Origin of the sequence: Curtobacterium sp. NPDC098951 (assembly GCF_044759965.1) — a bacterium.
Lineage (GTDB): Bacteria > Actinomycetota > Actinomycetes > Actinomycetales > Microbacteriaceae > Curtobacterium.
Genome location: NZ_JBIWAG010000001.1, coordinates 232,702 through 288,584 on the forward strand (window position 1 = coordinate 232,702; position 55,883 = coordinate 288,584).

General features: G+C 72.1%; 53 protein-coding genes, 3 tRNA genes and 1 pseudogene (2 of these 57 only partly in view). 31 read left to right on the forward strand and 26 right to left on the reverse strand.

What is annotated here, in order from left to right; all coding sequences use genetic code 11:
- Together recO and ACIQUC_RS01070 are read left to right on the forward strand one after the other, a co-directional pair.
- On the forward strand, positions 1 to 200 hold the 3' portion of the coding sequence (gene recO / locus ACIQUC_RS01065; protein ID WP_022906402.1) for a DNA repair protein RecO. The gene continues 709 nt to the left of window position 1, outside the view; 200 of the gene's 909 nt are visible here — the last part of the coding sequence; the start codon falls outside the window, past its left edge; the stop codon is at positions 198 to 200.
- Positions 197 to 994 carry an isoprenyl transferase gene (locus ACIQUC_RS01070; protein ID WP_402262263.1) on the forward strand — a complete coding sequence of 266 codons (798 nt, stop codon included), beginning with the start codon at positions 197 to 199 and terminating at the stop codon, positions 992 to 994. Before recO ends, ACIQUC_RS01070 begins: the two co-directional genes overlap by 4 nt.
- A 93-nt stretch (positions 995 to 1,087) precedes the next feature.
- On the opposite strand, the gene ACIQUC_RS01075 is transcribed toward ACIQUC_RS01070, so the two are convergent.
- The gene (locus tag ACIQUC_RS01075; RefSeq protein ID WP_402262265.1) at positions 1,088 to 2,005 is read right to left on the reverse strand and encodes a LysR family transcriptional regulator; all 918 of its coding nucleotides are present in this window, start codon (positions 2,003 to 2,005) and stop codon (positions 1,088 to 1,090) included.
- A 71-nt stretch (positions 2,006 to 2,076) separates the two neighbouring features.
- Here ACIQUC_RS01075 and ACIQUC_RS01080 point away from each other — a divergent pair, with 71 nt between their 5' ends.
- The 4 genes from ACIQUC_RS01080 (at position 2,077) to ACIQUC_RS01095 (ending at position 5,674) form a co-directional block, all read left to right on the forward strand.
- The gene (locus ACIQUC_RS01080) at positions 2,077 to 3,126 is read left to right on the forward strand and encodes an aminotransferase class V-fold PLP-dependent enzyme (protein WP_402262268.1); all 1,050 of its coding nucleotides are present in this window, start codon (positions 2,077 to 2,079) and stop codon (positions 3,124 to 3,126) included.
- Between the two features lie 115 nt (positions 3,127 to 3,241).
- Positions 3,242 to 4,627, forward strand: coding sequence for a glycine--tRNA ligase (locus ACIQUC_RS01085; RefSeq protein WP_022906398.1), 1,386 nt, complete (start codon positions 3,242 to 3,244; stop codon positions 4,625 to 4,627).
- A gap of 157 nt (positions 4,628 to 4,784) precedes the next feature.
- Entirely contained in the window at positions 4,785 to 5,507 is a 723-nt protein-coding gene (locus ACIQUC_RS01090) for a DsbA family protein (RefSeq protein WP_402262271.1), read from the forward strand.
- Positions 5,504 to 5,674 (forward strand): hypothetical protein, encoded by a 171-nt coding sequence (locus ACIQUC_RS01095; RefSeq protein ID WP_402262274.1) that lies wholly within the window; start codon positions 5,504 to 5,506, stop codon positions 5,672 to 5,674. Before ACIQUC_RS01090 ends, ACIQUC_RS01095 begins: the two co-directional genes overlap by 4 nt.
- Positions 5,675 to 5,858: 184 nt before the next feature.
- Here ACIQUC_RS01095 and ACIQUC_RS01100 read toward each other — a convergent pair whose 3' ends face one another.
- Positions 5,859 to 6,341, reverse strand: a complete 483-nt coding sequence (locus tag ACIQUC_RS01100; RefSeq protein ID WP_022906395.1) for an aminoacyl-tRNA deacylase — start codon at positions 6,339 to 6,341, stop codon at positions 5,859 to 5,861.
- 47 nt (positions 6,342 to 6,388) lie between these two features.
- Between ACIQUC_RS01100 and dusB the strand changes: the two genes are divergently transcribed.
- From dusB to ACIQUC_RS01160, 12 genes and pseudogenes are all read left to right on the forward strand, one after another.
- On the forward strand, positions 6,389 to 7,561 hold the full coding sequence (gene dusB / locus ACIQUC_RS01105) for a tRNA dihydrouridine synthase DusB (RefSeq protein ID WP_402262277.1): 1,173 nt from the start codon (positions 6,389 to 6,391) through the stop codon (positions 7,559 to 7,561).
- Positions 7,558 to 8,859: a deoxyguanosinetriphosphate triphosphohydrolase gene (locus ACIQUC_RS01110; RefSeq protein WP_402262280.1), complete on the forward strand. Its 1,302-nt coding sequence runs from the start codon at positions 7,558 to 7,560 to the stop codon at positions 8,857 to 8,859. Before dusB ends, ACIQUC_RS01110 begins: the two co-directional genes overlap by 4 nt.
- A gap of 249 nt (positions 8,860 to 9,108) precedes the next feature.
- Complete coding sequence (dnaG, locus tag ACIQUC_RS01115; RefSeq protein WP_402262283.1) at positions 9,109 to 11,037, forward strand: DNA primase; 1,929 nt, start codon at positions 9,109 to 9,111, stop codon at positions 11,035 to 11,037.
- A 957-nt stretch (positions 11,038 to 11,994) separates the two neighbouring features.
- Positions 11,995 to 13,611, forward strand: a complete 1,617-nt coding sequence (locus ACIQUC_RS01120; RefSeq protein WP_402262286.1) for an ABC transporter substrate-binding protein — start codon at positions 11,995 to 11,997, stop codon at positions 13,609 to 13,611.
- A gap of 243 nt (positions 13,612 to 13,854) precedes the next feature.
- A pseudogene (locus ACIQUC_RS01125) lies at positions 13,855 to 13,953 on the forward strand (hypothetical protein); the annotation flags it as partial.
- 183 nt (positions 13,954 to 14,136) lie between these two features.
- The gene (locus tag ACIQUC_RS01130) at positions 14,137 to 14,802 is read left to right on the forward strand and encodes an ABC transporter permease (protein WP_402263789.1); all 666 of its coding nucleotides are present in this window, start codon (positions 14,137 to 14,139) and stop codon (positions 14,800 to 14,802) included.
- A 2-nt stretch (positions 14,803 to 14,804) separates the two neighbouring features.
- A complete protein-coding gene (locus ACIQUC_RS01135) occupies positions 14,805 to 15,800 on the forward strand; it encodes an ABC transporter permease (protein ID WP_402262289.1) in 996 nt (331 codons plus the stop codon).
- Entirely contained in the window at positions 15,797 to 17,533 is a 1,737-nt protein-coding gene (locus ACIQUC_RS01140; protein WP_402262291.1) for an ABC transporter ATP-binding protein, read from the forward strand. The genes ACIQUC_RS01135 and ACIQUC_RS01140 overlap by 4 nt, the downstream gene beginning before the upstream one ends.
- A 148-nt stretch (positions 17,534 to 17,681) precedes the next feature.
- Positions 17,682 to 18,614, forward strand: a complete 933-nt coding sequence (locus tag ACIQUC_RS01145; protein WP_022906387.1) for an ATP-binding cassette domain-containing protein — start codon at positions 17,682 to 17,684, stop codon at positions 18,612 to 18,614.
- A gap of 131 nt (positions 18,615 to 18,745) precedes the next feature.
- On the forward strand, positions 18,746 to 19,720 hold the full coding sequence (locus ACIQUC_RS01150; protein WP_402262293.1) for a D-isomer specific 2-hydroxyacid dehydrogenase family protein: 975 nt from the start codon (positions 18,746 to 18,748) through the stop codon (positions 19,718 to 19,720).
- A 100-nt stretch (positions 19,721 to 19,820) separates the two neighbouring features.
- Positions 19,821 to 19,893 (forward strand) — tRNA-Asn (locus tag ACIQUC_RS01155).
- 466 nt (positions 19,894 to 20,359) lie between these two features.
- Positions 20,360 to 20,848, forward strand: a complete 489-nt coding sequence (locus ACIQUC_RS01160) for a hypothetical protein (RefSeq protein WP_402262296.1) — start codon at positions 20,360 to 20,362, stop codon at positions 20,846 to 20,848.
- 161 nt (positions 20,849 to 21,009) lie between these two features.
- Here the strand turns inward: ACIQUC_RS01160 and def are convergent, their stop codons facing one another.
- Complete coding sequence (gene def / locus ACIQUC_RS01165) at positions 21,010 to 21,585, reverse strand: peptide deformylase (protein WP_402262299.1); 576 nt, start codon at positions 21,583 to 21,585, stop codon at positions 21,010 to 21,012.
- Between the two features lie 39 nt (positions 21,586 to 21,624).
- Here def and ACIQUC_RS01170 point away from each other — a divergent pair, with 39 nt between their 5' ends.
- The 6 genes from ACIQUC_RS01170 to ACIQUC_RS01195 all read left to right on the forward strand — a co-directional run bounded on the left by ACIQUC_RS01170 (position 21,625) and on the right by ACIQUC_RS01195 (position 26,586).
- Entirely contained in the window at positions 21,625 to 22,536 is a 912-nt protein-coding gene (locus ACIQUC_RS01170) for a DMT family transporter (RefSeq protein ID WP_402262302.1), read from the forward strand.
- Positions 22,537 to 22,649: 113 nt separating this feature from the next.
- Positions 22,650 to 23,861: a glycosyltransferase gene (locus ACIQUC_RS01175; RefSeq protein WP_402262305.1), complete on the forward strand. Its 1,212-nt coding sequence runs from the start codon at positions 22,650 to 22,652 to the stop codon at positions 23,859 to 23,861.
- A gap of 13 nt (positions 23,862 to 23,874) precedes the next feature.
- Positions 23,875 to 23,949: transfer RNA gene (locus tag ACIQUC_RS01180), tRNA-Ile, on the forward strand.
- Between the two features lie 55 nt (positions 23,950 to 24,004).
- On the forward strand, positions 24,005 to 25,141 hold the full coding sequence (locus tag ACIQUC_RS01185) for an AI-2E family transporter (RefSeq protein WP_402262308.1): 1,137 nt from the start codon (positions 24,005 to 24,007) through the stop codon (positions 25,139 to 25,141).
- Positions 25,138 to 25,938, forward strand: coding sequence for a DUF1684 domain-containing protein (locus tag ACIQUC_RS01190; RefSeq protein ID WP_402262310.1), 801 nt, complete (start codon positions 25,138 to 25,140; stop codon positions 25,936 to 25,938). Before ACIQUC_RS01185 ends, ACIQUC_RS01190 begins: the two co-directional genes overlap by 4 nt.
- 168 nt (positions 25,939 to 26,106) lie before the next feature.
- Entirely contained in the window at positions 26,107 to 26,586 is a 480-nt protein-coding gene (locus ACIQUC_RS01195) for a DUF3145 domain-containing protein (protein ID WP_402263791.1), read from the forward strand.
- Between the two features lie 351 nt (positions 26,587 to 26,937).
- On the opposite strand, the gene ACIQUC_RS01200 is transcribed toward ACIQUC_RS01195, so the two are convergent.
- The 6 genes from ACIQUC_RS01200 to aceE all read right to left on the reverse strand — a co-directional run bounded on the left by ACIQUC_RS01200 (position 26,938) and on the right by aceE (position 34,853).
- Complete coding sequence (locus ACIQUC_RS01200) at positions 26,938 to 28,182, reverse strand: beta-ketoacyl synthase (protein ID WP_022906377.1); 1,245 nt, start codon at positions 28,180 to 28,182, stop codon at positions 26,938 to 26,940.
- Positions 28,183 to 28,383: 201 nt separating this feature from the next.
- Positions 28,384 to 28,632 carry an acyl carrier protein gene (locus ACIQUC_RS01205; protein WP_022903951.1) on the reverse strand — a complete coding sequence of 83 codons (249 nt, stop codon included), beginning with the start codon at positions 28,630 to 28,632 and terminating at the stop codon, positions 28,384 to 28,386.
- 112 nt (positions 28,633 to 28,744) lie between these two features.
- Positions 28,745 to 29,800, reverse strand: a complete 1,056-nt coding sequence (locus ACIQUC_RS01210) for a beta-ketoacyl-ACP synthase III (protein ID WP_402262314.1) — start codon at positions 29,798 to 29,800, stop codon at positions 28,745 to 28,747.
- Complete coding sequence (locus ACIQUC_RS01215) at positions 29,797 to 30,738, reverse strand: ACP S-malonyltransferase (RefSeq protein ID WP_402262317.1); 942 nt, start codon at positions 30,736 to 30,738, stop codon at positions 29,797 to 29,799. Before ACIQUC_RS01215 ends, ACIQUC_RS01210 begins: the two co-directional genes overlap by 4 nt.
- 136 nt (positions 30,739 to 30,874) lie before the next feature.
- The gene (locus ACIQUC_RS01220; protein WP_022906374.1) at positions 30,875 to 32,101 is read right to left on the reverse strand and encodes a CdaR family transcriptional regulator; all 1,227 of its coding nucleotides are present in this window, start codon (positions 32,099 to 32,101) and stop codon (positions 30,875 to 30,877) included.
- A gap of 7 nt (positions 32,102 to 32,108) precedes the next feature.
- Complete coding sequence (aceE, locus tag ACIQUC_RS01225) at positions 32,109 to 34,853, reverse strand: pyruvate dehydrogenase (acetyl-transferring), homodimeric type (RefSeq protein ID WP_402262319.1); 2,745 nt, start codon at positions 34,851 to 34,853, stop codon at positions 32,109 to 32,111.
- A 243-nt stretch (positions 34,854 to 35,096) separates the two neighbouring features.
- On the opposite strand from aceE, the gene ACIQUC_RS01230 reads away from it, so the two are divergent.
- Together ACIQUC_RS01230 and ACIQUC_RS01235 are read left to right on the forward strand one after the other, a co-directional pair.
- Positions 35,097 to 35,585 carry a peroxiredoxin gene (locus ACIQUC_RS01230; protein ID WP_402262322.1) on the forward strand — a complete coding sequence of 163 codons (489 nt, stop codon included), beginning with the start codon at positions 35,097 to 35,099 and terminating at the stop codon, positions 35,583 to 35,585.
- A 53-nt stretch (positions 35,586 to 35,638) separates the two neighbouring features.
- Positions 35,639 to 36,565 (forward strand): alpha/beta fold hydrolase, encoded by a 927-nt coding sequence (locus tag ACIQUC_RS01235; protein ID WP_402262325.1) that lies wholly within the window; start codon positions 35,639 to 35,641, stop codon positions 36,563 to 36,565.
- A gap of 10 nt (positions 36,566 to 36,575) precedes the next feature.
- Here the strand turns inward: ACIQUC_RS01235 and ACIQUC_RS01240 are convergent, their stop codons facing one another.
- The 5 genes from ACIQUC_RS01240 to ACIQUC_RS01260 all read right to left on the reverse strand — a co-directional run bounded on the left by ACIQUC_RS01240 (position 36,576) and on the right by ACIQUC_RS01260 (position 41,089).
- On the reverse strand, positions 36,576 to 38,162 hold the full coding sequence (locus tag ACIQUC_RS01240) for an alpha/beta hydrolase (protein ID WP_402262328.1): 1,587 nt from the start codon (positions 38,160 to 38,162) through the stop codon (positions 36,576 to 36,578).
- Entirely contained in the window at positions 38,159 to 39,115 is a 957-nt protein-coding gene (locus ACIQUC_RS01245; protein ID WP_402262331.1) for an amino acid--[acyl-carrier-protein] ligase, read from the reverse strand. The genes ACIQUC_RS01240 and ACIQUC_RS01245 overlap by 4 nt, the downstream gene beginning before the upstream one ends.
- Positions 39,112 to 40,314, reverse strand: a complete 1,203-nt coding sequence (locus ACIQUC_RS01250; RefSeq protein WP_022907987.1) for an acyl-CoA dehydrogenase family protein — start codon at positions 40,312 to 40,314, stop codon at positions 39,112 to 39,114. Before ACIQUC_RS01250 ends, ACIQUC_RS01245 begins: the two co-directional genes overlap by 4 nt.
- The gene (locus ACIQUC_RS01255) at positions 40,311 to 40,598 is read right to left on the reverse strand and encodes an acyl carrier protein (protein WP_042723988.1); all 288 of its coding nucleotides are present in this window, start codon (positions 40,596 to 40,598) and stop codon (positions 40,311 to 40,313) included. Before ACIQUC_RS01255 ends, ACIQUC_RS01250 begins: the two co-directional genes overlap by 4 nt.
- 113 nt (positions 40,599 to 40,711) lie before the next feature.
- Positions 40,712 to 41,089 carry a holo-ACP synthase gene (locus ACIQUC_RS01260; protein WP_402262335.1) on the reverse strand — a complete coding sequence of 126 codons (378 nt, stop codon included), beginning with the start codon at positions 41,087 to 41,089 and terminating at the stop codon, positions 40,712 to 40,714.
- Between the two features lie 103 nt (positions 41,090 to 41,192).
- Here ACIQUC_RS01260 and ACIQUC_RS01265 point away from each other — a divergent pair, with 103 nt between their 5' ends.
- Both ACIQUC_RS01265 and ACIQUC_RS01270 read left to right on the forward strand, forming a co-directional pair.
- Positions 41,193 to 42,236: a hypothetical protein gene (locus tag ACIQUC_RS01265; RefSeq protein WP_402262338.1), complete on the forward strand. Its 1,044-nt coding sequence runs from the start codon at positions 41,193 to 41,195 to the stop codon at positions 42,234 to 42,236.
- Positions 42,233 to 43,807: a phenylacetate--CoA ligase family protein gene (locus ACIQUC_RS01270; RefSeq protein WP_402262341.1), complete on the forward strand. Its 1,575-nt coding sequence runs from the start codon at positions 42,233 to 42,235 to the stop codon at positions 43,805 to 43,807. Before ACIQUC_RS01265 ends, ACIQUC_RS01270 begins: the two co-directional genes overlap by 4 nt.
- 6 nt (positions 43,808 to 43,813) lie before the next feature.
- Here ACIQUC_RS01270 and ACIQUC_RS01275 read toward each other — a convergent pair whose 3' ends face one another.
- The 5 genes from ACIQUC_RS01275 to ACIQUC_RS01295 are packed head-to-tail and all read right to left on the reverse strand — an operon-like array spanning position 43,814 to position 47,482.
- A complete protein-coding gene (locus tag ACIQUC_RS01275) occupies positions 43,814 to 44,377 on the reverse strand; it encodes a hypothetical protein (RefSeq protein ID WP_402262344.1) in 564 nt (187 codons plus the stop codon).
- A complete protein-coding gene (locus ACIQUC_RS01280) occupies positions 44,371 to 45,351 on the reverse strand; it encodes an aldo/keto reductase (RefSeq protein ID WP_402262346.1) in 981 nt (326 codons plus the stop codon). Before ACIQUC_RS01280 ends, ACIQUC_RS01275 begins: the two co-directional genes overlap by 7 nt.
- A gap of 35 nt (positions 45,352 to 45,386) precedes the next feature.
- Entirely contained in the window at positions 45,387 to 45,914 is a 528-nt protein-coding gene (locus tag ACIQUC_RS01285) for a hypothetical protein (protein ID WP_148286976.1), read from the reverse strand.
- Positions 45,915 to 45,974: 60 nt separating this feature from the next.
- A complete protein-coding gene (locus ACIQUC_RS01290; protein WP_402262349.1) occupies positions 45,975 to 46,838 on the reverse strand; it encodes a hypothetical protein in 864 nt (287 codons plus the stop codon).
- Entirely contained in the window at positions 46,838 to 47,482 is a 645-nt protein-coding gene (locus tag ACIQUC_RS01295) for a SatD family protein (RefSeq protein ID WP_402262353.1), read from the reverse strand. Before ACIQUC_RS01295 ends, ACIQUC_RS01290 begins: the two co-directional genes overlap by 1 nt.
- Positions 47,483 to 47,568: 86 nt before the next feature.
- On the opposite strand from ACIQUC_RS01295, the gene ACIQUC_RS01300 reads away from it, so the two are divergent.
- Positions 47,569 to 47,641: transfer RNA gene (locus ACIQUC_RS01300), tRNA-Val, on the forward strand.
- Positions 47,642 to 47,651: 10 nt separating this feature from the next.
- Here ACIQUC_RS01300 and ACIQUC_RS01305 read toward each other — a convergent pair.
- The 4 genes from ACIQUC_RS01305 to ACIQUC_RS01320 all read right to left on the reverse strand — a co-directional run bounded on the left by ACIQUC_RS01305 (position 47,652) and on the right by ACIQUC_RS01320 (position 52,576).
- Positions 47,652 to 47,987: a hypothetical protein gene (locus tag ACIQUC_RS01305; RefSeq protein ID WP_402262356.1), complete on the reverse strand. Its 336-nt coding sequence runs from the start codon at positions 47,985 to 47,987 to the stop codon at positions 47,652 to 47,654.
- 157 nt (positions 47,988 to 48,144) lie between these two features.
- Entirely contained in the window at positions 48,145 to 49,188 is a 1,044-nt protein-coding gene (gene mgrA, locus ACIQUC_RS01310; protein WP_402262359.1) for an L-glyceraldehyde 3-phosphate reductase, read from the reverse strand.
- A 277-nt stretch (positions 49,189 to 49,465) separates the two neighbouring features.
- Positions 49,466 to 51,862 (reverse strand): ATP-binding cassette domain-containing protein, encoded by a 2,397-nt coding sequence (locus tag ACIQUC_RS01315; RefSeq protein WP_402262362.1) that lies wholly within the window; start codon positions 51,860 to 51,862, stop codon positions 49,466 to 49,468.
- 36 nt (positions 51,863 to 51,898) lie between these two features.
- Positions 51,899 to 52,576 carry a hypothetical protein gene (locus tag ACIQUC_RS01320; RefSeq protein ID WP_022906497.1) on the reverse strand — a complete coding sequence of 226 codons (678 nt, stop codon included), beginning with the start codon at positions 52,574 to 52,576 and terminating at the stop codon, positions 51,899 to 51,901.
- A gap of 109 nt (positions 52,577 to 52,685) precedes the next feature.
- On the opposite strand from ACIQUC_RS01320, the gene ACIQUC_RS01325 reads away from it, so the two are divergent.
- Positions 52,686 to 53,105: a VOC family protein gene (locus tag ACIQUC_RS01325; protein ID WP_022906496.1), complete on the forward strand. Its 420-nt coding sequence runs from the start codon at positions 52,686 to 52,688 to the stop codon at positions 53,103 to 53,105.
- Here ACIQUC_RS01325 and ACIQUC_RS01330 read toward each other — a convergent pair.
- Positions 53,086 to 54,033: a methyltransferase family protein gene (locus ACIQUC_RS01330; RefSeq protein WP_402262366.1), complete on the reverse strand. Its 948-nt coding sequence runs from the start codon at positions 54,031 to 54,033 to the stop codon at positions 53,086 to 53,088. The genes ACIQUC_RS01325 and ACIQUC_RS01330 overlap by 20 nt on opposite strands.
- Before the next feature lie 152 nt (positions 54,034 to 54,185).
- On the opposite strand from ACIQUC_RS01330, the gene ACIQUC_RS01335 reads away from it, so the two are divergent.
- Complete coding sequence (locus ACIQUC_RS01335; RefSeq protein WP_402262369.1) at positions 54,186 to 54,953, forward strand: acyltransferase; 768 nt, start codon at positions 54,186 to 54,188, stop codon at positions 54,951 to 54,953.
- Between the two features lie 3 nt (positions 54,954 to 54,956).
- On the opposite strand, the gene ACIQUC_RS01340 is transcribed toward ACIQUC_RS01335, so the two are convergent.
- Positions 54,957 to 55,094, reverse strand: a complete 138-nt coding sequence (locus tag ACIQUC_RS01340) for a hypothetical protein (protein WP_187290475.1) — start codon at positions 55,092 to 55,094, stop codon at positions 54,957 to 54,959.
- 94 nt (positions 55,095 to 55,188) lie between these two features.
- A protein-coding gene (locus tag ACIQUC_RS01345; RefSeq protein WP_022906491.1) for an SDR family oxidoreductase crosses the window boundary here: on the reverse strand, positions 55,189 to 55,883 show its 3' portion. The gene runs 205 nt beyond the window's last position; only the last 695 of its 900 coding nucleotides appear in the window; its start codon lies off the right edge, out of view; it ends in the stop codon at positions 55,189 to 55,191.

Genomic DNA, 55,883 nt, shown 5'->3' on the forward strand with positions numbered 1-55,883 from the left:
ACGTCGACCGCACCGAGCGCCCGTCGCCGGTGGCTCCCACACCCGGGGGTGTGCCGGCAGCGGTCGCGGCGACCCCGGCACCCGCACTGCCGGAGCCCGTCGACGAGACCCCGACCCCGGCGGACCCGACCACCTCGATCCCGGTCCGCACGCCACCGGACCCGACCCACGTGCCCGACCACGGAGGAACCCCTGCATGAGCCCGCGCCGCTACGCCGAGTCCGAGCCGCTGCAGCCCGTCGACTGGACGGGTGAGCAGCCCCCGGCGATCCCGGTGCAGTTCGTCCCCGAGCACGTCGCGATCGTCATGGACGGCAACGGGCGCTGGGCGAACCAGCGCGGCCTGACCCGGGTCGAGGGACACCGCGCGGGCGAGGCCTCGCTCCTCGACGTCGTCGCCGGTGCCGTCCAGATCGGCGTCAAGCACGTGTCGGCCTACGCGTTCTCGACGGAGAACTGGAAGCGCTCCCCGGACGAGGTCCGGTTCCTGATGGGCTTCAACCGCGAGGTCCTGCACCGCCGCCGCGACCAGCTCGACGCGTGGGGCGTGCGGATCCGATGGGCGGGACGCCGACCCCGGCTCTGGCGCAGCGTGGTCGACGAGCTGCAGACCGCCGAGCGGATGACCGCCCACAACACTCGTCTCACGTTGACCATGTGCGTGAACTACGGCGGCCGGAACGAGATCGTCGACGCCGTCCGGGGCATGGCCGAGGACGTCGCGGCCGGGCGGATGAAGCCGAGCCAGGTCACCGAGAAGGCCCTCGCGAAGCGGTTGTACGTGCCGGACCTGCCCGACGTCGACCTGTTCCTCCGCAGCTCGGGGGAGCAGCGGACCTCGAACTTCATGCTCTGGCAGTCGGCCTACGCCGAGATGGTGTTCCTCGACCGGCTGTGGCCGGACTTCCGCCGCACCGACCTCTGGGGAGCGATCGAGCAGTACGCGCGCCGCGACCGACGCTTCGGCGGCGCGGTGGACGCACCGACCGCCTGACGGGAGGCGCGGGTCGGCGCTGCCCCGCGCCTCCAGTCCTGCGTGTCCCGGCTCCGCGAGACGCGCGCCGACGCCGGCGCCGGCGCCGGCGCCTCAGCCGAGCAGGTGCGCCGCACCGCCGACTGCGTCGAGTGTCGCCCGGACACTCGGGACCCGGTCGGCACCCCTCGCCACCACGACCTCGACGCGCCGCGCGAGCTCGTCGCCCGCCGGCGTGACCTCGACACCGGGCGGCACGACCGTGGTGGTCAGGGCGAGCCGGGGGAGCAGCGCCACGCCGAGCCCCGCTGCGACCAGCCCGACGACCGCTGCGGCGTTGTCGGTCTCGAGCACGATGTCGGGCGTGAACCCGGACGCCGCGCACGACGCGAGGAGGTGCCCGCGACAGCGTGGGCACCCGCCGATCCACCGCTCGTCACGGAACGCCGCGAGGTCCGCGACCTCGCCGAGCGCGTGCCCCGGAGCAGCGGCGGGCGTGACGAGCGCGAGCGGGTCCCGACCGAGGACGCGCGAAGTGAGCGTCGGGTCCGCGGCGACGTCGTCCCCCTGCAGGGCGTGCGAGAACGTCAGTGCGACGTCGACGTCCCCGCGCCGGAGGAGCTCGACGGCCTCGGGTGGCTCAGCCTCGACGTACGAGGTCGTCACCCCCGGGGTCGCCCGCGCCATGGTCGCGAGCACCGCCGGCACGAGGGTCGACGACGCGCTCGGGAACCCCGCGATCCGGACGCGTCCGCGGGCGAGGCTCCCGACCGCGTCGAGGTCCTCGCGCGCTGCGGCCAGGGCGGCCTGCACGGCGAGTGCGTGGTCGGCGAGGACGTGCCCGGACTCGGTCAGGGTCACGCCCCGGGCGCCGCGGAGCACGAGTTCGTGCCCCGTCCGGCGTTCGGCGCGAGCGAGCAGCTGGCTGACCGCGGGCTGGCTGTACCCGAGCGCGGCGGCCGCGCGGCTGATCGAGCCCGCGTCGCGGACGGCGCGCAGGACGCGGAGCAGCTGGGGGTCGAGGTCGTCCACAACTCGATGTTATGGGGGATCGAAGGAACCTGCTCTGGTGTGATGGACCGGCACGCACCACGGTGGTCGGCATGGACTCCTTCGTCGACGGCTCCGGGTACCTCGCCGCCTGCACCGCTGGCCTCCCCACGCACGGCACCCTGCGGGCGATGCGCGCCGATCTCGACGAGTGGGAGCGCCAGGCGTCCTCGCCCGTCGCGTACGGCGCCCTCGTGGAGACGGGACGATCGCTGTTCGCGGACCTCGTCGGCGTCGAGCCGGCCCGGGTGGCGACCGGATCGCAGACCTCGGCGATGGTCGCGGTGGTCGCCGCCGCGCTGCCGGACGGTGCCGAGGTGGTGGTCCCCGACGGCGACTTCAGCTCGCTCGTGTTCCCGTTCCTGGCCGGCGCGCACCGCGGGATCCGGGTGCGGAGCGTCCCGCTCGACTCGCTCGCCGACGCGGTCCGGCCCGGTACCGCGCTCGTCGCCTGGTCGGCGGTGCAGTCGTCGACGGGGAGGGTCACCGACCCGCAGCCCGTCCTCGACGCCGCCCGGTCGGTCGGGGCGCTCACGTTGTGCGACCTCACGCAGGCCGCCGGCGTGCTGCCGGTCGACGCCCGGCCGTTCGACGTCACGGTGACGCACGCCTACAAGTGGCTGTGCGCGCCGCGCGGGGTCGCGTTCTCGACGTTCTCCGACGCCGCGCTCGACCGGCTCCGGCCCGTGCAGGCCGGGTGGTACGCAGGTGCCGACGTGTGGGCGTCGTGCTACGGACCCACGATGGCACTCGCGGACGACGCGCGTCGGTTCGACGTCTCGCCGGCGTGGCAGGCCTGGCCCGGGGCGGTCGCGGCGCTCCGGCACCTCGCCTCGCTCGACACGGCCTCGTCCTGGAGGCACGCCACGCGGCTCACGGACCTGCTCGCCGACACGCTCGGGTCGCCTCGGAGCGGACAGGCGATCACGACGTTCCCGGACGCCGACGGCGCGGCCCTGGGCGTCCTCGCGGCGGCGGGCATCACCGCGAGCGGCCGTGCCGGCCGGCTCCGGCTGGCGTTCCACCGGTGGAACGACGAGGAGGACGTGGCCCGCGTGGCGGACGCACTCGCCGCGGTCGACGGCTTCAGACCGGAGGGGTGAGGGGCGTTCTCCACAGGCACCGCGCCGGGCGTCCGACGAGGTCCACGAGGCCGGTACGCTTGCCCGGTACGTTCACCGAACCGGGCACCCAGCTCGGCGACCTCTGGAGCATCACGTGGCACAGTCCTCCCGTCTCGACAGCGTCATCGCCCTGGCCAAGGGCCGTGGCTTCGTCTTCCAGTCGGGGGAGATCTACGGCGGATCGCGCTCCGCGTGGGACTACGGGCCCCTCGGCGTCGAGCTGAAGGAGAACATCAAGCGCCAGTGGTGGCAGCGGTTCGTCCGCGGCCGTGGCGACATGGTCGGCCTCGACTCCGCCGTGATCCTGCCGCGCAAGGTGTGGGAGGCGTCCGGGCACGTCGCGACCTTCACCGACCCGCTGGTCGAGTGCCTGCACTGCCACCACCGCTTCCGCGAAGACCACCTCGTCGAGGCCTTCGTGGCGAAGAAGGACCGGCAGCCCGAGGGCGGCATGGCCGAGATCGCGTGCCCGAACTGCGGGACCCGCGGGCAGTGGACCGAGCCCCGTGAGTTCTCCGGCATGCTCAAGACCTACCTCGGCCCGGTCGAGTCGGAGGAGGGCCTGAACTTCCTCCGCCCCGAGACGGCGCAGGGCATCTTCGTCGACTTCGCGCAGGTCGTGACGACCAGCCGCATGAAGCCCCCGTTCGGCATCGGGCAGGTCGGCAAGGCGTTCCGGAACGAGATCACGCCCGGCAACTTCATCTTCCGGACGCGCGAGTTCGAGCAGATGGAGATCGAGTACTTCGTCCCGCCGGCCGAGGCCGGGGAACACTACGAGCAGTGGATCGCCGACTCGGTCGCCTTCTTCACCGACCTCGGCATCGACCCGGAGAACCTCCGCCGCTTCGACGTCCCGGACGGCGAACGCGCGCACTACTCCGACGCCACCGCCGACATCGAGTACCGCTTCGGCTTCGCGGGCACCGAGTGGGGCGAGCTCATGGGCGTCGCGAACCGCACCGACTTCGACCTCAACAACCACATCGAGTCGTCCGGCAAGGACCTCCGCTACTTCGACCAGGCCGCGAACGAGAAGTACGTGCCGTACGTCATCGAGCCGTCGTTCGGCCTGACCCGTGCGCTCATGGCGTTCCTGCTCGACGCCTACCACGAGGACGAGGCGCCGAACGCGAAGGGCGGCGTCGACAAGCGCACGGTCCTGCGCCTCGACCCGCGCCTGGCCCCGGTCAAGGCCGCGGTGCTGCCGCTGTCCCGCAACGAGCAGCTGTCGCCGGTGGCCCGCGGCCTCGCGGACGACCTGCGGAAGTTCTGGAACGTCGACTTCGACGACGCGGGGGCGATCGGTCGCCGCTACCGTCGCCACGACGAGATCGGCACGCCGTTCTGCATCACGGTCGACTTCGACACCCTCGACGACAAGGCCGTGACGGTGCGCGAGCGCGACACGATGTCGCAGGAGCGTGTCGCGCTCGACCAGCTGCAGGGGTACCTCGCGGCGCGGCTGCTCGGCGCCTAGGCGCTGGCGGCGCGTCGGCGCGGCCGGGTTGAACCACGAATCCGACATCGAACCGGGCGTTGGCCGTGGTTCGGTGTCGGATTCCTGGTTCTACGCCGTGACAGCGGGCGCAGGGCGGCGCGGGAATGCGTCCGCCGCGGGCCCGGTTGCGCCCAGCATGAACGACTCTGTGAAGGTCGATGTCTGGTCGGACATCGCCTGCCCCTGGTGCTACATCGGCAAGCGGAAGTTCGAGGCCGGCGTCGCCGCGTTCGCCTCGACACCGAACGGCGCCCCGGTCGAGGTCGAGTACCACTCCTTCGAACTGAGCCCCGACACCCCGGTGGACTTCGAGGGCACCGAGGCCGAGTTCCTCTCCGGCCACAAGGGCATGCCCGTCGAGCAGGCGCAGCAGATGCTCGACCAGGTCGCCGGCATCGCCGCGAGCGTCGGCCTCGACTACGACTTCGAGTCGATGCACCACACCAACACGGTCAAGGCACACCAGGTGATCCACCTCGCCAAGGAGCAGGGCAAGCAGCTCGAGATGGTGGAACGCCTCTTCGCCGCCTACTTCGAGCGCGGTGAGCACGTCGGCCAGGACGAGTCGCTGGCGTCCCTCGCGGCCGAGGTCGGCCTCGACCCCGACGAGGTCCGCGCGACCCTCCGCGACGACTCGCAGCTCGCGGCGGTCCGTGCCGATCAGGCCCAGGCACAGTCCTACGGCATCAACGGCGTCCCGTTCTTCGTCATCGACGGCAAGTACGGCGTCTCGGGCGCGCAGGACCCGGCGGCGTTCGAGCAGGTGCTGACGCAGGTCGTCGCCCTCCGTGCCACGACCCCGTCGGACGTCGCCGAGGCCGAGCAGCGGTCCGCCGAGGACGCGGAGGCGACCCGATGACGGACGTGCGGGTGGACGGCTCGTCCGAGCCGCGCCTCCAGTCCGACGGCCAGGAGGCGCGACCCGCCCTGCTCACGCTCGTCACGCCCGGCGGTGCGCCGGTCTGCGATGGTGACTCGTGCTTCGTGCCCGGCGCCGAGGGCGACTGGACCGAGGTCCCCGACTGAGCGGGCGCTCGCGGCGCTCCGGCGTCGGCGAGTGCCCGCCGCGCCCGTGTCGAACACTGCGCCCCGTCGTCGCGGGGCGCGGTGTTCGTCGGAGGCGCAGTGTTCGTGGGAGGGCGCAGTCCGGCCACCAGGACCGTTCGCACGCGGCTTCGCGCGGCGCCGCACGGTGACGACTGCGCGGGTGCTAGCGGACGGGCTCCTCGTCGGTGATGTCGGCGACCGTCGCGCCGTACGCGGCGACCAGGTCGTCGGCGGCGACGAAGGCGCTCGCGCCGTGCCGGCCGGCGCCGAGCGCGACCCGGCGTCCGACGATGCGCTCGTCGGCGTAGACCGGCAGGTCGCCCGTCGCACCGATCGGGGTGATCGTGCCGCGCTCGTAGCCCGAGGCCTCGAGCGCCGTCGCCGCGTCCGGCATGGACAGCTTGTTGACGCCGACGACGGTGCGGAGCTTCTTCCAGGCGATGGCGCGGCCGCCGGGCACGAGGGCGAGGAGGAAACCGCCGTCGTGCCGCTTCACGACCAGGGTCTTCACGATGTCACCGGGCTCGATGCCGAGCAGCGCTGCCGCCTCGTGCAGGGAGCCCGCCGCTGGGCGTTCGACGACGTCGACCCGGAGGCCACGGGCCCGTGCGTCGGCGTCGAACCGGGTGATGGCGTCGGTCGTCATGTGGAGAACGCTACCGGCGCGCACCGACGTGGGAGAATGGGAGCCGTATGACGATCACTGACGCACCCGGGACGGCGACCCGTCCGGCGAAGCCCCTGCGCATCGGCCCCATCGAGGTCGACGTGCCGGTCGTGCTCGCGCCGATGGCGGGCATCACGAACATGGCGTACCGCCGGCTCTGCCGCGAGTACGGCGCAGGACTCTACGTCTGCGAGATGATCACGTCACGTGCGCTCGTCGAGCGGACGCCCGTGTCGATGCAGCTCATCCAGCACCACGAGTCCGAGACGCCGCGGTCCATCCAGCTGTACGGCGTCGAGCCGAACACGGTGGCCGAGGCGGCGACGATCCTCGTCGGCGAAGACCGTGCCGACCACATCGACCTCAACTTCGGGTGCCCGGTGCCGAAGGTGACGCGGAAGGGCGGGGGAGCAGCCCTGCCGTGGAAGCTCGACCTGTTCGAGGAACTCGTCACGAAGACGGTCCGCGCCGCCGGGGACGTGCCCGTCACCGTGAAGATGCGCAAGGGCATCGACGGCGACCACCTGACCTACCTCGACGCCGCCCGCATCGCGCGGGACGCCGGGGTCGCGGCCGTCTCCCTGCACGCCCGTACCGCGAACGAGCACTACTCGGGGCACGCGGACTGGTCGGCGATCGCGACCCTGAAGGAGACCATCACCGACATCCCGGTGCTCGGCAACGGGGACATCTGGTCCGCCGCCGACGCCCTGCGCATGGTCGACGAGACCGGCGCGGACGGCGTGGTCGTCGGTCGCGGGTGCCTCGGGCGGCCGTGGCTGTTCGGCGACCTCGCGGCGGCGTTCCGTGGCGAGGGGCTGCGCTACATGCCGACCCTCGGCGAGGTCGCGGTCGCGTTCAAGCGGCACGCCGAACTGCTCGTCGAGTTCTTCGGCAGCGAGGAGCACGGCTGCCGGGACGTCCGCAAGCACGTCGCCTGGTACTTCAAGGGGTACCCGATCGGCGGTGACGTCCGGTCCGGGCTCGCGATGGCGTCCAGCCTGCAGGAGATCGACGACCTGCTCGGCCAGCTCGATCACGACGCGCCGTACCCGGGCGCGGACGCCGAGGGTCCCCGGGGACGCGCCGGTCACCCGAAGCGGACGGCCCTGCCGGACCGCTGGCTCGAGTCCCGCGACGTCGACAGCGAGTTCCGCAAGGTCCTCGCCGCCGCCGAACTGCACCACAGCGGCGGATGAGCGCCACCGCCTCGTACGGGCCCGCCGACGCCGAGCGCTGGCTGCCCGAGACCCACGGGAACCGTCGGTCCGACTTCGCGCGCGACCGTGCCCGGCTCCTGCACTCGAGCGCGCTCCGGCGGCTCGCCGCGAAGACCCAGGTGCTCAGCCCGACGACCGGCCTCGACTTCGCGCGGAACCGCCTGACCCACTCGCTCGAGGTCGCCCAGGTCGGCCGCGAGCTCGCCGACTCGCTGGGGCTCGACCCCGACGTGGTGGACACCGCCTGCCTCGCGCACGACATCGGCCACCCGCCGTTCGGGCACAACGGCGAGACCGCCGTGAACGCGTGGGCGGCGGGCATCGGCGGGTTCGAGGGCAACGCGCAGACCCTGCGGCTGCTCACCCGGCTCGAGCCGAAGGTGTACGGCCCGAGGGCCGGTGCTCCGGACGACGAGGACCGTCCGTACGGACTGAACCTGACCCGGGCCTCGCTCGACGCCAGCTGCAAGTACCCGTGGCCCGCGGCCCAGGGCGTGTCCGAGTCGTCCTCGGGTCGCACCAAGTTCGGCTTCTACGACGACGACCACGACGCGTTCGAGTGGCTCCGCGCGGGGGCACCCCGCCGGCAGCGCTGCATCGAGGCGCAGGTGATGGACCTGTCCGACGACATCGCGTACTCGGTGCACGACTTCGAGGACGCCGTCGTGGCGGGCTTCATCGACGTCGCGGCGCTCGGGGACCGCGTCGGCGAGAACGACATCGTGTCGGCGATGCACGCCTGGGTCGGGTCGGACCTCAGCCGCGACGAGCTGCTCGAGGCCTTCGACCGGCTCCGCTCGCTGCCGCTGTGGATGACGTCCTACGACGGGTCGCGTCGGGACCTCGCGCGGCTGAAGAACCTCACCTCGCAGCTGATCGGTCGGTTCGCGCGGACGGCGACGGCGGCGACGAGGGAGTCCTACGCGTCGGGCTCCCTCGTGCGGTTCGCAGCGTCGGTCGTGACGCCGCCCGAGATCATCGGCGAGATCGCGGTGCTCAAGGGCATCGTCGCGGCGTTCGTGATGACGCAGGGCGATCGGCAGCCCGTGTACGAGGACCAACGGCGGATCCTCACCGAGCTGCTCGATGCCCTCGCGGCGACCGGCAGCGCCGACCTCGAGCCGGGCTTCGCGGCGGACTGGCGCGAGGCGTCGGACGATGCCGGCCGGCTGCGGGCCGTGGTGGACCAGGTCGCGAGCCTGACCGACCAGGGGGCGTTGGCGTGGCACAAGCGGCTCGTGGTCGGCGACCGCGAGCGCGTGCACATCCCGGTCTGACCCGGGGCTGTCGGGCGGGCGTCGCGCCCCGGTCCCGAGTCGGGGCGGTGGGTCGCGCCAGGGCCCCGGGTCGGGGCGGCCGGACGGGGCGCCGCGCCCTGGACCTGAGCCGGGGTGGTGGGTCGTGCCCTGGACCCGACCCACGGGCAGTGTCTCGCCTTCGTGGCGGGGCCGAGCCGCGCCTCCCGGCCCTGTCCACAGATCCCGCGACGGTCAGCCGTCGTCAGCGGCGGGAACTAGGATCGAGGGGTGGCTGGGAGGATCGCGCGGAACGACATCGACGAGGTCCGCTCGCGTGTCAACATCGCCGACGTCGTCGGCGACTACGTGACCCTGAAGTCGGCCGGGGTTGGGTCGCTCAAGGGCCTCTGCCCCTTCCACGACGAACGCTCCCCGTCGTTCCACGTCCGTCCGCAGGTCGGCCGGTACCACTGCTTCGGCTGCGGTGAGGACGGCGACGTCTTCGACTTCGTCATCAAGCAGGACCACACCACCTTCCAGGAAGCCGTCGAGCGGATGGCCGCGAAGATCGGCTTCACGCTCCACTACGAAGAGGGCGACGGCCCCCGGACCGACTACAACGCCCGGGCCCGGCTCATCGCCGCGAACGAGGCGGCGCAGCAGTTCTACGTGTCGCAGCTCACCACGGCCGCGGCCGAGCCGGCACGGCAGTTCCTCGGTGAGCGCGGGTTCGACCCGGCGGCGGCGCAGCACTTCGGCGTCGGGTTCGCCCCGAAGTCGTACGACGCGCTCCGGGACCACCTGCGCGGCCGTGGGTTCACGATCGACGAGATCGTCTCGGCCGGACTCGTCAGCCAGGGCGACCGCTCGCCGTACGACCGGTTCCGCGGGCGGCTGATGTGGCCGATCCGCGACGTCACCGGGGCGACGATCGGCTTCGGCGCGCGGCGGCTGCTCGACGACGACAAGGGCCCGAAGTACCTCAACACGCCCGAGACCCCGATCTACCACAAGAGCCAGGTGCTCTACGGGCTCGACCTCGCGCGACGGGACATCTCGAAGCAGAAGCAGGTCGTCATCGTCGAGGGGTACACCGACGTGATGGCCTGCCACCTCGCCGGCATCACGACCGCGGTCGCCACATGTGGCACGTCCTTCGGCGTCGACCACATCAAGGTGCTGCGGCCGATGCTCGGCGACTCCGCGAGCCGCGACCTCTCGCAGCTCGGCAACATCGTCTTCACGTTCGACCCGGACGAGGCCGGGCAGCGCGCGGCCTCGCGGGCGTTCGCGGAGGAGAGCCGCTTCGCCTCGCAGACCTACGTCGCGGTGGCGCCGGGCGGACTCGACCCGTGCGACCTCCGGCTGGCGCGGGGAGACGCCGCCGTCACCCGGCTCATCGAGACCAAGCGGCCGATGTTCGAGTTCATCATCCGTCGCCGCCTGGCAGCACACGACATCGAGACGGCCGAGGGGCGCGTCGCCGGGCTCCGCGACGCCGCACCGGTCGTCGCCGGCATCCGCGACCGCACGCTCGCCACCGCCTACACGCGCGAGACCGCCAAGTGGCTCGGCCTGGACATCCCCGAGGTCCGCCGCGCGGTCGAGAACGCTCGCCAGCGAGCGGGGTCCTCGTCGAACGACCACCGCTCAGGAGGCACGGCACCGGCCACGCACACCGGCTCCAGTGGCGAGGCGGTCGCCGTCCCCGACGAGCCCGTGGCCGGGCTCCGGCTCCTGCCGAACGACCCGATCACGCGCATGGAGCGGGACGCGGTGATGGCGATGGTGCAGCAGCCCGGGCACGTCGGCGCGCCGCTCCTCGGGCTCGCGGCCGCCGCGACCTTCTCGGCACCGATGCTGTCCGTGGTCCGCGACGCCGTGGTCGCGAACGTCGACGCGATCGGCGCGGGGGACTGGCTCGAACGCTTGCTGCAGGACGTGCCGGGCCCGTTCCGGGGACTCGTGCAGGAACTCGCGCTCGCGCCGATCCCGGCCCGCACCGACGAGGACCTCGCGCTCTACGCGCGGAGCATCGTCGTCGCGCTGGTCGAGCGGGACCTGTTGGCGCGCAAGGCATCGCTCCTCGGGCAGCTGCAGCGGGCGGACCCGAACGAGCAGGCCGACCGTCGCGCGGAGATCCAGCGGCAGCTCGTGGACATCGACGCGCAGCGGATGCGGTTGCGCGCGGACGCCGAGGCGGCAGCGAACTCGTAGGCGCCCGCCGCGCCTCCGGTCGGGCCGAGGTCACCCGCCGAGGTCGCCCCGCCGAGGTCGCACGACGCGCCACGTGCGTGTCGCCGAGGTCGAGCGCCGAGGTCGCACCGCCGAGGTCGCACGACGCGCCACCTGCGTGTCGCCGAGGTCGCACGAACGGCCGGTCGGGAGCGCTCGGAGCGGCACTTCGTGCGACCTCGAGCCGGCCACGCGCGCGACGCGAGCGGGCACGCGGGCGAGATGACCGGAGCGTCACGAGGGGGTGCGGTGCGGACTGGCGCCGCGCCTCCAGGGGGCTCGTCGGGCCGCCGAGGTCGCACGACGTGCCACGTGCCAGTCGCCGAGCGGGCGGAACACGCCGCGTGCGGGGCGTCGAGCGGGCGGAACGGGCCGGGTACCGGGCGCGAGCGGGACGTACTTCGCCCGCTCGCGCGCGGGGCGCCGAGCGGGCGGAACACGCCGCATGCGGGGCGTCGAGCGGGCGGAACGGGCCGGGTACCGGGCGCGAGCGGGACGTACTTCGCCCGCTCGCGTGCGGGGCGTCGAGTGGGCGGCCCGCTCGCGCGCGGGGCGTCGAGCGGGCGGAACACGCCGCGTGCGGGGCGCCGAGCGGGCGGGACGCGCCGCGTGCGGGGCGCCGAAGGGGCGGAACGCGCCGGGTGCCGGGCGCGAGCGGGACGTACTTCGCCCGCTCGCGCGCCGCGGCGACCGCCGGGCCCACCCAGGTCGCCGGCCCCGGCGTTGCAGGACGCAACAATCGTGCGCGGCGCGCCGCACTCAGGCGCACGGATGATGCGCCACCAGGCGCTCCCGCGCATTACAGCGGTGTAAACAAATCTCCCTCGGTTCGTGGAGTTCCGTGACAGGGTGATAGCAATGAGCGTTCCTGGCCGGGCACACAGACGATTGACCTCCCGCCCAGGAGCCTTGCATTCATCACCAAGAGAGGCATCGGACATGGCATCCGTGACCAAGTGGGGCAAGCGCGGCATCGCGCTCGGCGCCGGAGTGGCAGCGACGGCGCTGGTGCTCAGCGGCTGCGCGAGCAGCAGCGTGAGCGACACCGCCCTGAACGGCATCAGCATCGGGACGACCGACAAGATCACGTCGCTCGACCCGGCGGGCTCGTACGACAACGGCTCGTTCGCCGTGCAGAACCAGGTCTTCCCGTTCCTGATGAACACGCCGGTGGGCAGCCCCGACGTGAAGCCGGACATCGCGGAGAGCGGTGAGTTCACCAACGACACGACGTACACGGTCAAGCTCAAGAGCGGACTGAAGTTCGCCAACGGGAACGACCTCACGTCGAGCGACGTGAAGTTCTCGTTCGAGCGCGAGCTGAAGATCAACAACGAGAACGGCCCGCAGTCCCTGCTCGCCAACCTCAAGAGCATCGACACCCCGGACGACACGACCGTGGTGTTCAACCTCGACCACGCCGACCAGACCTGGCCGCAGGTGCTCTCGAGCCCCGCCGGCCCGATCGTCGACGAGCAGGTCTTCTCGGCCGACAAGCTCACGCCGGCGGCCGACATCGTCAAGGGCAAGGCGTTCGCCGGGCAGTACTCGATCAGCTCCTACAAGGAGAACGACACGATCCAGTACAAGGCGAACAAGAACTACGACGGCCTCCTGGGCAAGCCGAAGACCAACGAGGTCACGGCGAGCTACTACACCAAGGAGACCGACCTGAAGCTCGCCGTCCAGCAGGGCGATGTCGACGTGGCATACCGCTCGCTGACGCCGACCGACATCGCCGACCTCCGCAAGGACGACAAGGTGAAGGTCACCGACGGCCCCGGCGGCGAGATCCGCTACCTGGTCTTCAACTTCAACACGCAGCCCTTCGGCGCGAAGCAGTCGGACGCCGACGAGACCAAGGCCCTCGCCGTGCGCCAGGCCGTGGCCGACGTCGTCGACCGCGAGAAGCTCGCCAAGGACGTCTACAACGACACCTACTCGCCGCTCTACTCGATGGTCCCGGACGGCCTGACCGGTGCCGCGAAGCCCTTCGAGGAGCTCTACGGTGACGGCGACGGCGGCGCGGACGTCGACAAGGCGAAGGAGACCCTGTCGAAGGCGGGCGTCACCGGCAAGGTCCAGCTCGACATCCAGTACGCACCGGACCACTACGGTTCGACGTCGGACGACGAGTACGCCGAGCTCAAGACGCAGCTCGAGAACTCCGGCCTGTTCACCGTGAACATCCAGTCGACGGTCTACACGACCTACGCGCAGGAGCGCACGAAGGACGCCTACCCGGTGTACCAGCTCGGCTGGTTCCCGGACTTCTCGGACGCCGACAACTACCTGTCGCCGTTCTTCACGAAGGACAACTTCGTGCAGAACCACTACGACGACCCGACGATCCAGCAGCTCATCTCCGAGGAACAGCAGGAGTCCGACAAGGACAAGCGCGCCGACCTCATCGAGCAGGCGCAGGAGCGTGAGGCGACGCAGATCTCGACGCTGCCGCTGCTGCAGGGCAAGTCGGTCGCCGTGGCGGCCAAGGACGTCAAGGGCCTGACCCTCGACTCCTCGTACAAGTTCCGGTACGCGACCCTCTCCAAGTAAGACCGGTTCCGGCCCACGGGGGCGTTCCCACGAGGAGCGCCCCCGTGACCGCGTCCCCAACGGCACCGAAAGGCACCCGTCCCCGTGACCCTCAGCACCCCAGAGGCGAGCTCGGAACTGGCCACCGACCCCACCAAGCCCGAGGCACAGCGCAGTGCCAAGAGCAGCGGCGGCGGACTCGGCCGGTACGTCCTCGTCCGGTTCCTCCTCATCTTCCCGACCGTCTTCATCCTGGTGACGCTCGTGTTCTTCCTGATGCGTGTCATCGGGAACCCGATCACCGCCTCCGTCGGCGGCCGCCTGACCCCGAGCCAGCTGCAGGAGCGCCTGCACGCCGCCGGCTACGACCGCCCGGTGCTCGTGCAGTACGCCGAGTACCTCGGCAACATCCTGCGCGGCGACTTCGGCACCACCGCGACCGACAACCGGCCGATCACCGAGATCATCGTCACGTACGGCGGCGCCACCGCGGAGCTCGTGTTCTACGCGCTCATCGTCGCGCTGCTGCTCGGCATCCCGCTCGGCATGCTCGCCGCGTACATGCGCGACAAGTGGCCGGACGTCCTCTTCCGCGCGCTCGCGATCCTGACCTACGCGACGCCGGTGTTCTTCGGCGGCCTGCTGCTCAAGCTCGTCTTCTCGGTCTGGCTCGGGTGGCTCCCGCTCGGCGACCGGGCCTCGACCCGGGTGTCGCTCGTCCTCGACAACATCCCCGGCGCGACGGGCATCTACCTCATCGACGCCCTGCGCACCGGCAACGCGCAGATCATCGGCGACGTGCTGGCGCACGCCGTCCTGCCGGCGTTGACGCTCGGCCTCCTCACCGCCGGCATCTTCCTGCGCCTGGTCCGCGCGAACATGATCGGTTCGCTCGGGTCCGAGTACGTCGACGCGGCCCGCTCACGCGGTGTCCGGGAGGCGCGGCTCGTCCGGACGCACGCCTTCCGTCCCGCCCTCGTGCCGATCATCACGGTGATGGGACTCCAGATCGCCATGCTCCTGGGTGGTTCCGTCCTCACCGAGACCACCTTCGGGTGGCGCGGGCTCGGCTTCGAGCTCAACCAGTACCTGTCCGCCCGCGACTTCGTCGCGGTCCAGGGCATCGTCGCGATGCTCGCGGTGATCGTCGCGGTGACGAACTTCATCGTCGACGTCGTCGCGGCCCTGATCGATCCGAGAGTGAGGTTCTAGAGATGGCTGACACCTCCCTCGTCGACCGCCACGAACCGCTCTGGAAGCGGCTGCCCGTGGTGGTGCAGCTCCGCAGGAGCACGGGCTGGCAGCGCGCCATGCTCATCACCGGCGTCGTCATCTGCGCCCTCTACCTGATCGTCGCGGTCGCCGCGCCGCTCATCGCCCCGTACGGCTTCGGCCAGCTGCAGGGCGCCGACGGCCAGAGCTTCCCGCGCACCGGCGCACCGAGCGCCACCCACATCTGGGGAACCACCGTCGGCGGCTTCGACGTGTTCAGCCGCGTGGTCTACGGCGCGCGGACCGCGGTGCTCGTGGTCATCGTGGCCGTCGTCGTGTCGATCATCATCGGTGTGCTGCTCGGCATGGTCTCCGGCTACATCGGCGGCTGGCTCGACCGGATCCTCGTCGTGGTCGCGGACGCGATCTACGCCTTCCCGTCGCTGCTCCTCGCGATCGTCGTGTCGATCGTGATCTCGGGCGGCAACTCGAGTTACTCGGGCGGCATCATCGCGGCGGCGATCTCGATCACCGTCGTGTACGTCCCGCAGTACTTCCGGGTCGTCCGTGCCGAGGCCGTGCGCTTGAAGAACGAGGCGTTCGTCGAGTCGGCTCGGGTGATGGGCACGAACCCGTGGCGCATCATGACCCGCCACGTGCTGCGGAACTCGACCCGGTCCCTGCCGCTCATCCTCACGCTGAACGCGAGCGATGCGATCCTGACCCTCGCCGGCCTCGGCTTCCTGGGCTTCGGCATCGGTCCGACGAGCGGCGCCGAGTGGGGCTACGACCTCAGCCGTGCGCTCTCCGACGTCGCCAGCGGTGTCTGGTGGACGGGGGTCTTCCCGGGTGTCGCGATCGTGGTGCTCGTGCTCGGCGTGACGTTCATCGGCGAGAGCCTCAACGACATCTCCGACCCGCGCCTCCGTGCACGACGTCGGCTGAAGCAGCTGGTGTCCCGCAAGCAGACGGCCAGCACGGAAGGGGCGACCGCATGACGGACGCGACCAACCCGTCCAACGCGACGGACCAGCCCAAGGCCTCCACGCGCCTCCAGGCCGGCGACACCACCACCGAACCGGTCGTCGTCGTCGACGACCTGACCGTCACCTTCGCGACCGACGGCGGCGCCGTCGACGCGGTCAAGGGCGTCAGCATCGACGTCCGGCCCGGTGAGGTCCTCGCCCTCGTCGGCGAGTCCGGCTCGGGCAAGTCCGTCACCGCGCGGAGCATCCTGCGGCTGATGCCCGAGACCGCGACGCTCGGCGGAGCGGTGTTCCTCGACGGGACCGACGTCGTGACCGTCGGCGCGCAGAAGCTCCGGGGTCTGCGCGGGACCGCGGGCGCGATGGTGTTCCAGGAGCCCTCGACGGCGCTCAACCCGGTCTTCACGGTCGGGTGGCAGATCGCCGAGGGACTCCGCGCCCACGGTGGGGTGTCGAAGAAGGAGGCCCGCGCGAAAGCGATCGACTACCTCCGTCGCGTCGGCATCCCCGACCCGGAGACCCGGGTCGACCACTACCCGCACCAGTTCTCCGGCGGGCAGAAGCAGCGTGTCGTCATCGCCAGTGCGCTCGCCCTCGAACCGAGCGTGATCATCGCCGACGAGCCGACCACCGCCCTCGACGTGACGGTGCAGGCCGAGATCCTCGACCTGCTCCGCCGCTGCCGCGACGAGTTCGGTGCCGCGATCGTGATCATCACCCACAACATGGGCGTGGTCGCGGACCTGGCCGACCGCGTCGCCGTGATGTACCAGGGCGAGGTCGTGGAAGAGGCCCCGGTCGGCGAGCTGTTCGCGGCGCCGCAGGACGACTACACGAAGCGCCTGCTCGCGGCCGTGCCCCGGCTCGAGGCCTCGACCGGTGCCGCCCGCCGTGCCGCGATCACGTCGGATGTCGAGCCGCTGGTGTCCGCGAGGGGTCTGGAGATCGAGTACCCCGGTCGCCTCGGCTCGCACGCGTTCAGGGCGGTCAAGGGCGTCGACCTCGACATCCGCCCCGGTGAGGTCCTCGGTCTGGTGGGGGAGTCCGGCTCCGGCAAGACCACCATCGGCCGTGCGATCGCCGGCCTGACGAAGATCACCGGCGGCTCGCTGAACGTCCTCGGCACCGAGATGCTCGGCTACCGTGAGCGGGACTTCAAGCGGCACCGCAAGGACATCGGGTTCGTCTTCCAGGACCCGGCGACCTCGTTCAACCCGCTGCTGACGATCTCGGAGTGCGTCGCCGAGCCGCTCGTGGTGCACGGCGAGGTGTCGAGCCCGCGTGCCGCCCGGAAGCGGGTCGGCGAACTGCTCGAGGCCGTGCAGCTGCCGGCGGCCTACGGCGACCGGTACCCGCACGAGCTCTCCGGCGGGCAGCGGCAGCGGGCCTCGCTCGCGCGGTCGCTCGCGCTGCGGCCGAAGCTCCTCATCGCCGACGAGCCGACGAGTGCGCTCGACGTGTCCGTCCAGGCACGCGTGCTGGAGCTGTTCCTCGAGCTGCAGCAGGACCTCGGGTTCGCGTCGCTGTTCATCAGCCACGACCTCGCGGTCGTCGGTGCGCTCTCGGACCGGATCGCCGTGCTCTACCGGGGCGACCTGGTGGAGACGGGCACCACCGCCGAGGTCCTCGGCGCACCGCAGCACCCGTACACGCAGCGTCTCCTGGCGTCACTCCCGGTGCCGGATCCGGCGGAACAGGCGGAGCGACGGCGTACGCTGGTGGAACTGGAGAACGCCGGGTCCTGACCCGACGCGACCATCCCAGGAGGCGCGGTGCGCGTCGACGACGCACGCCGCGCCTCCTGGCGGTCACCTCCTCGAACATCGCGCACGACGGTCGGTGCAGCCCGGTCCGTCGCGAACCGCCGCCAGGGGGCGGCGTGGAAGGGGATCCATGATCGCGGTCAACGGACCGGCGGTCGTCGCGGACGACGTGTCGATCGAGTACCGGAGCGGACGGGGGACGGATGCGATCCGGGCCGTCGACGGCGTGAGCCTCACGGTCCGTCAGGGGGAGATCTTGGCCGTGCTCGGCGAGTCCGGGTCCGGCAAGTCGACGTTCGCCGCGGCCATCGCGGGGCAGCTCGGCACCACCGGCGAGGGCGACGGCGCCCACCGTCGGCACATCATCGGCGGCGAGCTGACCGTGCTCGGGCAGAAGACCCGCGGTCTCCGACCGACCTCCCGCAAGCTCGAACGACTGAGCGGGCGCATCGGCTACCTCCCGCAGGACGGCGCGGACCGGCTCAGCCCCGACCTCACCGTCGGCGAGGCCATCGCGGAACCGATCTACGCCCGTGACCGCCGGTTCGACCGCAAGGAGGCCGGCCTCATCGTCGCCCGCCTGGTCGACGCCGTGCACCTGCCGCTCGGCGTGATGCGGCTCAACACGTGGGAGCTCTCGAGCGGGCAGCGGCAGCGAGTCGCCCTCGCGAAGGCGCTCGTGCTCGAGCCCCAGCTGCTCGTCGCCGACGAACCCGCCCGTGGCGTTGACGTCCTCGTCCGCCAGTCGGTGCTCGAGGCCTTGGCGACCCTGCAGCGGAACCGGCAGTTCTCGGCGGTCGTGGTGTCGAGCGACCTGCGCGAGGCCCGTGCCCTCGCCGACCGGGTGGCGATCATGGCCGAGAGCCGGCTCGTCGGACTCGGCACCTTCGACGAGGTCCTCGACAACCCCGTCGACCCCTACGTCAAGACGCTCGCGTCGACGGCGGCACGTCCGGTGAAGCGTCGGCAGCCCGTCGCGGCCGCCCCGCGGCGGTCCTCGGCCCCGCGCCGGCCCGTCGCCGCCGGCACCGGACCGCGTGCGGAACGGCAGGAGAACGCGTGAGCGCGGAGCCGTCCGGGTCCCGGGGGCCCGCGGCCGTGTCAGGCACGTCCTCGTCGTCGGGTACGTCCTCGGCGGGCACGTCTTCGTCGTCGGGCACTTCGTCTTCGGGTGTTCGCGGGCACCGGGCCGTCGTGACCGACGCCGGCGCCGCGCTGCCGATCGCACCGCCGACCGCCGGGCCGGTCGCGATCCTGCCCGCCGGTGACGGCACCGCCCTCCACGAGGACGCGGTCGCCGCGGCCGGTGGGACCGTCGGTGCCCTCGGTGCCGAGACCGCCGGGCTCGTGTGGCTCGATCCGCGGGACCCGTCCGGCCTGGCCGACGCCCTGGACGCCACGCCGTCGATCGGCTGGGTCCAGCTGCCGTTCGCCGGTGTCGACGCCTTCGCCGGGCTGATCGCCGAGCACGGCGACCGGGTGCTCTTCACCTCGGCCAAGGGGGCGTACGCCGAGCCCGTCGCCGAGCACGCCCTCGCCCTCACGCTCGGGACGCTCCGGGTGCTGCAGAAGCGTGCCCGTGCACGGTCCTGGGCGACCGAGCCCGAGGGTGTCTCGCTCTACGGCAGGAACGTGGTCGTCATCGGCGCCGGTGGCATCGCGCTGGAGTACATCCGGCTGCTCGCACCCTTCGAGGTCTCGGTCACCGTGGTGCGCCGATCGTCCTCGCCGGTCCCCGGGGCCGACCGGACCGTCACGACCGACCAGCTGGACGAGGTGCTGCCCGACGCCGACGTGGTGATGATCGCGGCCGCGATGACCTCTGGGACGTCGAAGCTGTTCGGGCCCCGGCAGTTCGCGATCATGAAGCCGTCCGCACGGCTCGTGAACATCGCCCGCGGCGGACTCGTCGACACCGATGCGCTCGTGGACGCCCTGCGAAGCGGAGCCATCGCCGCCGCCGGGCTCGACGTCACCGACCCGGAGCCCCTGCCGGACGGACACCCGCTCTGGGACGAGCCGGGCGCGATCATCACGCCGCACCAGGCCGACACGCCGGAGATGGTGGCGCCGCTGCTGGCCGAGCGCGTGCGGGTCAACACCGCGGCGTTCCTCGGGGGAGCCGGCGAGGGCTTCGTCGGCGTGGTGGACCCGGTCGCCGGGTACTGAGCGCGGCACGCCCGGGATGCGTGGTGGATGCGCGGGGCGGCTCCGGGTTCCTGCTATGCTGTTACCCGTTGTTCGCACGACATTCGCCAGCGAACAGTGATCCTCGATAGCTCAATTGGCAGAGCAGCCGGCTGTTAACCGGCAGGTTGTTGGTTCGAGTCCAACTCGGGGAGCAGACAGGCCCTCACCTTAGGGTGGGGGCCTTTTGCGTGCACGGGGTGCGGCGTGCGCGCGGGTTCGTGCGGGGCGCGCTGCGTGCGCGGGTTTCGCGCTGGGCGACAGGTCACGGGTCCCGGCGGGCGTGAGGTGTCGGGGGGGCGCGAAACGTCGCGCGTCGGTGCGGGGCGCGGGCGCGGGGTACGTTGCGCGCTGCGTGCGTGGGGTGCGGCGGGCGCGCGGGGTGCGTGTGGGGTGCGCTATGTGCGAGGGGTGCGGCGGCGCGGCGCTGCGTGCGCGGGGTTTCGCGCTGGGCGACAGGTCACGGGCTCCGGCGGGCGTGAGGTGTCGGTGGGCGCGAAACGTCGCGCGCGTGCGGCACGCGGCTCCGGCGCGCGCGGGTGCGGCACGCGAGTCCGGCGCGCGGCATCCGCTTCCGGTGCTCGCAGCGGACCCATGGCTGGATGCTGTTAGCGTTCACAGGTGATCACCCTGCGCCGAGCCCTCGCCGCGGTCGTCGTGGCGACCGTGGCGATCGGTCTCGCGGGGTGCACGACCGGTGCCGAGTCGGAGCCCGGCGACTCGCTCGACACCGCCGGGACCTCGGGTGTCGCAGCCTCTGGCGCCGCGCCGATCGTGTTCGCCTTCGTGTGCGAGACGGGCGTGTCCGGCCGGACGGAGACGTACACGACCTACTCCGCCGTCTGGGAGGACGACCGCACCGACTGTCGGGCGCGGCGCATCACCGGAACGACGATGTCCTCGCAGCAGCGCGCGGCGGTCGATGCCGGCCGGGGCGACGCCACGCTCGAAGGACTCGCCGCGACGTGCGCACTGCGGGGGAGCGGGCCGTGGGCCCGGGCCGTCGACTCGGCGGCCGAGGCGAACGTCGCCGCAGCACTCCTCGCGTACTGCCCGGGGCATCCGGAGACCGACCACCTGCGGGACGCGATCGCGGCCTGGCGGAGCTGAGCCGCGCCTCCCGGACGGCCGACAGGCCAACCGATCGACGGGCCGGCCGACCCATTGACAGGCCAACCGATCGACGGACCGGCCGACCCATTGACAGGCCAACCGACTGACGGACCGGACGGCCGACAAGCCGACCGCCGTGCGGGCCGGGGCTCCTGCCGTCAGCCCTCGGGGTGGTCGCGACCCGGCAGCCACGACTTGCCCGGGCCGCCCCAGCTGTTCTTCCGGATCGCCTTGGCGACCTGCTTGCCGTAGGGGTGCACGAGCCGGTCCGCGTAGAGGTACCCGTCGAGGTGGTCGTACTCGTGCTGGAAGATCCGGGCGAGCCAGCCGTGCGCCTCGACCTCGAACGGCGTGCCGTGCTCGTCGACCGCGCGGAGCAGCGCACCCTCGGACCGACGGAGCGGGAAGCGTTCGCCGGGGACCGACAGGCAGCCCTCGGACTCCTCGTCGTCGTCGAGTTCCTCCACAGCCTCGGGCACGGAGGGAGTGGTCCACAGGACGGGGTTCACCGCCACGCCACGGTGCAGGACCTCGTCATCATCGGTCCATGAGTACACGAAGAGCCGCTTGCCGACGCCGACCTGTGGGCCGGCCAGACCGACCCCCGGTGCGAGGTCCATCGTCTCGAACATGTCGGCGACCAGCGATCGCAGGTCGTCGTCGAAGTCGGTGACCTCGGCTGCGCGCTCGTGCAGGACGGGTTCACCGGTGATGCGGATCGGGAGAACGGCCATTCACCCAGGTTATCCGGCGGGGAACGGTAGCCTCGACGCGTGACGACGGACCTCCAGCTGCCCGACGCGGTGAACCTCACGCCGTTCCAGGCGCTCATGATCCCCGTCGCGCTCATCGGCGCGGTGTTCCTGTCGCTGGGAGCGCAGTTCCAGAGTCGCGGGGTGCAGCGGGTCGAAGCGCGGCTCGGCCGGCAGTCGAAGGGGCTCAGCGTCCGACACGTCGTCGGGTTGCTCTCGAGCGGCTACTGGGTGCTCGGCACGCTCATGCTCGGCGTCGCCGTCGTGCTGCAGCTGGTGAGCATCACCTACGCGCCGCTCATCGTCGTCCAGCCGCTCGGCGCCGTGGCGCTCGTGATCACCACGTGGTTCTCGTCGCGGGCCTCGGGCGTGCCGCTCGGCCACCGCGCACGGCGGGCCGTGTGGACATGCATCATCGGTGTCGGCATCTTCGTGGGCATCGCCGCGTTCGTCGGGCACGAGAGCGCGATCACGAGCCGACAGCTCGTCACGGTGCTCGTGGTCCTGGCGGTCGTCCTGGTCCTCGTGCTCGTCTCGTTCCGGATCGTGGCGAAGCACAAGAACGCGCTCTACTACATCGTCGGCGCCGGCATCCTCTACGGCTTCGTCGCGACGCTCGCCAAGGTCGTGCTCAACCGGTTCGTGAACGGCACGTTCGACTGGCTGACGGTGCTCGCGATCGTCGGGGTCGTCGTCGCGGCGTCGCTCGGCGGGTACTTCGTGCAGAACGCGTACTCCATCGGCTCGGCCGACCTGGTGATCGCGGGGCTCACCGTGATCGACCCGATCGTCGCCGTGGGCATCGGTGTCGTCGTCCTCGACGAGGCCTCGGGGGCGCCCGTCTTCGCCGTCTTCGGCTTCCTCATCGCCGCCGCGATCGCGATCACCGGCGTGTTCCTGCTCGCCAAGCACCACCCGCAGACCCGCGCCTGAGCCCTCGTCCCGCGGGGTGACGGTGTCCACCGCGAGGCGGACGCGAGCCCTGCGCGACGTGGGGTAGCGTCGTGGAACGACCAGCATTCGCCCACGAGAGGACGACGCCAGCCGTGTCAGACGACGCCACCACCGCCACCGCCGAACCGACGGGTGCGACGGGCGGTCGACGACCGCTGCGTGTGCTCATCGCGGCCGACACGTTCGCGCCCGACGTCAACGGCGCGGCGACCTTCGCCGAACAGCTCGCCGTCGGCCTTGCCGAACGCGGGCACGAGGTCCAGATCGTCGCCCCCGCGTCGAGCCGCCACTACGGCACCTTCGACGAGGAACTGCACGGCGTGACCCTCGTCGTGCACCGTCTGAAGTCCTACAAGTGGCCGCTGCACGCCTGGCTGCGCTTCGTCTGGCCGTGGAGCGTCCGCAAGTGGACCGCCCCGATCCTCGACGCCTTCCAGCCGGACGTCCTGCACATCCAGTCGCACGTCGTCGTCGGCCGGGGCATGGTGCCCGAGGCGCACGCGCGCGGCATCCGGGTGATCGCCACGAACCACTTCATGCCCGAGAACCTCCTCGAGTACACGCCGTTCGGCAAGCGCACCGTGCCGATCGCGGTGAAGATCGCCTGGAACGACGCGGCGAAGACGTACCGGCTCGCCGACGCGATCACCACGCCGACGAACCTCGCCGCCGACTACCTGCGCCGCGCCATCGCCGGGCAGCGGGTCCTGGCGATCTCGTGCGGCATCGACGCCACGCGGTACGTCGCCCGCGAGGGGCGTCCCGCGAACAACGACATCGTGTTCGTGGGCCGGGTCGCACCCGAGAAGAACCTCGACGTCCTCGTGAAGGCCCTGGCGCTCCTCCCGGCCGAGCTCGACACGACGCTGACGATCGTCGGCGACGGCGAGATGATCCCGAAGCTCACGCACCAGGCGAAGGAGCTCGGGCTCGAGGACCGCGTCCGGTTCCTGGGCTTCGTCTCCGACGACGTGAAGCGGCAGGCCCTCACGAACTCGACCGTCTTCGCGATGCCGTCGACCGCCGAGCTCCAGAGCATCGCCTCGCTCGAGGGCATGGCCTCCGGACTCCCCGTCGTCGCGGCGGACTCGATGGCGCTCCCGCACCTCATCGACGGCAACGGCTTCCTGTTCACACCCGGTGACGAGCACGACCTGGCCGCGAAGCTCACGGCCGTGCTGACCGCGTCGGACGACGACTACGTGGCGATGCGTCACCGCAGTCTCGCCATGATCGAGGCACACGACATCAACCGCACGCTCTCGACGTTCGAGTCGCTGTATCGTGGGGAACCGGTGGACTGACGGTCCCCGGCGAGGGGCGGTAGCCAAGCTGGTCAAGGCAGTCGGCTCATAACCGAACGATTCGCGGGTTCGAGTCCCGCCCGCCCTACATGTCAAAAGCCGACGCGGGTCCGAGCAGCAGCAAGCGACCGCACCCGCCCCGCGTGCACCTCCCCAGGAAGCGCGACGCACCGCAGGACCAGGACGACCACGGACCGACGCCGAACGTGACGTTCGAGGTGACCCGCGGTGGCACCGGCGTGCGCGTCAACGCGTTCCGGATCGGCTTCATGGGTGCGCTCGGTGTACTCGTCGCGGTCGTGGCCGGTGCGATCGTCAACGAGCTCAGCACGGTGCTCGTCTACGTCGGTGTCGCGCTGTTCCTCGCGCTCGGCATCGATCCGCTCGTCTCCTTCCTCGAACGGTTCGTGCCGCGATGGGTGGCGATCACGGTGGTGGTGGTCGGGGTCCTCGCGGCCTTCGCCGGGGTGGTCTTCGCGGTCGTGCCGATCCTGGTGCAGCAGGCGACGAACCTCATCCAGAACTTCCCCGAGATCGTGCGGGACGTCTCGCGGCAGGAGTGGGTGCAGGACCTCTCGCAGCAGTTCGCCGGATCGTTCGACATCGACCACGCCCTGCAGTCCCTGCAGTCCTTCGTCGAGGACCCGGGCAACCTGCTGAGCCTCGGCGGCGGGATCCTCGCCGTCGGCAGCGGGATCCTGACCGGACTCACCGGCGCCGTCATCGTCATCATCCTGATGCTCTACTTCCTCGCGTCGATGCGGGGCATGAAGCGGATGACGTACCGGTTCGTGCCCGCGTCGCGGCGCGAGAACTTCATCGACGTCAGCGAGCAGATCACGCAGGCGGTCGGACGCTACGTCGTCGGACAGATCTCGCAGGCGCTCATCAACGGCATCCTCAGCTTCGTGTTCCTGCTCATCATCGGCGCGCCGCTGCCGGTGCTGCTCGCGTCGTTCGCCTTCATGGGATCGCTCATCCCGCTCGTCGGGACGCTCGCGTCGGCGATCGTCATCTCGCTGCTGTGCCTGTTCGCGTCGCCGGCGACCGCCCTCGCCGCGGCGATCTACTACCTCGTGTACATGCAGGTCGAGGCGTACGTGATCTCGCCGCGGATCATGTCCCGGGCGGTCCAGGTCCCCGGCGCCCTCGTCGTCATCGCCGCGGTCGCGGGCGGCACGATCGGTGGAGTCCTCGGCGCCCTCGTCGCCCTGCCGGTGGCGGCGTCGGTGATCATCATCGTCCAGAAGGTCATCTACCCCCGCCAAGAGCAGTCGTGACCGACCTCGCCGAACACGCCGCCGGTCGCGACCGGTGGGCGACGAGCGCCCGGGGTCCGCTCGCGCTCGTGAACGCCCAGCGCGTCGACCACGCCCAGCCGGTGTGGCCGGTGCCGGGGCAGTGGGCGCCGGCGCCCGGAGGGCTCACGGTCACCGCCGTCCCGGACGACGGGGTCCTCGTCGACGGCGACCCCGTGGACGGGACCGTGTTCGTCGCCGGCGACGAGGCCGTCGTCCCCTCGACCGTCGTGTTCCCCGACGGGCTCGCGGGCACCGTCTCCCGCGGCACCCTGCGGGTGTGGGACCCGGCATCGGACGCGATCGCCCGGTTCGACCGCATCGCGCGCTTCGAGCAGTCCGCCGCCTGGGTCACGTCCGGCAGGTACACGCCGGGTGAGCCAGGAGGCGCGGCGAGCGTCGTCGACGCCGCCGGCGATCCGCTCGAGGTCGCGGGACACGTCGAGACCACGCTGGACGGCGCGGCCGTCCGGCTGCTCGCGGTGCGGTCGGCGCCCTTCCACGGCGTCCCTCGGCTGCAGCTCATCGTGCAGGACGCCACGAGCGCGCTCCCCGAGGACGACCCCGGGAGCACGTACTCGATGGGGCGGTTCCTGTACCTCGACGACCCCGGCGAGCCCGCCGACGTCGCGCTGGACTGGAACCTGCTGGTCCTGCCGCCGTGCGCGTTCTCGTACCAGTTCGCCTGTCCGATCCCGCCGGCGGAGAACCGCATCCCCGTGTCGGTCACCGCGGGGGAGCGGCATCCCCTCGACACCGCGGGACACGTCTTCCACTGAGTCCTGCCGCGGTACCTGGCGTTCCCAGCGTGCAGGCTGCATAATGGGCGTGTCCGCAAGGACATCACAATCGGATATCGATGGTTCCGAACGAGAACCTCCAGTTCAGGTCGATGGGGAAGTCGCACCTGACGAATCGGAGGAATCGTGAACGGAACGACCACCGGGGTGCTCTACGTGCACTCCGCACCACGCGCGCTCTGCCCGCACGTCGAATGGGCGGCAGGTCGCGCCCTGAGCCGTGCCGTGAACTTCTCGTGGCTCGACCAGCCCGCACAGGACGGCGCGCGTCGCACCGAGTTCACCTGGACGGGTTCCGTCGGCACAGGCGCCGCGATCGCCTCGGCCCTGCGCGGTTGGGAGCACCTCCGGTACGAGGTCACCGAGGAGCCCACGTCGGAGTCCGACGGCGGCCGCTGGATGCACACGCCGGACCTCGGGGTGTTCTACGCGCAGACCGACGTCACCGGCAACATGGTCGTGCCCGAGGACCGCGTCCGCTACGCCATGGAGGTCGCCGGGAGCAACGCGCTCGAACTCCACCGCGAGCTCCGACTGGCGCTGGGCCAGGCGTGGGACGACGAGCTCGAGCCGTTCCGCCACGCCGCCGAGGGCAACCCGGTCGTCTGGTTGCACCGCGTCGGCTGACCTGCCGAACCGTTCCCCCCGTCACGAACGCCGTCCCTCGGGGCGGCGTTCGTGCGTCCGGGGCGGCCCGCGCACCCGCCGCCCGGCAGCCGAGCGCGCCGAGTCTCGCCTCGGCGGACGGTTTCGCGCTGCCGGAGCCGCGAAACTGTCCGCGGGGCCGAGTCTCGGCGCACCGCCGCGGCCACGGGCAGCGGCCACGCGCTGCGCCCGCGGCCACGGGCAGCGGCCACGCGCTACGGCCGCGGGGAGCGCGCCGCGCCCGGACCGGCCACGGGAACGACGGAGGCCCGCCCCGACGACGCGGGACGGGCCTCCAGGACCGGACGGACCGGACGGACCGGACAGACGGACTCAGACGCTGCGGAACGCGACCACGGCGTTGTGCCCACCGAACCCGAACGAGTTGCTCACGGCGAGCAGGTCGCCCTGCGGCAGCTCGCGCGGCGACGTGGCGACGTCCATCACGATCTCCGGGTCCTGCTCGGTGAGGTTGATCGTCGGCGGCGCGACCCGGTTGTGCAGCGCGAGGGCCGTGAACGCGGCCTCGATCGCACCGGCACCACCGAGCAGGTGGCCGGTCGACGCCTTCGTGGCGGACACCACGACCTGGTCGAGGTGGTCGCCGAAGACCCGACGCATCGCGTGGTACTCGGCCACGTCGCCCACGGGGGTCGAGGTGGCGTGCGCGTTGACGTGGACGACGTCCTCGCGGGAGGCGCCGGCGTGCTCGAGCGCCTGCAGGACGGCGCGGGCGGCGGCGCTGCCCTCGGGGTCGGGCGCGGTGATGTGGAACGCGTCCGAGGTGATGCCGGCTCCGGCGACCTCGGCGTAGATCTTGGCGCCGCGGGCCTCGGCGTGCTCCTTGGTCTCGAGGATGAGCGCCGCGGCGCCGTCCGCGAGCACGAAGCCGTCGCGCGTGACGTCGTACGGACGTGAGGCGGTCTCGGGGGAGTCGTTGCGGCGGGAGAGCGCCTGCATCGAGGCGAACGCCGCGAGGGGCAGCGGGTGCAGCGCGGCCTCGGCGCCACCGGTGATGACGATGTCGGCCTCGCCGGTCGCGACGTGGCGGTAGGCCTCGGCGAGGGACTCGGTCGAGGACGCGCACGCCGACAGGTAGGTGCGCGCACCGCCGCGGGCGCCGAACTCCATCTCGATGGCGGCGGCCGGGCCGTTCGCCATGAGCATCGGCACCGTCATCGGCAGGACGCGACGCGGGCCCTTCTCACGCAGGGTGTCCCAGGCGTCGAGCAGGGTGTTCACGCCACCGATGCCGGTCGCCCAGTCGACGATGAGGCGTTCGGGGACGACGGTCTCGGCGTCGATGCCGGCGTCGGCCCAGGCCTCGCGCGCGGCGACGAGCGACAGCTGCGACGAGGGGTCGAGGCGCTTCGACTCGGGGCGGGTGAGCTGGTCGGTGAGGAACCGGCGCGACTGACCGGCGAACTCGACGGGGAGCTCGAGCTCGGCGTAGCGCGGGTCCTCGATGCGGGTGATGCCGGACGTGCCGGCGAGCAGCGCGTCCCACGTCTCCGGTGCGGTCGCGGCGAGGGGTGTGATCGCACCGATCCCGGTGACGACGACGGTCTTGTTGGTCATGGAACGACGTGTTCTTTCGTGAGGACGTCCGGCCGCTCGTGGCGGAGCCGGACGGAGCCGGGGCGGACCGACGAACGCCGGGCCGGGGTGGTCCGACGGACGCCGGACGCGTGTGGGCCGACCAGGGTCGGTCCGGTGGACGAGGTGAGCGCCGCGGCCCGCGGCTGGTCCGCCGGGGCCGCGGCGCTCAGGAAGCTCGCGTCAGGCCTGTGCCTTGACGATGTAGTCGACGGCGTCGCCCACGGTCTTGAGGTTCTTGACCTCTTCGTCGGGGATCTTCACGTCGAACTTCTCTTCGGCGTTCACGACGATGGTCATCATCGAGATCGAGTCGATGTCGAGGTCGTCGGTGAACGACTTGTCGGCGGCGACGGTGTCGGTCGCGATGCCGGTCTCGTCGTTGATCAGCTCGGCCAGGCCGGCGAGGACTTCTTCGTTGGACAGGGCCATGGGGATTCTCCTTGAGGGGGGTGTCGTTTGACCGTGGACCAGCCTAGGGCACGCGGCGGTCGCGCGCCCGGAGGCTCGTCGAGGTGGTCACGCGGGTGCGCGACCGGGTGGGCTAGGGGAGGACGACCACCTGCGCGCCGAACACGAGTCCGGCGCCGAACCCGATCTGCAGGGCGAGGCCGCCCGACAGGTCCGGGTGCTCTTCGAGCAGGCGGTGCGTGGCGAGCGGGATGCTCGCGGCGGAGGTGTTGCCGGTCGTGGTGATGTCGCGCGCGATGGCGACCGTGTCCGGCAGGCCGAGCTGCTTGGCGAACTCGTCGATGATGCGGATGTTCGCCTGGTGCGGCACGAACGCGGCGAGGTCCGACGGAGTGATCCCCGCGGCCTCGATCGCCTCGCGGGCGACCTTCACCATCTCCCAGACTGCCCAGCGGAAGACCGTCTGCCCGGCCTGGCGCATGGTCGGACGCGGCGCTCCGGCGGCCCACTCGTTGTAGGTCGCGGTCATGCCGATCGCGTCCCACTTCGAGCCGTCGGAGCCCCAGATCGTCGGTGCGATCCCGGGGAAGTCGCTCGGGCCGACCACGGCCGCACCGGCACCGTCCCCGAGGAGGAACGAGATGGAGCGGTCGGTCGGGTCGACGACGTCGCTGAGCTTCTCGGCGCCGATGACCAGCACGTGGTCGGCGAGACCGGACTTGATGAAGGAGTCGGCCTGGGCGATGCCATACGCGTAGCCGGCGCACGCCGCGCTGACGTCGTACGCGGCGGCCGGCGTCGCGCCGATCCGCTCGGCGAGCAGGGAGGCCATCGACGGGGTCGCGACGGTGTGCGTCACGGTGCTGACGAGGACGACGCCGATCTGCGACGGCTCGATGCCGGCCTTCGCGATGGCCTCGCGCGCGGCGGCCTCGGCGAGGTCGACAGCCTCGGTGCCGGCCCCGGCACGCTTGCGCGTGACGATGCCGGTGCGCTGGCGGATCCACTCGTCGGACGAGTCGATCGGGCCGATGAGGTCGTCGTTCGGCACGACGTTCTCGCCGCGGGCGGCGCCGTAGGCGAGGATGCGGGTGAACTCGTGGCCCCGGCGCTGCTGGAGCAGCGGACGGGAGGCGCGGTTCGGCTCCGCCTGGTCGCTCGCGACGGACGGGGTGGAGGACTCGGTCATGCGGTTGCGTCTGCTTCCTGGCCCGCGCTCTGCAGCAGGTCGATCGCTGCGGGCAGGTCGTCGGGGGTCTTGATCGCGACGGTCGGCGTGCCGCGCAGACCGCGCTTCGCCAGGCCGACGAGGGCACCGGCGGGGGCGAGTTCGATGATGCCGGTCACGCCGGCGGCCGCGAAGGACTCCATCACGGCGTCCCAGTGCACCGGGCTCTGGATCTGCTGCACCATCAGGTCGACGAAGCGTCGGCCGTCGTCGACCCGGGAGCCGTCGGCGTTGGTCCAGATCGGCAGCGTCGGGTCGTGCACCGTCGCGGCGGCCGCCACGGGGGCGACGCGCTCGACGGCCGGGGCCATGTACCGGGTGTGGAACGCGCCGGCGACCGCGAGCGGGATGACCCGGGCCTTGGTCGGCGGGTCGGCGACGAGCGCGGCGATCGCGTCTGCCGCACCGGCGACGACCGTCTGGCCGCCACCGTTGTGGTTCGCGGGTACGAGGCCGTGCGCCTCGAGCGCGGCGGCGACCGCGTCGGCGTCCCCGCCGAGCACGGCTGCCATCGAGGTGGGTTCGAGCGCTGCGGCGTCCGCCATGGCCCGACCGCGCTCGGCGACGAGGGTGATGGCGTCCGTCGACTCGAGGATGCCGGCGACCCCGGCGGCGGTGAACTCGCCGACCGAGTGGCCGGCGACACCGCCCACGAGGGCACGGCGGCCGTCGGCGAGCAGGGCGTCGGCGGTGATGAGGCCGGCGGCGACGATGAGCGGCTGGGCGAGCGCGGTGTCCTTGATCGTCTCGGCGTCGGACTCGGTGCCGTGTGCGGCGAGGTCGATGCCGATGGCCTCGGACCACGCTCCCACGCGGTCACGGACGGTGGCGTCCTCGAGCCAGGGGGCGAGGAAGCCGGGGGTCTGGGAGCCCTGTCCGGGCGCGACGACGACGATCACCGGACAATCCTGCCGGTCGCCCCGCGCCGCACCCGTGTGGACTTCCCACAGCGATGTCCACGAGACATTGTGCACTTCCCACCGACGGGACCGGGTGCGCCGACCGGCACCGACGGTGCGCTCACCGACGGTGCGTTCACCGACGGTGCGGGATGCGGCGCCGCCCGGCCGTCGACTCGGACATCGCGCCGAGGATGAGCGCGGACTGGACGATGAGGGCGTCCCGCGCGTGCGTGGCGTCCCACCCGATGATGTCCGCCACGCGGCGCAGCCGGTAGCGCACCGTGTTCGGGTGCACGAACAGCTCCCGCGCCGTGGCCTCGAGCGAGCGGCCGGTGTCGAGGTAGCACCAGAGCGTCTGCAGGAGTTCCGTCGACTGGTCCTTGAGCGGCACGTAGATCCGCTGGACGAGTGCTGACCGGGCGAGCGGGTCGCCGGCGAGGGCGCGTTCGGGCAGCAGGTCGTCCGCCAGTGCCGGGCGCGGGGCACCACGCCAGGCACGGGCCACCGCGAAGCCGGCCAGGGCCCCCTTCGCGCTGGTGGACGCGTCGACGACGCCGGGGACCTCGTTGCCGAGCACCAGGTGTCCGTCGCCGAACGAGGGTTCGAGCGCCTGCGCGATGGCGGTGAACGACACCGGTTCCTCGCCCTCGGGCACGTCGTCACGCGGGGTGGCGCGACCGATCACCACGACGAGGCGTGACCCCTGCACGCCGATCAGCACGTCGGCGTCCATGTGCCGCGCGGTCCGCCGGATCTGGTCGACCTCGAGCTGCTTCGGCGCGTTGCCGACCAGTACCGCGACCTCGCCGTGACCGTGCCAGCCGAGTGCCGCGATGCGCGAGGGCAGCTCGTCGTCGTACTCACCCGACAGGATCGAGTCGACCACGAGCGCCTCGAGCCGGGCGTCCCACAGCCCGCGGGCCTCGGCCGCACGGGCGTAGACGTCGGCCGCCGCGAACGCGATGTCCCGCGAGTACTTGAGGATCGCCTCCTGCAGCATCTCGTCGTCCTTGGCGCGTTCCTCGACCACGGTGACGACCACGCGGATGAGCTGGAGCGTCTGCTGCAGGCTCACCGATCGCAGGAGCTCGCGGGGCGCCGAGCCGAAGACGTCCGCCGCGGCGATCCACGGGGTCGACGCGGTGCCCTCGAGCCAGCTGATGAACGAGGTGATGCCCGCCTGGGCCACGAGTCCCACGGCGGAGCGCCGCCCCGGTGGCATCTCGCTGTACCAGGGGAGGGTGTCCTCGAGCCGCTTGATCGTGGCGGTGGAGAGTTCCCCGGACACCTGACGGAGCCAGGAGAGCGCCCGCTCGCGCGCGCTCTCCTGGCTCTCGGAGTCCGGTCGGACCGTCGTCACCTGCTGATCAGCTCTCGCCGCCCGCGCTGCCCGTGGTGCCGGCGGTCACGTCGTGCAGACGGTACTTGTCGATCGCCTGCTGCACGAGTGCACCGTCGACCTTGCCCTGCTTCGCGAGCTGCTGCAGCGTCCGCACGACGACCGACGGGCCGTCGATGTGGAAGAAGCGGCGGGCGGCCGGACGGGTGTCCGAGAAACCGAAGCCGTCGGCACCCAGGGTGGCGTAGTCGGTCGGGACGAACGGACGGATCTGCTCCTGCACGGCATGCATGAAGTCGCTCACCGCGACGACCGGGCCCTCGGTGCCGAGCAGACGCTCGGTCACGTACGGGGTGCGGGGCGCCTCGTTCGGGTTGAGGAACGCGTGCTGCTCCGCGGCGAGACCGTCGCGGTACAGCTCACCCCAGCTCGTGACGCTCCACACGTCGGCCGACACGCCCCAGTCCTCGGCGAGCAGCTGCTGCGCCTCGAGGATCCACGGCACGGCCACGCCCGAGGCGAGCAGCTGGGCCTTGGGCCCGTCGTGCTCGCTGCGGTTGAGCAGGTACATGCCCTTGACGATCCCGTCGACGTCGACGCCCTCGGGCTCCGCCGGCTGGACGATCGGCTCGTTGTAGACCGTCAGGTAGTACATGACGTTCGGGTCGGCGTGCTTCGGCGAGCCGTCCTCGTTCGTGCCGTACATCCGGTCGAGGCCGGCCTGCACGATGTGCCCGATCTCGTAGCCGTACGCGGGGTCGTAGGACACCACGGCCGGGTTCGTCGTCGCGAGGAGCAGCGAGTGGCCGTCGGCGTGCTGCAGGCCCTCGCCCGTGAGCGTCGTGCGACCTGCGGTGGCGCCGATCATGAAGCCGCGGGTCATCTGGTCGCCGGCGGCCCAGATGGCGTCGCCGGTGCGCTGGAACCCGAACATCGAGTAGAAGACGTAGACCGGGATGAGCGGCTCGCCCTGCGTCGAGTACGAGGTGCCGACCGCGGTGAACGCCGCCATCGCGCCGGCCTCGTTGATCCCGACGTGGATGATCTGGCCCTGCGGGCTCTCCTTGTAGGCCAGGAGGAGCTCGCGGTCGACGGACGTGTAGTGCTGCCCGTTCGGGTTGTAGATCTTCGCCGTCGGGAAGTACGCGTCCATGCCGAACGTGCGCGCCTCGTCGGGGATGATCGGCACCACACGGTTGCCGAAGTCGGGGGACCGGAGCAGGTCCTTCAGCAGTCGGGCGAACGCCATGGTGGTGGCGATCTCCTGCTTGCCGGAGCCCTTCTTGACGACCTGGTACTTCGCGTCCTCGGGGAGGGTGATCGACGTGTACTTCGTGCGACGTTCCGGCACGTAGCCGCCCAGCTCGCGCCGGCGCTCGTGCATGTACTGGATCGCCTCGTCGTCGTTGCCCGGGTGGTAGTACGGCGGCGTGTAGGGGTTCTCCTCGAGCTGCGCGTCCGTGATCGGGATGCGCATCTCGTCGCGGAACTGCTTGAGGTTGTCGAGCGTCAGCTTCTTCATCTGGTGCGTCGCGTTGCGCCCCTCGAAGCTCGGGCCGAGGCCGTAGCCCTTGACCGTCTTCGCGAGGATGACGGTCGGCTGGCCCTTGTGCTCGGTCGCGGCCTTGAACGCGGCGTAGACCTTGCGGTAGTCGTGCCCACCGCGCTTGAGGTTCCAGATCTGGTCGTCGGTGTAGTCCTTGACCAGCTCGAGCGCCTTCGGGTCGCGCCCGAAGAAGTTCTCGCGCACGTACGCGCCGTTCTCGGCCTTGTACGTCTGGTAGTCGCCGTCCGGCGTCTGGTTCATCAGGTTGAGGAGCGCGCCCTCGGTGTCGCGGGCGAGCAGGTCGTCCCACTCGCGGCCCCAGACGACCTTGATGACGTTCCAGCCCGCACCGCGGAAGAACGCCTCGAGCTCCTGGATGATCTTGCCGTTGCCGCGCACCGGACCGTCGAGACGCTGCAGGTTGCAGTTGATCACGAAGTTCAGGTTGTCGAGGCCGTCGTTCGCCGCGACCTGGAGCTGCCCGCGCGACTCGACCTCGTCCATCTCGCCGTCGCCGAGGAACGCCCAGACCTGCTGGTCGGACGCGTCCTTGATGCCGCGGTTGGACAGGTACTTGGCCTGCTGCGCCTGGTAGATCGCGTTGATCGGGCCGATGCCCATCGACACGGTCGGGAACTGCCAGAAGTGCGGCATGAGACGCGGGTGCGGGTAGGACGAGAGTCCGCCGCCGGCGTGCGACTGCTCCTGGCGGAAGCCGTCGAGCTGGTCCTCGCCGAGGCGCCCTTCCATGTAGGCGCGGGCGTACATGCCGGGGGACGCGTGCCCCTGGAAGAACACCTGGTCGCCACCGGACGGGTGGTCCTGCGCGCGGAAGAAGTGGTTGTAGCCGACCTCGTACATGGCGGCGCTCGACGCGTACGTCGAGATGTGGCCGCCGACCGCGATGCCCGGACGCTGGGCGCGGTGCACGGTGATCGCGGCGTTCCACCGGATCCACCGGCGGTAGCGGCGCTCGAGCTCCTCGTCGCCCGGGAACTCGGGCTCGTTCTCCGGCGCGATGGTGTTCACGTAGTCCGTGGTCGGGACCATCGGCACACCGAGGTGCAGTTCCTTGGACCGCTTGAGCAGGCTCAGCATGATCTCGCGGCCACGCTGGTGGCCGTGGGTCCGGACCAGCCCGTCGAGGGACTCACGCCATTCGGCGGTCTCCTCCGGGTCCTGGTCGCTGCTGCCGTGGCTGTACGGGTCCTGGTCGTTCACCGTCACCCTTGACCTCGTTCGTTCTCGTGGTGGTGGACATGGCGGGCCACCGGTTGGTCGGGTCACGACCGGATGGGGCCCCGACCACTCTAGGCCCCCGCACCGACCGAGAGGCTGATGGTGACGTGTGGGTGGACAGGTGCTTGCATTCGGGTGCCGTCGGCGTACGATTGCCGATCGTGCACACGCGACCCGTGCGTGCACGACGATGACCGGGCACACCCCACGCCCGAGGAAGAAGCACCACTGATGGCACTGGAGATCGGCTCGCTCGCGCCGGACTTCGAACTCCCGAACCAGTTCGGGGAGCACGTCCGCCTCAGCGACTTCCGTGGCATCCGCCCGGTCGCGCTGGTCTTCTTCCCGCTCGCGTTCTCGTCGACCTGCACGAACGAGCTCTGCACGCTGCAGGACAACATCGCGATGTTCCAGGACCAGCGTGTCGAGCTCATCGGCATCTCGGTCGACTCGAAGGCGACGCTCCGCTCGTTCGCCGAGTCGAACGGCTACGACTTCGAGCTCCTCGCGGACTTCTGGCCGCACGGCGCCGTGTCGAAGGAGTACGGGGTCTTCCTCGACAAGAAGGGCTTCGCCACCCGTGCGACCTTCGTGATCGACGTGCAGGGCCGCATCAAGGCCTCGATCATCTCGGAGCCGGGCGTCGCCCGCGACGTCACCGAGTACCGCGCAGCGCTGGACCGTCTGGCCGCCTGCACCGCACCAGTCGCCGTCGCCTAGCGTTCCGAACACCTGCTGAGACGACGCGCGACGCGTCGCGGACAGGAGGCACGGTGCACGCCGTCGACGACCGCCCGGCCCGCCGGGTGGTCACCACGGACGCCTACGCGCCGTTCCCGGTCACGGCGGACGCGGCCCGGTGGGGCCTCCGCCGTACGGTCGTGCCGACCGAGGCCGGTCCCGTCGTGGTGCACCACCGGCCGGGACGCGCCGCGATGCTCTTCGTGCACGGCGTCGCCGGCTCGTGGACGACCTGGACGCCGCTCCTCGAGGCCGCGGGCGGCGTCGGCGACCGCGGGCTCGTGCTCGTCGACCTCCCCGGGTGGGGATCGTCTCCCGCGCCGGACGTGCCGATCGACGTCGACCGTGCGGTCGCCGTCCTCACCGCGGTGCTCGACGCCCTGTCGGTCGCGGACGTCGACGTCGTCGGGCACTCCCTCGGCGCCTTCGTCGCGATGCACTTCGCCGTCCTGGCCCCGGCACGCGTGCGCTCCGTGGCGCTGGTCTCCGGCACGACCGTGGCGACCGCCTGGGCGGCGCGACACCCGGTGCGCGCGCTCCGGACGCTCCCCGCGTTCACGCTGTTGCGTGCCGGACTCGCGATCACCGGCGAGACGGCCAGACCGCTCCTGGGCGCACTGGCGGCGATCGGGGTGCTGCCGCTCCTCGCCGCGCCGGTCTTCGCGCACGTGCGCCGGCTCGACCCGAGCGTGCTCGACGCCTTCGTCGACGAGCTCCGGCCGGCTGGCTTCACCGGAGCGGCCCGCGCCGCGGCCGCCTACGACCTCGACCGCTGGCGTGCCGTGACCTGCCCGGTCACGGCGATCGCCGGGCGGGACGACGTCTTCGCCCGGGTGTCCGACCTCGACGCCCTGGGCGCGCTGTTGCCCGGCGCGCGGACCGTGCTGCTCGAGGACTGCGGGCACTTCGCCCACGTCGAGCACCCCGACGCCGTCGCGCACACGCTCGGCCTCGCCTGACCGACCCGGGTCAGGCGTGCACGGGGAACGTCGACGCCACGCGTGACCGGACCTCGCTGAGCACGGCCTGGCGCATCAGCGGGGAGAACAGCGAGTGGTCGCCCTCCGGCACCCGCACGAGGTCCACCCGGCCGGTACGGCCTCGGCTGCTCCACCGACGCAGGGCACGCTGGCCACCGAGTCGGTCGAAGACCTCGACGTCCACGGGCGACGCGATCAGGACGACGTCGGTCCCGTGCTCGACGAGGGGTCGGACGTGCCCGACGACCCCGCCCACGCGGTCGCGGCGGGCCACGCGGTCCCGCACCCACTTCGGCACGGCGGCGTTGTACCAGCGCCGGAGCACGAGGCGCAGCCGCGACGGCTCGTCGATCGCACGCAGGGCGTCGGCATAGGCGCCGACGGCGGCGGTGTTCCGTCGGTAGTCGTTGGGGCTGATCTCGACGACCATGCGGGGCGCGGTGTCGGCCGACCGTCCGGCGAGCCAGGCGCCGGCGCACATCCCGACGAGGACCAGCCGTTCGGAGGCCACCGCCAGTGCGTCGACGACGGCCTGCTGGTCGTCGATCCACTCCTGCGCGAACATCGGGGACCGCTCGTCCTCGTACACGTCGGAGCTCTCGCCGGTGCCCCGGCGGTCGACGCGGACCACGCGAGCACCGTCCCGCGCCAGCGTCCGGGCGAGGGCGACCTGGTAGTCGGTGGCGCCGACGTGGTGCTCGGCGGCACCGTTGTGCAGGACGACGACGGGGGCGTCCTCGTGCTGTCCGGACGCGACGGTCTCGACGGCGAAGAGCCGCTCGGGACCGATCCGGACGATGCGCTCGGAGGTGCGGGCGTCCACGTCGAGGACCTCGTCGAGCGTCGGCGGCACGGTCGGCACGGCGACGATCGGGCCCCAGGCGTCGATCCACGCCACGACGGTGTCGACGGCGGAACCGGGGATCCGGGCGACCATGCTCGTGCCGTCGAGGAGCTCGGCGCTCCCGGTGACCTCGGTCGTCGGCACCGGACCGAGGGCGCGGGGGGCGCTGCTGCCCGGGCGGACGAGCGCCACGGTCGGGCCGGTGCGCGGCTGGAAGATCAGTGCGCCGAGTGCGGTCGCCTCGGCGGGGTCGACGTCGATGCCGACGAGGCTCTCGAGCCCGTCGACGACGCGGGTGGCACCGATCGTGATGGTCGCCAGGGCGCGCTGCTTCCGGAGCCACGCGCGTCCCGAGGCCGGCGGGTCCCAGAGGACCAGGCCGTCGGTCGCGGCAGCGGCGGCCGCGGCGATCGGCGCGGCGGACGCGAGTCCGACGAAGGCCACATGGTCGACGCCGGTGGAGCGCAGCAGCGCGGCGGCACGCTGCGCGGACCGCACCTGCGCGTCGGGGTCGTCGTCGGGGGCGGAGTCGCCACGTCCGGACGGGTCGTAGCGCACCGAGGCCACGCCACGCGCCTCCAGTCGGTCGGCCAGCAGGCGCAGCGTGCGGTACGCGATCACGCCCTCCTGGCCGAGCGGCGGGCAGAGCACGACCCCCGCTCGCGCGGCGGCCGGCAGTTGCACGGCGACGCGGAGCGCGGGTCGGCCCGACCAGCCGTGGTGGGTGCTCACAGGGCCAGGGCCGCGCGGACCGGAGCCGGCCACGCGTCGGGGTCCGTGCCGTGGGCGGCGAACAGGGCGATCGTGATGCGCTCGAGCCCGAACGCGACGCACGCGCTGTGGGCGACCTCCCCGTCGGCGATCCGGATGCCGAACGACGTGCCGAAGTGGTCCTCGTGCAGGTTCGCCGAGCTGATCGCGGTGGCCGGGTGCTCCGGTCCGTAGACGGGCGTGACGAACTCGAACTTGAGCGCCTGCTCGACCTGGTTGCGGGCGAGCATCTGCCCGACCCGCCCGAAGAACGGGTCGTTGGCCGGGACGACGTCGATCTCGAGCCCGAAGGACTCGAGCAGCGCGCGCATGCTCGGGATGCGGCCGTCGCGGTGCTCCTGCGCGGACGCGGGCGTCCCGATGTGCACGAACTCGTGCATGTGGAACGCCTGCAGCCGCATCGGGTCGAGGGACGGCTCGCGGCGGAACGAGTCGCCGACGATGTCGAAGAAGCGGCCCTCCTGGGGGACCGTGTCGCCAACGAGGCCGTACACCGGGTGGCACACGGCGGGGGTGAGCATCAGGTCGGCCGGCTCGAGGAAGTCCTCCCACCGCTCGCCGCGCTCGCGTGCGGCGAGCAGCGCGCGGTGGGTCCGGTCGTCGCCGGTGAACCCGGAGATCGACGCGGCGAGGTCCGGGAACGACGCGATGTAGTCGGTGCGCTCGAACGCGGCGAGCGGCTCGACCGGCGGGAAGCGCAGGACGTCGGCACCGAGGTCCCGCTGGCTCGCCACGGCAGCGGCGTCGACCGCGGTGTACACGCGCTCGAAGACGCCCGTGCGGCCGTAGAGGCCGGGCGAGCCGAGGTCGATCAGGACACCGTCGTCGAGGAGTCGCGCACGCAGCGTCGCGCGGGCGGTGTCGAGGTCGGTGGCGGGCTCGGCCCGGGTGCTGGTGGGTTCGGTGATGGTCACAGGATTGCTCCGGTCATGAGTGCCAGTGCGGCGTCGTTCTGCAGGAGACGGTCGTTGCTCACCATGACGGCGGCCCCGTGCGAGTCTCGGAGGTGGCGGGCGATGCTGAGCTCCCCGCTGGCGGCGAACCCGGCGATGCCGACAATCCGCAGCGCCTTCGTGACGAGGTCGGTGACCTGTTCCGAGGCGTTGATCTTCAGGGCGTTCGCCGCGAGGGCGTACGCCGTCGACTCGAGCACCTCGGGGTCGTCCGCGACCTGGTCGAAGCGGTTCGCGGCGTGCCGCACGGCGTCGGCGAGCGACTGCAGGTCGACGAGGAGCTCGGCGAGCCGGAGCGCACCCGGCGGGGTCTGGCCCACGGCGGCGCGTGCCTGCTTGCGGACGGCCCGGCGGGCGCGGTCGGCGGCGTCCGCCGCGATCCCGAGCCACACCGACGCCCAGAGGACGTGCGACACGGGCAGGACCGTGCGGGCGGAGATCGTGGCGTAGTCGTCGCGGAGGATGCGGTCCTCGTGGGTCTCGGTGTCGAGCACCCAGCCGTTGCTGCAGGTGCCGCGGAGCCCGAGCGTGTCCCAGGTCGAGGTCTGCGTGAGGGTCGTCTCGTCGGGCAGGGCGATGACGAGCCGCTGGTCGGACGCCGGTGCGTCGAGGTCGCGCCGGGCGGTGACGAGGATCGCGTCGGCCTCGGTCGCGTAGGAGATGACCGGGGCGTCCTTGCGGAGCCGGATGCGTCCGGCCTGGTCGGGCTCGATGGCGCAGGTGCTCCGTCGGGCGTCGCCACCGATGCCGCGTTCGGTGGTGGACGAGGCGACGAGCGCGCCGTCGCGCACGGCCTCGATCATCGCGGTGACGCCGAGGGCGACCCCGCCGTGCCGCCAGAGCGCCATGGCCTGCCCGTGGTGCATCGCGAACACCATGGCGGTGGCGGCGCACGCGCGACCGAGTTCCGTCGCGATGACGGAGAGCTCGGCGAGGGTGGCGCCCTCACCACCGAGCTCCACCGGGACGGCGGCGGCGAGGAGGCCGTGCTCCTTCATCGCGGCGATCGCCTCGCGCGGGGGACGGGCGTCGCGGTCGACCTCGTCGGCGAACCGGGCGGCGATGTCGACGACGAGCGCGGTGCGGTCGGCGAACCGGTCCACCGGCGCGGCGGCGGCCCTGGCGGGCGCGGCGCTGGTCGGGCGCTCCTCGGTGATCACGCTGCCGACTCCGCTGCCGTGGCGATCGACTCGATGGTCGCGAAGGTCGACCGGTGCAGCGCTGCGTCCGGGAACTCCACGTCGAGTTCGTTCTCGACCGCGAGCATGACGTTCACGGTGGCGTGGGAGGTCAGTCCGAGGGCGTAGAGGTCGGCGATCGACGCCACGTCCATGGCGTCGACGACGAGCCGCCCGTGGTCGGCGAGGGCGCGCCGGACGGCCAGCTCGGTCGTCGGGGTGGCGAGTGCGACGGGGGTCGCTGCAGTGGTCGGGTCCTGGTGCATGCTCGCAACCATAGGGAGGACCGCGCCCCGGAAAGCCGCCGTGCGGGTGCGCGAAACCGCACGCGGCGCGAGCAGCCTGAGTGCTTTGACAGGGAAGTGTCCAGCGGCCGCGATCAGCGCTCGGACAGCGCGACGGCGGTGGCGAGCGCCAGTCCCCGTTCGTGGGACAGCGACACCGCGATGGCCCCGCAGCCGATGTCCGCGGCGAGCTCCGCCGCCCGTCCGGACAGCTCCACGACCGGGGCACCGACGGGGTCGAGCACCACGGCGACGTCGGTCAGCGGCACCGCGTCCGTGCGGGCCGGCCGCAGCAGCTTCAGCACGGCCTCCTTGCCGGCGAACCGGGCGGCGAGGCGCTCCGGGTCGTCGCCCGCGTCGGCGCGCTCGCGCGGGGTGAACACCCGGGCGAGGTACCGCTCGCCGTGCGCGGTGATGCCGACGATCACGTCCTCGACGGCGGCGAGGTCGGTGCCGGTCCGGATCGTGGTCATGGCGATAGCGTACGCGTGCGCGCGCCCCCGGGCATTCCCCGAGCGGCATGCGCGTCACCGGGCGTTCGTATGATCGACGCCAGAGACCACCGAGGGGGAACCGATGGCATCACCGTGGACGGGCATCATCGAGGACGCGCGGCACTACCCGTCGCCGCACAACTCGCAACCGATCGTCGTGCGCGTCGAGGACGACCGCACCGCGACCGTGTTCTACGACCTGCGGCGGGGCCTGCCGGCCGAGTCGTTCGGCATCCCGTTCGGCCACGTCTGCGCCGGGGTGTTCCTGGCCGGGCTCGACGTGGTCGCACGGGCGCACGGGTTCGCCGTGCAGGAACGGCTGGACCACGCCGAGATGGACTTCGGGCGGCTCGACGCCGACCCTGGGTCCGACGACCGGCTGCACCGGCTGGGCACCGTCGCGTTGCGCCCGCGCGCCGCGACGGCGGACGACCGGGAGGCGCTGGCCCGCTTCCTCGCGCGGCGCACGTCGCGCAGGCCCTACGACGCGACCCTGGTGGACGAGTCCGCGATCGAGGCCGTGTCCGCCATCGCGTCGGCCGCGGGCCAGCGCTTCCGCACCACCGCGGACCGGGCCGTCGTCGACGAGATCGTCCGGGTCAACCAGGAGACCCTGTTCGACGACCTGCGGCACGACGCCGTGCACGAGGAGATCCTGCACTGGCTGCGGTTCTCGAAGCGGCAGGCGGCGGAGACCGGCGACGGGCTGTCGGCCGAGACGATGCTCATGCCCGGCCCGGTGCTCCGGTTCGCGATGGAGCACCGCGGGCTCTGGGAGGCGCCCGGCGTCGGCGGGCTCTTCCGGCGCGTGTACCTGTCGACGATGCGCGGGGTCCGGCAGCTCGGCTGGCTCGAGGGACCGTTCTCGTCGCCGGCCGAGTACGTCGAGGCCGGCCGGACGTTCATGCGGATCTGGCTCGAGCTGACGGCGCGCGGCGTCGCCCTGCACCCGTTCGGCACCGTGATCACGAACCCCCGATCGCACGCCGCGTTCGTCCAGCGTGCCGGCGTCGACGAGTCCGACGGTCGGATGGCGTGGATGCTCTTCCGGCTCGGCCACAGCGCCCCGCCGCCGCTGGCGCACCGCAGACCCGCAGCGTCTATGACGATCGGGGGTGCCCGGTGAAGCGCGCGGCGGTGTTCTCGGTGGTCTGGGTCGTCGAGACGGTCGTGGCGCTCTTCATGCCGCGCGTCGGCACGCACAAGCTCCTGCTCACGCCGGGCATCGAGCCGCTCCGCTGGACCCTCGGACGCTGGCGTGCCTGGCGGACGGCCGAGCGCGCTGCACGGCGCGTGCCCGCCTACGGGGCCTTCCTGGCGGAGGCGGGTCGCGCCTCCCGGCTGGACACGCGTGGCGGGATCGCCGCAGCGATCTCGGGGCTGCCCGAGATGGACAAGGACTCCTACGTCAAGCGCTGGAGCATCCCCGAGCGCTGCGTCGACGGTCGGCTGCCCCGCCGTGGCGTGGTCGTCGACGAGTCGAGCGGGTCGAGCGGCACGCCCACCAGCTGGGTCCGCGGCCCCGACGAACGGCAGGCGACCCGGCAGCTGCTGCAGCTCGGGTTCTCGCGGACCGCGAAGGGTCTGCCGAAGCAGCCGTTCGTGCTCAACGCGTTCTCGCTCGGGGCGTGGGCCACGGGCATGAACGTGACGGCGTCGCTCACCGAGTCCTCGATGATCAAGTCGATCGGGCCGGACCGCGACAAGATCGTGCAGACGATGCGGGAGTTCGGCACCGACTTCACGTACGTCATCTGCAGCTACCCGCCGTTCCTCAAGGCGCTGTTCGAGGACGATCGGCTCGACTGGAGCGCGTACACGATCGTCGCGGCGTTCGGCGGCGAGGGCATCAGCGAGAACATGCGCGCGCATATCGAGCAGTACGCGCAGGCGGTGCTCGGGTCCTACGGTGCGAGCGACCTCGAGATCAACCTCGGCATCGAGACCCCGTTCTCCGTCGAACTGCGGCGGGCGATCGCGGCGTCACCGGAGCTGTCGGCGGGGCTGACGAAGCAGGGGGAGTACGGCGTCCTGCCGATGGTGTTCCAGTTCAACCCGTTCGGGTACCTCATCGAGACGAACGAGCGCGGCGAACTCGTCGTGACGATCGCCCGGTCCGAGAACATCAGCCCCCGCATCCGGTACAACATCCACGACCGTGGGCACGTCGTGCGGATGCCCGCGGTCCGCCGGACCCTGCGCGAGCACGGGTTCGACGCGCTCGCCGACTCCGCCCAGCTCGACCTGCCCCTGCTGTTCCACTACGGCCGGTCCGACCTGTCCGTCGACTACAACGGCGCGGTCGTCGCACCCGACGTCGTCCGCGACGTGGTCTACGGCGATCCGGCGCTGCTCGAGGCGGTCGAGAACCACCGGCTCATCAGCTACGAGGACGACCGCGGCGACCGGCAGCTGCACATCGCGTTCCAGCTCGCGTCCGGCGCATCAGGGTTCGACGCCGACGGTGCCCGCCCTGCCGTCGTGGCCGAACTGCGGCGGCTGAACAAGGACTTCTCGAACGCGATCCGGACCGCGCCGCCCGGGACCCTGCCGACGGTGGCGTTCTACCCGTACCGCACCGGGCCCTTCCGCGAGGACGGTCGGAAGCTCAAGAACGAGTACGTGTGGCAGCTGCCGGCGGGGGCGGTGGACGAGTGGGACCTCGACCGGTCCTGGACCGCCCCGAAGGAGGCCTGACCGGGGTCAGCGGTACTGCGGAGGCCAGTCGAAGGGCTGCGGCAGGTGCGGGACCTCGCCGATCGTCGTGACGTCGAGCACGACCTCGCGGCGGTTCGTCAGGGCGATGGAGCGCGGATTGCCGAAGTACCGTCGGCCGTCGACCCACACGGTGAGCTCGCCGCGGAGCCCGCCGACGTGCGCGGGACCGAGCGAGACGCCCCACTCGTCGAAGAACTGCCCGAGCGTGAAGGTCTGCCGGGTGGGCGATTCGACGTGCAGGATGCCCGAGGTGTCGTGCGTGTGCAGCTGCGCGGCGAACCGCCGGGCGTCCGAGTGCCCGACGTTCGCAGGCACCGTCACGGGCTCGTCGCCGTCGAGGATCGTCAGGTGGGTGTGCACGTGCTCGGCGAGTCGCTCGCCCCAGACGTTCCGCAGTCCGGCGTCGTCCGCGTGCTCGGCGAGGGTCGTCGGCGCGGGCCACGGGGGAGCGGACCGCGAGGTACCGTCCGCCGGGGTCGTCCCGCCCGCGATGAGCGCAACGACCGTGAGGGCCGCGAGCGCCGCGCCGACGGCCGCCGGCCTCACCATCGGTCGTGCACGGCGGCGCGGAACCACTCGTCGTACAGTTCGCGGACGGTCTCGTCGAGGCCGGGCACCTCGGGGAGCGAGCCGGCGCCGGCGTTCGACCGGGCCTGCTCGGGGTTGCGCGCACCCGGGATCGCCGCGGTGACGCCGTCCTGGGCGATGACCCACGCGAGCGCGGCCTGCGGGACCGAGACGGCGTCCGGCAGCGACGCCGCGAAGACCTGCGCGGCACGCACGCCGTCCTCGAAGTCGACCCCGCTGAAGGTCTCGCCCTGGTCGAACGCCTCGCCGTGGCGGTTGTAGTTGCGGTGGTCGCCCTCGGCGAAGGACGTGTCCGCCGTGTACTTGCCGGACAGCAACCCCGATGCCAGCGGGACGCGCGCGAGGATGCCGACCCCTGCCTCCCGTGCGGCCGGGAGCACGCGGTCGAGCGGCTTCAGCCGGAACGCGTTGAGGATGATCTGGACGGTCGCGACGCCGGGACGGGCGATCGCGGTGAGGGCCTGGTCGGTGGTCTCGACGCTGACGCCGTAGGCGGCGATCGAACCGTCGGCGACGAGCGCGTCGAGCGCGTCGTACACGGCGTCGTCGGCGTAGACCTCGGTCGGCGGGCAGTGCAGCTGGACGAGGTCGAGGGTGTCCTGCTGCAGGTTGCGGCGCGAGCGGTCGACCCACTCGCGGAAGTTGGAGGCGACGTAGTTGGACGGCACCTGTTCGGCGCGTCGGCCCATCTTCGTCGTGATGGTCAGCGGGACGTCGGGGTTCGCCGAGCGCCACGCGCCGATGAGCTGCTCGCTCCGGCCGTCGCCGTAGACGTCGGCCGTGTCGAACAGGGTGACGCCGGACTCGACGGAGGCGTCCATGACGGCGTTCGCGTCGGCGTCCGACACGGGACCCCAGTCACCGCCGAACTGCCAGGTGCCGAGGCCGACGACGGACACGGTGCGGCCGGTACGGCCGAGGGTGCGACTCTGCATGACGGCGAGCGTACCCAGGCCGGGCCCGCGGGGGATCAGGTCGGCGTGGCGACCCCGCGCCGGAGCAGTCGCTTGGCGGCCCGCGCGCGGGGGATCACCCAGAGCGCGCTCCACGTGCCGAGGCCGATCCAGAGCAGGATCAGCATGGTCGTGATGACGGGTCCGTGCTGGTCGCGCATCGACCAGGTCATCAGGATCCAGATGGTCGACAGGACGATCTTCCCCCAGCCGGCGACCTCGCGCTCGGCCTGCGCCTGCACGAGTGGGATCCACTCGGCGGCCGGCACGGTCGACGGCACCTCGCCGTCGAGCACCCAGTTCCGGACGACGACGCTCCGCTCGTACCCGCCCTCGGCGCGCCACGAGCGGCGCTGCAGCACCACCGCGATGGTGGTGCCGACGGCGGCCGACGGGATGCCGAGGCCGACGAGCAGCGCAGGGGTCGGTTCCGTCCACGACGACGCCACGAGGACGACGAGCACGACGGCGAACGCGGCACCGGTCGCACCGGCACCGAGCAGCCGCAGGCGGCCGGCCTCGTCGAGGACTCCGACTCCGTTCACGGGGACGACGGTACCCGGCGACGACGGTGCGCTCACCGTGCGTCACCTGGGCGCTGCGTGTCAGCCCTGTGCGAGCAGCCAGCACATGCCGGCCGCGGCGAACGCCATCGCCCAGCTCACCAGGCTGCCGATGAGGAAGTACTCCGCCTGGTACCCGGTCGTCTCGCGGCGGATCTCCGGGAAGCGGACGATGCCCTTGGCGGCGATCAGGGCCGCGACGACGGGGAAGGCCCCGACCAGCGAGAAGCCGGCCAGCAGCAGGCGCTCGATCGGACCGATCATCCGGCCGCCCTTGAGCAGCACGGTGCCGTCGTCGTCGCCGGCGCGCTCGCGCTCGGCTGCGGGGGCGTCTCGTCTGGGACGTCGTCCGAACAGCCGTCGCCCGCCGTCGTCCGCGACCGTCCGACCGACGGTGTCGGGGGAGAGCCCGGGCGGCAGGGCCTGGGCGACGACCACGTTCGCCGAGTCGACCAGGAACAGCGCCGCACCGACGCCACCGACCATCGCGGCGAGCGGGACGGCGGCGACGAACCCCGGGGCGGACCCGCGCTGCCACTCGACGACGAACCCTGACGGATCGGCGGACGGGGTCGACAGCAGCAGCACCGCGAGGGCGACCGCGAGCAGGACCGACGGCCACGAACCCGAACGACGCCACCAGACCGGTCGTGGCGTGGCGGACGCCCGGGTGTCAGCGGGTCGCACGGGCGTCGTCGTGGCGATCCAGAGGGCGGCGAGCACGATCGCGATGGCCACCGACCCGAGCTTGAGCCCGAGGCCGAACACGGCGACGACCGCCACACCGATCCACAGCAGCACGACCACGACCGTCGCCAGGACGCGGCGTGGTGCGGCGTCGGTGCCGGTCCGGGCGCGCACCACGTCGGCCGTCCCGATGAGGGCGAGCAGGATCCCGGCGAGCATCAGCGGCCCCCGTCCCCGAGGACCCGGAGTCCCTCGACGAGTGCGGCGACACCCGACTTCTGCACGGACTGCGACACGGCCGACGGGGTGATGCCCTCGTCGGCGGCGATCTGCGCCTGGGTCCGGCCCTGGACCAGTCCGAGGGCGATCCGCCGCGCACGCGGGGTCAGGCGCGAGACGACGTGGTCGCGGCTCAGGAAGTAGGCGTTCACGAGGCGCTCCGTCGCTCCGTGCCGGTCCTCGGCGTCGTGGTACCAGGCCCGGAGGAACGCGGTCCGGCCGTCCTCGCGGCGATGGGTCTCGTTGATGGCGTCGCGCGCGGACCACCACCCGGGGCCGTCCTGCAGGGGGCCGACCGCACCCGTGCCGATCGACCGCACCGTGCCGCGGCCGATCCCGAACCGGATCTGCACGGTCGGCGGGAGCGCGAGGATCGCCGCGGTGGTCGCGACGAGCGCGTCGGCCAGCGTTGCGTAGATCACCTGGAACTCGTCCCCGACGGTTGCGCGCAGCGGATCGACTGCTTCGACCGCTGGGGTACCGTCGAAGGCGCGCTCGACGTCGCGCTGGGCTGCAGAGCGGTCGTCGAGGGTGCGGGAGTCGACGAGGTCGACGATCACCGCGATGACGGGGTCGGCGTGCACGTGTTAAGGATACGACTTCATATCGCCGAAAGTAAGGCTGTGGCTGAACATCGGTCGGGGTGGTCGACACCGTAGACTCGACGCGAGGGCCTTTAGCTCAGCTGGTAGAGCGCCACGTTTACACCGTGGATGTCGTCGGTTCGATCCCGGCAGGGCCCACCGGATCCACTCATCGGCCGTCGGCGGAGCGGTCCTGCTCGTCGTCCTGACGCATGTGCTCGATCAGGGTCGCGGTGGCTTCGCGGAGGTCGCGGAGCATCCGCCGGAGCCCGAGGATCGCGAACACCGCGGCGATCGACAGCACCCAGAACATGGCGCCGGGGATCCACGGTGCGTCCTCCGGGTGCCCGTCCAGGAGCGCGGCGATCGTGAGCCATGCCATGACCGCTCCGATCAGCCAGCACATGCCCGCGCCGAACCAGACCCCAGCCCAGCCGACCCGCATGCCGCGACGATCGTCACGGATCTGCTCGTCGAGCGACATCTGGCTGCGGAGGAACTTCACGGGTCGAGACTGCCCGACGGCAGCCACCCACGGCAACCGGGACGCGGTGACGTGTGCAGGTTCTGTTCCAGATCGTGGACGCGACCGTCTGCAGGACGGGAGGCGCGGTGCGGACCCGCACCGCGCCTCCCGTCCGCCACCTGGTGACGGTCGCGGGTCAGGAGACCTGACCGGCGCGCGCACCGGCCCACAGGTCGACGTCGGTGATGCCGACGGAGTGCTCGTCGATGGTGCGGAGCTCCTCGTCGGTGAAGGACGTGTTCGCCAGCGCCGCGACGTTGTCCTCGATCTGGGAAACGCGCGAGGCGCCGATCACGAGCGACGTGACCCGCTCGTCGCGGAGCGCCCAGGCGAGCGCGAGCTGCGCGAGGGACTGGCCGCGGGCGGCGGCGACGTCGTTCAGGGCGCGGAGGTGGCCGACGACCTCCGGGGTGATGCTCGACGCGTCGAGGGACTTGCCGGCGGCGGCGCGCGAGTCCTCGGGCACGCCGTCGAGGTACTTGCCCGTCAGGAGCCCCTGCGCGAGTGCGGTGAACCCGATGACGCCGAAGCCGAGCTCGCTCGCGGCGTCGAGCAGCCCCTCGGTCTCGATCCAGCGGTTCAGCATCGAGTACGAGGGCTGGTGGATGAGCAGCGGCGTGCCGAGGTCGCGCAGGATCGCGGCGGCCTGGCGGCTGCGCTCGGCGTCGTACGAGGAGATGCCGACGTAGAGCGCCTTGCCCTGCTGGACGGCGGTGTGCAGCGCGCCCATGGTCTCCTCGAGCGGGGTGGAGGCGTCGAGGCGGTGCGAGTAGAAGACGTCCACGTAGTCGAGGCCGGTGCGCTGCAGCGACTGGTCGAGCGAGGCGAGCACGTACTTGCGGGAGCCGCCGCCCTGGCCGTACGGGCCGGGCCACATGTCCCAGCCGGCCTTGGTCGACACGATCATCTCGTCGCGGTACGGACGGAAGTCCTCGCGCATGAGCCGGCCGAAGTTGAGCTCGGCGGCACCGTACGGCGGGCCGTAGTTGTTCGCGAGGTCGTGGTGCGTGATGCCGAGGTCGAAGGCGCGGCGGCTGATCGCGCGCTGCGTCTCGAAGGGGACGTCGTCGCCGAAGTTGTGCCAGTAGCCGAGCGAGAGCAGCGGCAGGTCGAGGCCGGAGTTCCCGGTGCGGCGGTAGGTCATGGTGTCGTAGCGGTCGCCGCTGGCGGTGTAGGTCATGCCGTCCATCGTGGCAGGACGTGCGGCCCCGTGGCTCAGGACACCGTCCGTACCGTCCGGCGCGTCGCGACCGCGGCCCCCACGACCGCGGTCGCGGACGACCGGACTCCCCACACACCGCTCAGCATGCTCCGGTCCGGCCGCCGGTGCATCCTCCTGAGGGATGAAAAGCTGATGGCCACTCAGTGGCCGGTGCGGGGTGCGAGACCCGCACCGGTTCGGACGGGAGGCGCGGTGCAGGCCCGCACCGCGCCTCCCGTCCGTGAGCAGACCCGGTTCAGAGCCCCAGCTGCGCCCGCAGGTACGGGGCGGTCCGGCTCGCGGCGGACGCCGCGACGGTCGCCGGCGTCCCCGCGGCGACCACCAGGCCGCCCGCGTCCCCACCGTCGGGACCCATGTCGATGACGTGGTCGGCCGCCGCGACGACGTCCATGCTGTGCTCGACGACGACCACGGTGTTGCCGGCGTCGGTGAGCCGGGACAGCTGCTCGGACAGCAGTTCGACGTCGGCCGGGTGCAGCCCGGTCGTGGGTTCGTCGAGCACGTAGAGCGTGTGGCCGGACCGGGCGCGCTGCAGCTCGGTGGCGAGCTTGATGCGCTGCGCCTCGCCGCCGGAGAGCTCCGGCGCGGGCTGCCCGATGCGGAGGTAGCCGAGACCGACCTGCCGGAGGGTCTCGAGTCCGCGCGACGCCGCGGGGATCGCCGCGAGGAAGTCGGCCGCGTCGTCGACCGTCATCCCGAGGACGTCGGCGATGCTCGCGCCGTCCCAGCGGACCTCGAGCGTCTCGGCGTTGTACCGGGCGCCGTGGCACTCCGGGCACGGCGCCCAGCTGCCAGGCAGGAAGAGCAGCTCGACCGAGACGGAGCCCTCGCCCTGGCACACCTCGCAGCGACCACCGGCGACGTTGAACGAGAACCGTCCGGCGCCCCAGCCGCGCTCACGTGCGGCATCGGTGGCGGCGAAGGCCTGGCGGACGGCGTCGAACAGGCCCGTGTAGGTGGCGAGGTTCGAGCGGGGCGTGCGGCCGATCGGCTTCTGGTCGACCTGGACGACCCGGGTCACGAGCGGGTGGTCCGCGCCGTGCGTGGCGAGCACGCCGCCGACCAGCGAGGACTTCCCGGAACCGCTCACCCCCGTGACCGCGGTGAGGACCCCGAGCGGGACGTCGACGTCGAGACCGTGCAGGTTGTGCAGCGTCACGTCCCGAAGGGCCAGCGTGGCAATCGGTTCCCGCGGTGTGCGGACCGCAGGTGGGCCGGCCGGGTGGAGGAACCGCCTGGTCACCGACTCGTCGACGTGCTGGAGACCGTCCACGGGGCCGCTGTACAGGACGGTGCCGCCGCCGGAGCCCGCGCCCGGCCCGACGTCGACGATCCAGTCGGCGCGACGGACGATGCTCATGTCGTGCTCGACCACGAAGACGCTGTTGCCCCCGGCCCGCAGGTCGTCGAGCACCTGCACGAGGGACTCGGCGTCGGCGGGGTGCAGCCCGGCGCTCGGTTCGTCGAGCACGTACACGACACCGAACAGCCCGGAACGGAGCTGCGTTGCGATCCGGAGCCGCTGCGTCTCGCCCGGGGACAGCGTCGGCGTCGACCGGGCGAGCGCGAGGTACCCGAGGCCGAGACCGACGAGGACGTCGAGACGCCTGACGAGGTCCCCGGCGATGGCGACGGCCACCTCGGAGTGCTCGCCCGACGTCGCCCGCGACGTCGCCGCCGACGGGTCCGTGATCGCCGCGATCGGACGCAGCACGTCGGCGAGCGCGGTGATCGGCAGCGCGCCCAGCTCGGCGATGCTGTGCCCGCCGATCGTGACGGCGAGGGCGGCCCGGGTGAGGCCGGTGCCGCCGCACAGGCCGCAGGGCCCGGACTCGACGTACTGCAGGGCCTTCGTGCGCTGGGTCTCGCTCTGCGAGTCGGCGAGGGTGTGCAGCACGAACTGCCGTGCACTCCAGAACCGGCCGCGGTAGGGCTTGGCGACCCGGTCCCGCTTCGGGTGCACCTCGACCACCGGCTGCTCCTCGGTGAAGAGCAGCCAGTCGCGGTCGGCGCGGGGGAGTTCCCGCCACGGCCGGTCGATGTCGTAGCCGAGCACGGCCGTCACGTCGCGGAGGTTCTTGCCCTGCCAGGCGCCCGGCCACGCGGTGATCGCGCCGTCGCGGATGCTGAGCGAGTCGTCGTGGACCGCGGACGCCTCGGTGACCTCGTGCGCGGTGCCGAGGCCGTGGCAGCGGGGACAGGCGCCGGCGGCGGTGTTCGGTGAGAACGAGTCCGACTCGAGCCGGTCGGCACCCGGAGGGTACGTGCCGGCGCGGGAGAACAGCATGCGCACCGAGTTCGACAGCGTGGTGAGCGTGCCGACGGTGGAGCGGGCGCTGGGGGCACCGCGGCGCTGCTGCAGGGCCACGGCCGGGGGCAGCCCCGTGATCGACTCGACGTGCGGGGTGGAGCCCTGCGCGATGAGGCGTCGGGCGTACGGGGCGACGGACTCGAGGAAGCGGCGCTGTGCCTCGGCGAACACGGTGCCGAACGCGAGGCTCGACTTGCCGGAGCCGGAGACGCCGGTGAAGGCGACGATGCGGTCGCGGGGGATGTCGACGTCCACGTCCCGCAGGTTGTGCTCGCGGGCGCCGCGGACGCGGATGAACTCGTCGGGGCGGGGGTCGGGCATCCTCACGATGCTAGGCGGGTGCGGCTGGGTGCTGTGTCAGCCCCGCAGGCGACGGTCGGCCGCTGCGAGCCCGTGCCGCATGCGCTCGGCGTCGCCGTCGGGCCACCCGCCGGAACTCCCCAGCGGTAGCTCCGTCATGTGTCGCCGGAGGTGCTCCGGGTAGTCCCGTACGATCCGGTCCGGGTCGTCCCGGACCGTCGCGTACAGCGCCGGTCCGTCGGCGAAGAACAGGTCCGCGACGACGAGGCGACCGTCCGCTCCGCGCAGCACGTTCGCCGGGTTGTCGTCGAGCGGACCCCACCACGGCTGCTCCCGAGCGCCACGGGCGTGGACGGTGTCGATGTGCGCGGCGAGCGCGGCGACGGCGGGTTCCCGCCCGGCGATCGATCGGTGGAACGTGGCGCCCTCGGCCACGGACACCGGCCGCAGGTACTCCATCACGGTGAGGTCGGAGCCGCCCTCGAGCACGCGGTGGTCGACCAGCACCGGGACCTGGCGGGTGTGCGCCGCGGCTCGGTACAGCATCGCCGAGTACCGCCCGGCGGGGTCGAACGGGCTGATCCGCGCCGCGAGTCGGCCCGAGGGGGATCGGAACGCGTACGCCCAGTCCCCGGTGCCGCACGGCGTCCAACCGAGGGCCTCGAGCGTGGTGACGACCTCGGTCCACGGCATCTCGGCGGAGAGGTGCTCGTCGTACGCGTCGGCTCCGTCCACTCGACCATCCTGCACGACCCGCCCGTGGGGTTCCGTGCGGACGGCCGGTCTGGGACGATCGACGCGACACGGACGACGGCGCCCGTGCACCACCTGCGAGGAGTCCACCATGTCCGTCCGACTCAACCCGTACATCGGCCTCCGCGACCAGGCCCGCGACGCGCTCGACTTCTACCACGGCGTGTTCGGCGGCGAACTCACCGTCTCGACGTTCGGCGAGGCCGGCATGGCGCAGGACCCCGCCGACGCCGACAAGGTCATGCACGGGCAGCTCGAGGGCGAGAACGGCCTGCTGCTCATGGCCTCCGACACTCCGACCGGCATGGAGGGCCCGGACGTCAGCAACATCTCGGTGTCCCTCAGCGGCGACGACGAGGAAGCCCTGACCCGCTACTGGAACGGTCTCGCCGACGGTGCGCGGACCGTCATCGAGCCGCTCACGAAGGCCCCGTGGGGCGACACGTTCGGCATGGTGACCGACCGCTTCGGGGTCACCTGGCTCGTGAACATCAGCGGCGCGGCGGGCTGATCGCGTCCGCGGGGGCACTCGCCGGGACCGGTCGGCGCGGCACCCAGCACCGAACGCGCGCGGCGTAGCGACGGAAGTCGTCACCGAACCGGTGCTCGAGGTCGGCCTCCTCGAGCGGCCGGACGACCCAGTTCCAGACGACGGCGCCGGCGAGCGCGTACGCGACGACCATCCACGAGGTGAGCAGGAGGCCGACGGCGACGCCCTGGGCGATGCCGGCGAGCGCCATGGGGTTCCGCACGGCACGGTAGGGGCCGGCGATCACGAGCCGGTTCGGCATCGCGGACGGCAGCGGGGTCCCGGCGCCCTGCGTGGACATGGCCGCGGCGGACGCGATGCCGAGCGCGCTCGCGGCGACGAGTGCGACCGCTCCGGTGACGACCGCGGCGATCACGACCCCGCCGGGGAGCGCCGGGTGGAGTAGCCACCGGTGCTCCGCTGCGGCGATGACGAGTGGCAGCACCCCGAGGAACAGGCCCCAGAACACGGTGATCTGCAGGACGGTGCCGAGGACGTGTCGACGCCGACCGGCCCGGGGGTCGGCGGTGCGGAACCGGAGCGGGCCGGTCGTCGACCACTCGGTGGGGATCCGGCCGAGCATGACGAGCGCCAGCGCGAGCGCCGACCCCACCGTCGCGCCGAGCATGACGAGCACGCCGACGCCGGCCTCGGTCGTCCAGGTCGCCCAGGCGGCGAGCGCGACCGCGACGAGCGCCGTCCAGACGGTGGCGACGAGGGCTGCCGCACGGACACCGAGGGCCGCGAGGGCGGACGCGACGACGAAGAGCGGCACGTCGACGACGGCGACGAGGGCCGGGTCGAGCGAGCCGAGCGTCGCGGTGCGCACCCCGTCGACGGTCGGCACCGCGATCCACCAGGCGGCTCCCGCGATCGACTGGACCGCGAAGTAGCGTCGGCCCCAGGACATGCGAGCACGGTAGCAGTGCGGGAACCGGCGGTCGGACACCGCAAGAATCGCGCAACGCCGCGGCTGCCGCGTTGTCCGTCGTGCCGGGCGCGACCGAGCGTTCCGGCTGTGTGCGAGGACGCACACGTCCACCCGCGAGACCTGGAGGCGGCATGGCCGCACACAGCGAAGCTCCGTCCACGTTCGGCTCACGACTGCGGGACGACGTCATCCACGCACGCGAGTACACGCTCTTCACGCTGCTGCTCGGGTCACCGTTCCTGCCCCGGGCCCTGCGGCGGGTCATCGGGATCCTCGGCGGCGCGCACCTCGAGTCGAGCCCGGGGCCGCTGTGCGCGCTCACGGGCGATCCGCGGAACCTCACGGTCGGCCGCGGCGTCTACTTCAACCGGAACGTCACGATCGAGGCGGTCGCCCCGGTCCGGATCGGCGCGCACTCCGCGATCGGGATGCAGGTGCTCGTGCTGACGAGCCACCACGAGATCGGCGAGGACGGTACGTGGAGCGACGAGGCCACGGGACGGCCGGTCGACATCGGCGAGCGGGTCTGGATCGGCGGGCGGGCCGTCGTCCTGCCGGGCACCGTCATCGAGGACGACGTGGTCGTCGCGGCCGGCGCGGTGGTGCGGGGTCGCCTCACCGCGCGCGGGGTGTACGCGGGGGTGCCGGCTCGGCGGATCCGTGAGCTCGGACCGTCCTCGGCGCGACCGTCCCGCGACGCCACGGCGGCCGTCGCCCTCGCGGCCGCGGTGGCGGCGTCCGCGACGGGAGCGTCCGCGTCGGCCGGGGTGCCGTCCGACGGGGTGGCCGACGCGACCGCGGCCGGGGGCGGGCTGTCCGACGGGGCGCCCCGGACGAGCGCGGCCGAGCAGGCCCCGTCGTCGGGATCCGCTCGGCCGCCGGTCGCTCCGGGGGTGTGACGCTCAGTCCTGGTGGTTGATCTGGCCCAGCCAGCGCCCGAAGGACGGCGTGCGCTCGTCGTGCAGCGCGGACAGCGTCGTGGCCGGCAGGCAGGTCCGCTGGACGTCGACGGCCGTGCTCTCGTGGAGGTCGTGGCTCATGGGGTGCTCCTTCGCGTTCGGTGCTGGGTGGTACGCCGGGGGCAAGCGTTCCATTCCCGGTCGTGTCGGTCCCGGCGGGTTCCGGATGGTCTCGTCACGGGGTGACCATGCCGCCGTTGACGTTGAGGGTCTCGCCGGCGACGTAGCTCGACTCGTGCGAGGCGAGGAAGACGTAGGCGGGTGCGAGCTCCGCCGGCTGTGCGGCACGGCCCATCGGCGACTCGCTCGAGCCGAAGTCGGGCAGCGACTCCGGGTCCACGCCACCGCTCGGCTGCAGGACCGTCCACGTCGGCCCGGGTGCCACGATGTTGACGCGGATGCCGCGCTCGACGAGTGCCTGGGACAGCCCCTTCGACAGGTTGTTGATCGCCCCCTTCGACGCCGCGTAGTCGAGCCGGTCGGGAGCGGGCTTGTAGGCCTCCATCGACGCGGTCGTGGTGATCGTCGATCCGGGGTGCAGGTGGGGGAGCGCCGCGCGGACGACGCGGAACAGCCCGAAGACGTTGACGTCGAACGTCGCCTCGAACTGCTCGTCGGTCAGGTCCTCCACGACCGGCTGCCACCGCTGCTTGCCGGCGACGCTGACGAGGGCGTCGAGCCCACCGAGTCCGGCGACGGCCTGTTCGACGAGTGTCGAGGCGTAGTCCCGGTCGCGCAGGTCGCCCGGCACCGGCACGGCGGTCCGGCCGGCGGCACGGATCTGCTCGATGACGTGGTCCGCGTCCGACTGCTCCTCGGGCAGGTAGGCGAGTGCGACGTCCGCGCCCTCACGGGCGAAGGCGATGGCGA

Coding starts and splice junctions, on each gene's coding strand:
- ACIQUC_RS01070 (WP_402262263.1), top strand. CDS start 197: ATGAGCCCGCGCCGCTACGCCGAGTCCGAGCCGCTGCAGCCCGTCGAC.
- ACIQUC_RS01080 (WP_402262268.1), top strand. CDS start 2,077: ATGGACTCCTTCGTCGACGGCTCCGGGTACCTCGCCGCCTGCACCGCT.
- ACIQUC_RS01090 (WP_402262271.1), top strand. CDS start 4,785: ATGAACGACTCTGTGAAGGTCGATGTCTGGTCGGACATCGCCTGCCCC.
- ACIQUC_RS01095 (WP_402262274.1), top strand. CDS start 5,504: ATGACGGACGTGCGGGTGGACGGCTCGTCCGAGCCGCGCCTCCAGTCC.
- ACIQUC_RS01100 (WP_022906395.1), bottom strand. CDS start 6,341: ATGACGACCGACGCCATCACCCGGTTCGACGCCGACGCACGGGCCCGT.
- dusB (WP_402262277.1), top strand. CDS start 6,389: ATGACGATCACTGACGCACCCGGGACGGCGACCCGTCCGGCGAAGCCC.
- ACIQUC_RS01110 (WP_402262280.1), top strand. CDS start 7,558: ATGAGCGCCACCGCCTCGTACGGGCCCGCCGACGCCGAGCGCTGGCTG.
- ACIQUC_RS01120 (WP_402262286.1), top strand. CDS start 11,995: ATGGCATCCGTGACCAAGTGGGGCAAGCGCGGCATCGCGCTCGGCGCC.
- ACIQUC_RS01130 (WP_402263789.1), top strand. CDS start 14,137: ATGCTCGCCGCGTACATGCGCGACAAGTGGCCGGACGTCCTCTTCCGC.
- ACIQUC_RS01135 (WP_402262289.1), top strand. CDS start 14,805: ATGGCTGACACCTCCCTCGTCGACCGCCACGAACCGCTCTGGAAGCGG.
- ACIQUC_RS01140 (WP_402262291.1), top strand. CDS start 15,797: ATGACGGACGCGACCAACCCGTCCAACGCGACGGACCAGCCCAAGGCC.
- ACIQUC_RS01145 (WP_022906387.1), top strand. CDS start 17,682: ATGATCGCGGTCAACGGACCGGCGGTCGTCGCGGACGACGTGTCGATC.
- def (WP_402262299.1), bottom strand. CDS start 21,585: ATGGCCGTTCTCCCGATCCGCATCACCGGTGAACCCGTCCTGCACGAG.
- ACIQUC_RS01200 (WP_022906377.1), bottom strand. CDS start 28,182: ATGACCAACAAGACCGTCGTCGTCACCGGGATCGGTGCGATCACACCC.
- ACIQUC_RS01205 (WP_022903951.1), bottom strand. CDS start 28,632: ATGGCCCTGTCCAACGAAGAAGTCCTCGCCGGCCTGGCCGAGCTGATC.
- ACIQUC_RS01210 (WP_402262314.1), bottom strand. CDS start 29,800: ATGACCGAGTCCTCCACCCCGTCCGTCGCGAGCGACCAGGCGGAGCCG.
- ACIQUC_RS01230 (WP_402262322.1), top strand. CDS start 35,097: ATGGCACTGGAGATCGGCTCGCTCGCGCCGGACTTCGAACTCCCGAAC.
- ACIQUC_RS01255 (WP_042723988.1), bottom strand. CDS start 40,598: ATGCACCAGGACCCGACCACTGCAGCGACCCCCGTCGCACTCGCCACC.
- ACIQUC_RS01260 (WP_402262335.1), bottom strand. CDS start 41,089: ATGACCACGATCCGGACCGGCACCGACCTCGCCGCCGTCGAGGACGTG.
- ACIQUC_RS01265 (WP_402262338.1), top strand. CDS start 41,193: ATGGCATCACCGTGGACGGGCATCATCGAGGACGCGCGGCACTACCCG.
- ACIQUC_RS01275 (WP_402262344.1), bottom strand. CDS start 44,377: ATGGTGAGGCCGGCGGCCGTCGGCGCGGCGCTCGCGGCCCTCACGGTC.
- ACIQUC_RS01280 (WP_402262346.1), bottom strand. CDS start 45,351: ATGCAGAGTCGCACCCTCGGCCGTACCGGCCGCACCGTGTCCGTCGTC.
- ACIQUC_RS01290 (WP_402262349.1), bottom strand. CDS start 46,838: ATGCTCGCCGGGATCCTGCTCGCCCTCATCGGGACGGCCGACGTGGTG.
- mgrA (WP_402262359.1), bottom strand. CDS start 49,188: ATGACCTACACCGCCAGCGGCGACCGCTACGACACCATGACCTACCGC.
- ACIQUC_RS01315 (WP_402262362.1), bottom strand. CDS start 51,862: ATGCCCGACCCCCGCCCCGACGAGTTCATCCGCGTCCGCGGCGCCCGC.
- ACIQUC_RS01325 (WP_022906496.1), top strand. CDS start 52,686: ATGTCCGTCCGACTCAACCCGTACATCGGCCTCCGCGACCAGGCCCGC.
- ACIQUC_RS01330 (WP_402262366.1), bottom strand. CDS start 54,033: ATGTCCTGGGGCCGACGCTACTTCGCGGTCCAGTCGATCGCGGGAGCC.
- ACIQUC_RS01335 (WP_402262369.1), top strand. CDS start 54,186: ATGGCCGCACACAGCGAAGCTCCGTCCACGTTCGGCTCACGACTGCGG.
- ACIQUC_RS01340 (WP_187290475.1), bottom strand. CDS start 55,094: ATGAGCCACGACCTCCACGAGAGCACGGCCGTCGACGTCCAGCGGACC.